The following is a 51,464-nucleotide window of genomic DNA, read 5'->3' as shown; positions in this document are numbered from 1 at the left end:
CACAAGGTCGCTTGTCTCCACAACCAAAGTTGCAACCCCCGTACCTGCGTGATCTTCCCAGCACCCTGGGCGACCGGCAACTCGGGACGCTGTGCCTCGCCGCCACGCCAGTTCTTCGTCGGAAGAGTAAACTGTTGTCGTATGCAACGGTAACCGACACGGGACGGCGGGGGGATCATGGCCACTCGGGGTTTCGAACAGCACTTCTGGATCGGCCCGGGCACCGAGGGCGCGCTGACGCCGAGCCTGCCCAGTTCGCTCGCCTTCCTGGCGGCGCTGTGGCTCGGCTTCGCGCCTTACGTGCTGCACTTCAGTCAGGTGCGAGGCGGTCTCGCCGACGGCATCGACGTGCTGGTGGCCCTGGTGGTCGCCGTCCTGGCCCTGATCCGGATCTTGGTGCCCCGGGACTTCCCGGCGTTCAGCGTCGTCAACGCGGTGCTCGGCCTGTGGCTCGTCATTGCACCCTTCGCGCTGGGATACGACCTCGCCCGCGTGATCGTCACCGACCTCGTCGTGGGTGTCCTGCTGCTGGGCCTGAGCGGGCTCAGTGCGACGCTGACCTATCGACAGCGGGCGAAGGCGCAGGTGGGGGACCCCGGCGCGTGATCGAACCAAGTATTGCATAATGCAATAGTGTCTTCAGGTAACAGCATGTCGGTCAGGCGCGTTCCGGTACCGGTCCGGCAGCCGATCGGGAGGTGGCTGCGGGAAAGCCGGAGCGGCCTGGTCGGGCTGGCCGTCTTCATCGGGGCCGGGGCCGGCCTGGGCGCGATCGTGTTCCGCTGGCTGATCACGACGTTCACCCACCTGTTCTCCGGGCAAGCCGACTACTCCGACGCCGGGCGGGCGGCGCACCCGTGGTTCCCGGAGCTGGGACCGTGGTTCCTGCTGCTCGCGCCGGTGGTCGCCGGGCTGGTCTACGGACCGCTGGTGTACAAGTTCGCCCCCGAAGCCCGCGGTCACGGGGTGCCGGAGGTCATGTACGCGGTCGCCGAGCGCGGCGGCCGGATTCCGGTGCAGGTCAGTGCGGTCAAGGCACTGGCCTCGGCGTTGACCATCGGCTCCGGCGGCTCGGTCGGCCGCGAAGGCCCGATCGTGCAGATCGGCTCGGCCCTGGGCTCGACGCTCGGCCGCGTGACGCGGCTGCCCGAATCCCGGCTGCGGGTGCTCGTCGCGTGTGGTGCGGCGGGCGGGATCGCGGCGACGTTCAACGCCCCGCTGGCCGGCCCGTTCTTCGCGATGGAGCTGATCCTGCGCGACTTCGCCGCGGAATCCTTCGGTGCGGTGGTGCTGGCCAGCGTGACCGCCAGCGTCGTCGGCCGGGCGGCGTTCGGGAACACCGCCTTCCTGGATCTGCCGCCGTTCACCTTGCGCAACCCGGTCGAGTACCTGCTCTTCGTGGTGCTCGGGGTCGTCGTCGGCGCGTGCGGCGTGCTGTTCACGCGGGTCCTGTACCTGATCGAGGACTTCTGCGACTGGGTGTGGCGCGGGCCGGAGTGGCTGCGCCCGGCCGTCGGCGGGCTGTTCCTCGGCGGCCTTCTTCTGCTGCTGCCGCAGATGTACGGCGTGGGTTATCCCGTGCTGCAGAACGCCGTCGAAGGCAAGTACGTCATCGGGTTCCTGCTGCTGTTGCTCGTGGGCAAGATCGTCGCGACCAGCCTGACCATCGGGATCGGCGGCTCCGGTGGGGTGTTCGCGCCGTCTTTGTTCATCGGGGCGATGGGCGGGACGGCGTTCGGGATCGTCGTGCACGCGTGGTTGCCGTCGTTGACGGCGTCACCCGGTGTGTACGGTCTGATCGGGATGGGTGCGGCGTTCGCCGGGGCCGCGCGGGCGCCGATCACCGCGGTGATCGTGCTGTTCGAGCTGACCGGGCAGTACACGATCATCCTGCCGATGCTCACCGCCATCGTCATCGCGACGGCGACCAGCCGGGCGCTTTCGCGAGACACGATCTACACGCTCAAGCTGAGCCGGCGCGGTGTCGACCTCGACCGGCACCCACAGGAGAAGCGGTTGGCCACGACGACGGTCGAAGCGGTCGCCGAGCCGCTCCCCGAGCCTCTTCCCGCCGGGACCCCGCTCGAGCGGGCCGCGTACGCCCTGGCGGTGTCGGGGCACGGCATCCTGCCCGTGATCGACGAAGACGGCCGTTACCAGGGCTGCGTCACGGCGCAGGCCGTGGCCGAGGCGCTGGGGGACGACCACGACGGCACCGTGGGTGACCTGGCTGGACTACCGCCCCTGGTCACCTGTGAGACATCGCTCGCTGAAGCGCTGACGGCCTTGACGAACGCCCCGGGCACCGGCTTGCCGGTGCTCGACGGCGACCACCAGCTGACCGGGTGGCTCACCCACCAGGCGGTGCTCTCCGCACTCTCCGGTCAGCGTGCGAAGGTGTGACGGAGGCACTGGTGCTGGACAACGACGCGACGCACGAGGCGTTCGGGCTCGCGGGCTACGTGCGTGCGGTCGCCGCGGCGGTGGGCGTGCCGGAGCGGGCCGCGGCCTGGGAGCTCGGTGACCGGCCGGCGGCGTACCTCGCGCTGCCGGACCGCTGTGCCGGCCACTCCGAGCGCGATCTCATGCTGATCTGGTCGGCCGAGCGTGGCTGGAAGGTCTGTCTGGAGAACACCGCCCACCAGCCGTCCGCGGTGGTCGCCCGGCTGGGGACGCGCGTGATCGCGGCGCCGGCCGAGGTGCGGGAGTTCGTCGCCGGCGTGCTCGGCGGGCTCCACAAGGGTGGCCGCTCCGCGCCGCCGCCGCCGAGCGACGGGCCGGGGCTCACCGAACTGCTGTCCGGCTATGCCGTCGGCCGGGTCGCGCCGCGGTTCCGGTGACGGCGGTCAGGTCCAGACGGCTTCGGGGGCGACGGCCGACGCGGGCGGTTCGCCGCCGGCTTCGGCGAATGCGGTGAGGACGTCGACCAGGCCGTGCCGGGCTTCGTCCGGCATCCGGGAGACGATCTTCGCGATCTCCTTGCGTCGCCGCGCGGTGACCTGCCGGACCACCTTCCTGCCGTCGGGAGTGAGGGCCAGCACGATCTCCCGGCGGGAGACGGTGCTGTGCTGCCGGTCGACCACGCCGACCGTGACCAGGCGGTCGACCATCCGGCTCGCGGTCGACGGGGTGACCTGCAGTAGTTCTGCGAGGTCGGCGTGCTTCAGCGGCCCTCGCGTCTGCAGGACGACCAGGAGCCGGAACTGCGGCAGGGTGATCGTGTCGCCGGCGGCGGCGATCGACCGGGCGGAGACGGCGACCAGCAGGCGGGAGGCGGTCAGCACGGCGTCGGTGACAGCGTCGACGTCCGTCGCGTCGAGGGCAGGGGAACTGCGAGGCATGTCACCAGTGTGCCCGACGGGGGCCGGACCGTGCCGATCAACCACGCCGCTCCCCCGCAAGCCGCCCGATTCATCCGGAAGGTCCGGGTGATCGACCTCAATGGCAGTGCGCTGCGAAGTATTGCATACTACAACAATGAGTGGCGGAAACTTATCGTTGTGGAGCGCGCATGAGCTCGCGTGAGGGACCACCGCGCCCGATGTTCGGGAAGGTCGACCCGTACTGCTTGCTCGCCGTCCTGCCGATGCTGCTGGTCGCCGGGATCGTGGTGGCGATGCTCAGCGCGCTCGCCGGTCTCGGCGTCGTGGTCGTCGCCGGGCTGATCGTCGTGTTCGACTCGTGGGCCAACCGGCCTGGTCCGGTACGGTCCGCCCGGCATCCGAGACCGCGGCCGCAGGCGAGGCCCGCGCCCGTCGTCCGGTCGCGACCGCCCACGTCGAGCCGGAACGGGTACGGCCCTCGGCCAGGGCCGCGGCAGCCGGCCCCCGGGGCGCCGTACCGCCGCTGACCCCGCTGCCTCACAGGCCGGGCACCGGAAGCTGCGCGTAGTCGACGTCGCCGGTCTTCTCCAGCAGGTTGATGTGGGTCTTGATGTAGCCGCCCGCGAGGTCCGCGAACGGGCGGACCAGGGTGTTGCGCGTGTCGGCCCGCACCGTGGAGACGAGGATCAGCGCTTCGGCGTGGCCCTGGCGGAGGGTGTTGACGTAGTCCCGCTCGAAGGTCGCGCCGAATTCGCCGCGCATGCGGTCGATCCCGGCCTGCATGTCGGGGGAGGGCTCGCTCGGGATGGCCAGGCCCATCCGGGTGCTGATGTCGGTGTCGCGGGCTTCGAGATCCTTGTGCTGGGTGATGATCACCCGTGCCGCCTCCTGTACCGCCGGGTCGGCCGAGCGCTGCAGAGCCCACGTCGACGTCGTGATCTCGCGGAGGCTGGTCTGCTGCACGATGGTGAGCAGTTTCTTCCCGGCCGGGCTGATCGGCCCGAACGGCGTCTGGGTGAGGTTGGCTTCGGTCAGTGGCGTCGGCGCGGCCGCGGCCGCCTGGCCGGTCACCGCCGGGGCTTGGGGAGCCGTCACGACCTGGGCGTTGGGCGGGGCACACGCCGTGACGGCGAGGGCGAGCGCGCCGCACAGCGCGATCCACGGCTTCCGGGACTTCATCGTCGGCCTCCAAGGGAGTTCGGTGTCTTCCCTCGGGAACACGGATCCCGGCCGTAGCTGGTTCAGTCAAACTGTTGTTCCGTCATTCTGTTCGATGCGGAAACCATCGGCGCGGACCCGGTGAACCGGCTGCGGCCGAGCCAGCCGATCGTGTTCCGGACCGCTTCGCGGGTTCCGTCGAACCGGATCGTCCGCTCGGCCAGTATCTCCTGCCAGGTCCGGTGCCCGAGCCAGACACCGGCCAGCGCGGACACCGTGCAGTCGATCCGCGCCACCGCGGGCAGCCGCGGATCGGTGTCGGTGGACGAGGCGCCTTCGGGGGAGAGGACCAGCCACCACCAGCGTGGTGGTGGGGCCTCGGCGAACCTCAGGTGCAAGGAGACCTTCTCCCGGGGCAACCGGGCAGGGTCGATGCCGCGGCAGATGTCGAGCAGCAGCAAGTTCGGCTTCAGGTCCCCGCTGCGAGGCGGCGGCGTCCAGCGGCGGCCCCAGTGGCCCAGGTGCTCGATCACCGGGGCGAGGTCGCGGCCGGCCTGGGTGAGCGCGAACCGCCCTTCGCCGGTGGAAGTCAGCCGCGTCACCACGCCGGCTTCGGCGAGCTGTTTGAGCCGCCGGGCCAGCAGCGCGGACGACATGTCCGGCACGCCCCGGGCGATCTCACTGACGCGGCTGTTGCCGTGCAGCAGTTCCCGGACGACCAGTATGGTCCACGACTGGCCGAGCACCTCGGCCGCGGCGGAAACCGGGCAGTGCTGGCGGTAGGACGTCATGAGCGTTCGAGCGTGCGCAGGACGCGGAACCGGGCCAGCCGGTGCAGCATCTCGCCCATGGCCTCGGGCACGATCTGGCCCTCGAGGTCCGTGCGGGCCGACCGGACGATCGCGACGATGTCGGCCGCGGGCAGCAGCGAAGCGAACTCACTGGCCAGCCAGGTGCTGACCTCGTCGGTGATGGCGTCGGCCTGGTGGGTTTCGACGGTCATGCCCTCATTGTGTGGGCGTCGGCGTGGGCTGCACCTGACGACTGCCTGACGATTCGAGGGTGGGTGTGCAGGGCGTCGGCGGCGCGGGCCTGCTGGTCACCGTCGGGGTCGCGGTCGGGACGGGCGTGGTGATCGGCTCGGGTTCGTCCTCGGTCGTCACGCCGCAGCCGGCGAGGCACAGCGCCACCAGCAGGGCGAGGGCGATCTTCATGTCGTGGCCTCCGGGAGTTCGACGACGAAGCGGGCTCCGCCACCGGGGCGGTCCTCGACCCAGACGCGGCCGCCGTGGCGCTGGACGTGGTCGGCGACGATCGCCAGCCCGAGGCCGCTCCCGGTCTCCTGGTCGCGGCGAGCGGCGTGCAGGCCGCGGGCGAACCGTTCGAAGATGCGTTCGCGCAGGGCGGGCGGGACCCCGCCGCCCGCGTCGTCGACCTCGATCCGGGCGTTGCCGCCGTCGGGGCGGATGGTGACCGCGACCGCGCCACCGCCGTACCGGTCGGCGTTGTCGAGCAGGTTGGCGACGACGCGGTCGATGCGGCGGCGATCGGCGGACACCAGTGGCGTGGCGGGATCCGTCCCGATGCGCACCGTGCAGGCCGGTCGGCTGTCGACCACGTTGCGGACGAGTTCACCGAGGTCGACCAGTTCGACGGCGCTGTCGCCCTCGTCCTGATCCGCTCGTGAGATCTCCAGCAGGTCGACGACCATCCGCTGGAACCGCCGCAGCTCCGCCCGCAGCAGCCGCAGGGCCCGCTGGGCCGTCGGCGGCATCGCGTCCTGGCGGCGTTCGAGGACCTCGCTCACGTTCACCATGGTCGTCAGGGGTGAGCGCAGTTCGTGGCTGACGTCGGAGGCGAACCGGGCGTCGCGGCGCACGCGCTGTTCCAGCTGTCCGGCGGTCGTGTTGAAGCTCGTGGCCAGGGGTGCGAGATCGGGATCGGACTGGTCGGGCAGGCGGGCCGCGAGGTCGCCGCGCGCGACGCGGGACGCTGCCGCGGTGAGCGAGGCAAGGGGGCGCAGCGCCCGGCGGGCGGACCAGGCACCGAGCCCCACCCCGAAGAGCGCGGCCACGACCGTGCCGGCGATGAGCAGGGTGCTCAGGTAGCGGAAGGTGCGGTCCAGCTCCAGCAGCGGGTACAGCTCGACGTAGACGCTGTCCGAGCCGACCGGCGTCGCCACGCCCAGCACCGGGATCCCGTCGGCGGTGAACCGCTGCCGTGCCGCGACTCCGCGCTGGGCCTCGTCCAGCAGAGCGCCCGGGACCACCCCGGGATCGACCTGCCGGCCACTGGTCAGCCAGCCCGCCGGACGGGACAGCAGGATCGACGAGTCCGGACCGGTCGCCAGCCCGGTGAGCAGCTCGTCGAGATCGTCGGCGTGCTCGGCCAGTGCGGTGGTGACGAGGCGGACGTTGACCTCGGACTGGCGGGTGACGCTCTGCTCGCGCTGGTCGAGCATGTAGCCGGTGGTGAGGTTCCAGGTCGCGACGCCGAGGACGGTCATCACCAGCGCCAGGCCGATGCCGAACGCCGCCGCTACCCGCCACCGCAGCGAAAGCCGCCGGATCACGGCTCGGGGACGATGCGGTAGCCGCTGCCGCGGACGGTCAGCACCAGGCTGGGGGAGTCGGGGTCGGGTTCGACCTTGCGGCGCAAGCGTCTGATGTGGACGTCGAGCAGGCGGGTGTCGCCGAAGTAGTCGTGTCCCCACACCCGTTGCAGGAGCTGCTCGCGGGTGACGACCTTGCCGTCGGCCGCGGCGAGCTCGGCCAGCAGGCGGAACTCGGTGCGCGTGAGGTGCACGGGGACGCCGTCGCGGTGGACGGCTTCTTCGTCCGGCCGGATTTCGAGTTCGCCGAGCGCGAAGCGGGCCGGTCGGCCCGGGGCCGCCCGGCGCAGCAAGGCGCGGATGCGGGCCGCGAGCTCGCCCGCCACCAAGGGTTTGGTGACGTAGTCGTCGGCACCGGCTTCGAGTCCGGCGATGACGTCCTGGGTGTCGGTGCGGGCGGTGATCACGATGATGGGCAGATCGCCGCGCTCGCGGACGGCGCGGCAGACGGTGAGCCCGTCGATGCCCGGGAGCATGAGGTCGAGCAGCACGACGTCGACCGTGGTGGACTCCAGGAGCTCCAGGCCGTCCTCGCCGGTGGCCGCGGTGGTCACCGCGAAGTCCTCGTCTTCCAGGGCGAGGCTGAGGGCTTCGCTGATCATCGCGTCGTCTTCGACGAGCAGCACGTGCGTCGGCATCTTCCCGATCCTATCAGCAGTCAAATTGTTGCATAGGCGAACAATTGTGCTAGTCTTGCTGCGCCAGTGTAGGGCGATTGTTCAGGGCGATCGCCCTGAAAGGGGTTGCGATGTCGTCTCCGTCCGCGGCCGGGGGAGGCCGAACAGTGAAAGTCGTGGTGTGCGGGGCCGGGATCACCGGCTTGGCGGTGGCGATCAAGCTCGCGCGGGACGGGGCCGAGGTGGTCGTGCTGGAGCGTGCCCCGGCACCCCGCGAACAGGGGTACATGATCGACTTCTTCGGTGCGGGGTTCGACGCGGCCGAGGAGATGGGCGTGCTGCCGCGGATCCGGGAGCTGGCCTACCAGGTGGACGAGGCGAGCCTGCTCGACGAACGGGGCCGCCGTCGCGCGGCCGTGCGATACACGACTTTCGCCCGCACGCTGCAGGATCGCCTGTGCGGCATCATGCGGCCTGACCTCGAACGGGCGCTGCGCGAACACCTTTCGTCCACTGTGGACTTGAGGTTCGGCGCCGGCGTGACGGCGGTCGAGGACCTCGGCGACCGCGTCCGGGTGACCGCCGGCGACCAGGCGGTCGAGGCGGACGTGCTCGTGGGCGCGGACGGGATCCATTCCGCCGTGCGACGGCTGGTTTTCGGTGAGGACAGCCGGTTCCTGCGGTACCTCGGGTTCCACACCGCGGCGTTCGTGTTCACCGACCCCGAGATCCACCACGCGGTGGGCGACCGGTTCTGCCTCACCGACACCATCGGTCGCCAGATGGGCTTCTACGGCCTGCGTGACGGCCGGGTCGCCGCCTTCGCCGTCCACCGCACGGACGACCCTCGGCTGCCGGACGACACGCGGGCGGCGTTGCGCGAGGAGTACGGCTCGCTGGGCTGGCTGGTGCCCCGGGCGCTGCGGCGGTGTCCACCGAGCGAGGCCGTTTACTACGACGAGGTCGCTCAGATCGACATGCCTCGTTGGAGCCGCGGGCGCGTCGTGCTCGCCGGAGACGCGTGCTCCGCGGTCTCGCTGATCGCCGGACAAGGCGCCTCCCTCGGCGTCGCCGGTGCCTTCGTCCTCGGTGAACAGCTGCTGCGGAACCGTTCGGTCATCGACGCTTTCACCGAGTACGAGCGTCTGATGCGGCCGGTGGTCGAGGAGAAGCAGCAAGTGGCGCGCCGGAGCGCCCGCTGGTTCCTGCCGGAGAGCCCGCTCCAGCTCGGGGTCCGGCGTGCGGCGCTGCGGCTGGCCCGGGTCCCGGTCCTCGACCGCTACGTCGCCGCGGTACTGGCGGGCAAGTCCACCGCGGTGGTCACGAACCTTCGCCGCGCCGCCGCCGGGGCCGCGCGGTGAACCGGGTCGCTGCTCGGCCGTCGCTTCCTGCGAACACCGCAACAGCTCGGCCGGGCCGGTGGTTCGCGCTGGGAAAGCCGCTGGGGTGGCGCGACGACGGCAGCGACTGCGCCCGCGATCGTAAGACAGCCGTCAGGTGAAACTCCTTCTTCCCGTGTCAGGGTGAAACCCGAACCAGGAAGAAGGAAGGTGACCACGACATGACGACCGACGTAGCGGTGAAGGAGATCTCCGGAACCTGGGAGCTACCGGAGGTCCGGAGGTTGCGCCTGGACGCGGAACGGGTTTGGGAAGCCGCAGGAGCGCACCGCAGCCTGGCGGTCGAGCTGGAAACCGGCGTCGAGCCCGACGGGCTCTACCGGGGCAAGGTGCAACGCTGGCTCGCGGATGTCGCCGACTGCCACGCGATGGCGTACCAGGAGCTCGCCGCCGCCGCGGAAGCCCGCGGCGAAGCACGGCGGTTTCCGCGTCATACTCCACAGTGGGCGCGGTTGGTGGAGGAGTCCTCCGCGGCGATCCGCCGGGCGGAAGCCCACCACGAACGCGCCGCGGCTCAGTCCGCCAGGGCGGCCGGCGACGAAGCCGCGGCCCACCGGCACGAGACCGCCGCGGAAGTGGCTGACCGGCGTGCTTTGGCGCCGCTGAAGCGCAGCGCCTGACCTCGGGTTCCGATCGCCGTGCGGTACGACCACCGGGTCAGCGACGTTCGGCGTACACGGACCGTTCGACCTCCGACACGGGCAGATCACGCCCGCTCGGCCGGACGTAGCGGTCGGTGAACTCGGCTGGGCCGCACTGTTCGACCGTGTGCCAGCCGTACTCGGCCAGGAAGGCGTCGACCTCGTCGGGGTTCAGCCCGAAATGCCACAACCGGCGCTTCACCACGAACTCGTCGTAGGCGGCTCGGGCGCCGAAAGTCTCCGTCCCATCGAGGAAATCCCGGCGGATGTAGGTGAACGCCAGCTTGCTGCCTGCCGGGGCGGCGGACAGCGTGCGGAGGGTGCGGCGTACAGCGGCCTCGGTGAGGTACTGGGTCACGGCCTCCCAGACGAAGAACGTCCGCTGAGCACCCCGGTAGCCGTGCTTGCCGAGCTCGCCGGCCAGCTTCTGGGTCTCGAAGTCGACGGGGACCAGCGTGACCGTCTCCGGGAGCCGCCCGAAGACCTTCCGCAGCGCCGCGTCCTTGCGGGCGATGTTCGCGGGCAGGTCGACCTCGTGGACCGGAATGCCCTGAAGCGAGGGGAGCCGGTACGCGCGGGTGTCGAAGCCGGCGCCCAGGATGACCACGGCGTCGAGGCCCGCTTCGGCGGCCGCCAGTAGTTTGTCGTCGATGAACCGCTTGCGGCACAACATGCTCGCCCACAGGCCCGGCATCTTCGTTTCCGTCGCCGAGACGAGGAGCTTCCTCAGTGGTCGCCAAGCGGCCGACGCGGCGGTCAACCGGCCGGCGGTGGGGAGAATCCTGCGGGCCACGTCGTCCCTGATCAAGGGCGAGGTTTCGTGCTGGTCCGCGGCGACGATGACCGTCGGTCCGAGCGCGGTTCCGTCAGGGCCCTGCGGCATGGCGTGCTCCCCGAGTCGACGACTGAACGACGCCGGCCAGGCTACCTGCCTTTACGTCACGGGGTGAACGACCAGGCGGTGCTGAGGATTCACTTGCGGCCGAGCCGCCGCTGCGCGACCCGGATCGCGGCCGCGAGCACGAGAAAACCCGCGATGAGAGCGAGCGCGTCGAGCAGACCGGGCACGATCCTCCTCGAGCCGTGCGGTGTCCCGATGACTTCGGACGATCTCACGGTACGCCACCCGGCGGCGGCCGCTAGGCGGAGACGGCTTCGAGCGCTTTGTCGGCCGGATGCGGCGCATCGACGGCGGCGGGGACGTCCCGGCCCAGGAAGCCGTAGCCCGCACCGACGAGCAGCCCGCCACCGACCAGGTTGCCCAGCCCGACCAGTGCCAAGTTGAGCGCGAAGGCGCCGATGGAGGCGCCCGGCACGCCTTCGAACAGACCGAGCGAGAACACCGTCATGTTGGCCACCACGTGCTCGAACCCCGAGCCGATGAAGGCCAGCAGGCACCAGAAGATCAGCACCAGCTTCGCGCCGTCCGACTTCGTCCGAGCGGCCATCCACACCGCGAGGCACACGAGGAAGTTGCACAGCACGCCGCGGAAGAACAACATCCCGGCCGATTCCGCGGCCTTCGCCTTCACCGTCGCCACCAGCAACGCGGCCGCCGGAGCGGTGTGCCCGGCCGTCGCGCCGGCTTGCAGGATCCCGCTTTCGTGAACCAGCCAGGCGAAGGCGACCGAACCGACCAGGTTGCCCACGAACGACCCGGCGATCACGGCGAGCCCGGCTCCGGCACCCCGTCGGCGGGCGAGCGCACCCTGGACCATCGTCATCATGTTGCCGGTCGACAGTTCCCCGCCCGCGAACACGACGGCCGTCAACGCGATCCCGAACACCAGCCCCTGCACGAGCTTCGTCCACGGCGACTGCGCCGCGTTCAACGGACCCGTCACGGCGAGCAGCAGCACCACGGCGATGCCGATGTAGGCGCCGGCCAGTGCCGAGCTCAGCAGGTACCGGCCGGGCCGCCGGAGTTCGGCGATCTTGCTCCGGGCGGAGTCCGCCTGGAAACCGAGGGCTTCCGAAATCGGAACGGGCACGTCTACTCCTCATGGCGGCGTCGGCAGTGGCGATCGGGCGATCACTTGGTCAGTCGAACTGTTGCGTGATGCACACCGATGAAGCCGTGATCACGGCTGGATGAGCGGCACCGCACACCCGCGCCGCGCTCCCGTGAGACCGCCCATCCTCTACCGAACCGCTTGAATCGGACCGCCGGCTCGTTCGACAGAGGGTAGGTGAGGTCCAAGACGCGTCGGCGGCAAGTCTCGGTCGGCATGCGTGTGACCCACCAGACTCAGATACCCCCTGGGGGTAGTTGCGAGACGCCGTGCCGAAGGTTTGACCTCGCGTCATCACATACCCCCTAGGGGTAGGGATATCGGAGGGATGGTCGTCATGGCTGAAACCGACTCGAGACGGTGGTGGGCGCTGAGTCTCATCGCACTGGCCCAGTTCATGGTCATCATGGACACGTCGATCATCGGCGTCGCGCTTCCCGAGATGCAGAAAGACCTCGGGTTCTCGCCCGGCGGCTTGTCGTGGGTCTTCAACGCCTACGTCATCGCGCTCGGTGGGCTCCTGCTGCTCGGTGGGCGGCTCTCCGACCTGTTCGGGGCGCGGCGGTTGTTCACCCTGGGCTGGGTCGTCACGCTCGGCGGCTCAGTGGTCGCGGCGCTCGCCGGGACCGCGTGGGTCGAGCTGCTGGGACGCGTACTCCAGGGCGCGGGCGCGGCCCTCATCGCGCCATCAGCGCTGACGCTGCTGATGATGCTGTTCGGATCGCGGCCCCGCGAGCTGACGAAAGCGCTCGCCCTCTACGGCGCTGCCGCACCGGCCGGCGGAACCGCGGGAGTCTTCCTCGGCGGCGTGATCACCGAATGGCTTTCGTGGCCGTGGATCTTCTGGCTGTACGTGCCGATTTCACTGGTCGCGATCCTGGCCACCGGGCGGCTGATGCCCGCGGTGCCGGCCGAGCGCGGCTCGGTCGACGTCCTCGGGGCCGCGACCGTGACGGCCGGGCTCGCGGTGACCGTCTTCGCGGTGGTCCGTGCCCCGCAGGTCGGCTGGGGTGCGTTCGAGACGCTCGGAACGCTTGCCGGTGGCCTGGTCCTGCTCGCGCTGTTCGTCCTGATCCAGCGCGTCCGGCGGGTGCCGCTGGTCCGGTTGGGGATCTTCCGCACGCGCAACCTCGGCGGCGCGAACCTCGCGCAGTTCCTGCTCGGCGCCGCGTGGATCCCGATGTGGTACTTCCTCAACCTGTACCTGCAGCAGGTCCTCGGCTACGGCGCCTTCGCCGGCGGCGCGGCCCTGCTGCCGATGACCGTGCTGATCGTCGTGCTCATGGTCGCGGTCGCGCCGAAGCTGATCGCGAAGCTGGGCGCGAAAACGATGATCATCGGCGGGTTGTGGGCGCTCGCCGTGGGCCTGGTGTGGCTGTCGTTCGCTCGCCCGACCGGCAACTTCGTCGTGGACGTCCTGCCGGCGTCGCTGGTCGCGGCGCTCGGCCAGGCGCTGGCCTTCATCCCCTCACTCGGGACGGCGATCTCGAGTGCCCAGCCTGAGGAAGGCGGTCTCGCGGCCGGGATCGTCAACACGGCCTACCAGGTCGGGTCCGCACTGGGCCTGGCCGCGATGACCGCGGTCGGGTTGTCCTTCGGCGCCGGCTGGCACGACGACCCGGTCGCCCTGACCGGCGGCTTCTCGGCGGCGTTCCTGGGGGCCGCGGGTCTCGCCCTGCTCGGGGGGATCCTCGTCATGGCCACGCTGCGCGGCGACAAGCGCACCGCGGAGGTGCCGGCCGAGGAGGCCGTCGCGCGGTGACCGCCCGCTGTGCGGACTTGTCACCATGAGCCGGGGCGGCACCGCGAACTCGCGGTGCCGCCCTGGTCAAGCGTGTGCGTGGTTCGAATTGATCTGGGCGTCGATCGTCGTTTGGAAGTGCGGGCATTCCGCGATGTCTTCGTGGTCGCAGTCGATGAGGTCCATGTCGACATCAATTCGCAGCATGGCGAGCATGTCCAGCACTACGACTGACGCCACCGCGTCGCTGATCCGCCTGCTCGATGCCGTCGACGCGCTGCCCGGCGCGGCCGATCTACGCGCTCACACCTACGACCTGCTCCGAATTTCCTCGGGCCAGGCCGTCGTGGACGTTGGTTGCGGCGCGGGTCGTGCCGTGGCGTGGCCGAACTCGCCGGCCGCGGGGCCCGCGCCATCGGGATCGACCCGGATCCGCAGATGCTCGCCGCGGCGCGGGGCCGGTGGCCGGACCTCGACGTCCGCGAAGGTTCCGCAGGCGACCTGCCCTTGGACGACGGCGCTGTGGCCGGTTACCGCGCCGACAAGGTCTTCCGCGAGGTCGTCGATCCGGGCGCGGCGCTGGCCGAGGCGCGTCGGGTGCTCGCCTCGGGCGGGCGGATCGTCCTCATCGGCCAGGACTGGGACACCGTCGTCATCGACTCCGACGAACCGGAGCTGACCCGGACGATCGTGCACGCCCGCGCCGGCACGGTGCCCAGTCCGCGCGCCGCACGCGGCTACCGCTCGCTGCTGCTCGACGCCGGCTTCGACGACGTCACCGGTGAGGTGCAGACCGCGATCTTCACCGACCGCCTGGTGCCGGCGATGCTGACCGGGTTCGCCGCCGCGGCCTGCGAGGCCGGAGCCGTCGAACGTGACCGGGCGGACGCCTGGCTGGCCGGGCAGGCTCAGCGTGCCGAGGCGGACCGCCTGTTCGTGGCCGTGCCCCTGTTCATCGCCACCGGCATCGGCTGACCAACGGCGTCAAGCCGGGCGTCGCAGGCCGTCCAGGGTGAGGGCGGCCAGGCGGTGGGCCGCGGCGAGGGAAGGCAGGGCGCCCGCCGCGGTCAGGGCGTGGAGGCAAAAGGTCGCCAGCTCGTCGGCGGCCACGTCGTCGCGGATCTCGCCGGTCTGTGCCGCTTCGGCGACCAGTTCGCGGAACATGGCGTGCAGGTGCTGCTGGGCGTGGGCGACGTGGTCGCCGCGGTGCAGGAGCGTCACCAGTTCGGTGCCGTGGTGGTGTTGGGTTCGTTCGTGGTGGATCACCGCGTAGGCGTCCAGCACCTTCTCGAGGCGTTCGCCCGCCGTGCCGTCTTGAGCGCGGATCTCGGTGAGCTGGGTGAGGTGGGCGCGGATCTGGCGGTCGTGCCACGCGGTCACGATCGCCTCGACGTCGGGGAAGTACTTGTACAGCGTCGCCCGGCCGATTCCGGTCTTCGCGGCGATCTGCGACATCTTCACGCCGGTCAGCCCGTGCTCGGCCACGAGTTCCGCGGTGGCGTCCAAGGTCGCGTCGCGCACCGCCTCCCGGTGCGCCTCGATCGTCTCGTTCCACAGCTTCGGCACGACGTGAGCATACATAACGACGACCTAGAGACGCTCTGCATTGGCAGCGACAGTTTGTCTCGATAAAACTGAGCACCTCCTTTAGAAGGGCTCATCCCGATGACCGCTGCGCCACACCCCTCCCACCGCCCAGACGGTCCCGACGACCTCTATCGCACCCCGCCGCCATGGGACATCGGCCGGCCCCAGGGCGCGTTCCGCGCTCTCGCCGACGCGGGCGCGATCCAGGGGCGGGTCCTCGACGCCGGGTGCGGAACCGGGGAACACGTGCTGATGTGCGCCGCGCTCGGCCTGGACGCCACCGGAATCGACCTGGCGTCCGCGGCCCTGCAGCGCGCCGAAGAGAAAGCGCGCGAACGGGGGCGGACGGCGAGGTTCCTCCGTCGTGACGCCCGCCAGCCGGCCGAACTGGACGAGTCGTTCGACACCGTCCTCGACTGCGGCCTGTTCCACATCTTCGACGCCGAGGATCGCGCCGCCTGCATCCGCGCTTGGTCCGTCGCCTTGACGAGGATCTGAACCATGCCGGTCGCCGAGGCGCACATCGTCACGCCGCGCGCCGAACGGTTCCTCACCCAGCTGTGTCGCCACGCCGAAGCCATGGGCGGAAAGGCCCGGCATCTGCACGGCGGCACCGGGCAGCGTCCCGAGGTGGTGGCGGTAGAAGTTTCCGGGAACGAAGGGAAAATCCGGTTCAGCTGGGGTGCGTGCACGCTACGGTCTACTTCGGACACGTTGGCCGTGCACCTCGAGGCCGAAGACGCGGACAAGCTGGCGCGGCTTCAGGGCATCCTCACCGCGGACCTGGAACGGTTCGGCAAGCGCGACGACCTCAAGGTGAGCTGGCACGGACAGGAAGGCCCCGGCGCTGTTCGTCGGTCGCGCGGTACGACGATCGCGCTCGTTGTGGCCGCGGCGTCGGCCGTTGCCGCGCATCTGATGGTCGGCAGCGTGGCCTGGCGCTGGACGAGCGTGGCCGCCGAAGTCCTCCTCGGACTGGTGGTCCTGAAGATCGTCGTCGTGGCCGTGTTCGCCCGGCACCGGTTTCGGGGGCACGGCAGGCTCACATCAGCGCGAGCTCGCCGCGGAACACCGCCAGCAGAAGACCGGCGAGCGGACCCACCACGACCGACGCCGTAGCCGCGACATAGGCCGTGCTCTCCGACCACCGGTCGAGCGCCGGCCTCGTCGAGGACGCAGCCGGTCGCATCGCACCCACGATCCAGCGCAGGTAGTAGAAGAGGCTGGCCACGGTGTTCACGGCGGCCACGACGACGAGCCAGGCGTAGCCGCCGTCGAGGGTGGCGGTGAAGACCGTGAGCTTCCCGGCGAACACCGCGGTCGGCGGGGTGCCGACCAGGCCGAGCAGGCACACCGCGAGGCTGATCGCGAGCCACGGCTGGTGGCGCAGCAGGCCGTGGTAGTCCTCGATCGTCTTCAGCCGCGGCAAGGCACAGACGACGGCGAACGCGCCGAGGTTCGTCAGCGCGTAGGCGGCCAGGTAAAGCAGCATGCCGGGCAGGGCGAGGGAGCTGCGGGTCGCGACGGTGACGGCCATGAGCAGGTAGCCGACCTGGCTGATCGTCGAGTAACCGAGCAGCCGGCGCACGTCCTGCTGGAAGAACGCGGCCAGGTTGCCGAGCGTCATCGTCGCTGCTGCGATGATCGCCATGAGCAGGGGCCAGTCGACCGCGGTATCGTCCATTGTGGACGCGACGAGGCGGTAGGTGGCGATGACGGCGACGATCTTGGGCACCGTGGTGAGGAACGCGGCCGCGGGTGGCCGGGTGCCTTCGGTGACGTCCGGGACCCAGAAGTGCGCCGGGACCGCGCCCATCTTGAACAGCAGCCCGGCCAGCACGCCCACGAACCCGACGGCGACGGCGGCGGTGGGAGCGGCGCCCAAAGCGAGTTCGGCGTACGCGCTGGCGCCGCCGACGCCGAAGAGCACCGTCGCGCCGGCCAGCATCGTGATGCTCAGCAGCGCGCCGAGCAGATAGAACTTGAGTGCCCCTTCGGTGCCGGAGTCGTCCTTGGCGAAGCCGGCGATGGCGTAAAGCGGGATGCTGGCGAGCAGGTAACCGGCCACGAGCAGCAGCAGGTCGTTGGCGCCGGTCAGCACGATCGTGCCGAGCGCGGCGAGCAGCACGAGGACGTACAGCTCGCTCTCCCGCGGAGAGGACCGGAACTCGCCGGCCGTGACGCCGAGGGTCAGCAGGACGGCGGCCAGGACGATGGCCCGACCGGCGTTGGTGGCCACGTCGATCGCGTACGTGCCGCCGAACACTGTCCGGGTCGGCTCGGACCAGACCGTGACGGTGGCGACGAGGGCGCCGAGGCAGGCGAGGGCGGTCAGCAGCCGGACCGGCCATTGCCGTTTCCGGGGCAGGTAGGAACCCAGCAGGAGACCCACGACCGCGGCGAGCGCGAGGATGATCTCGGGCAGCAGCGCGAGTGGGTCTTGTTTCATCATCTCCACGGGCGCGTCACCTGGCCAGCTGGTTCAGGACCGACTGCGAGACGGGTTCGATCAGGTCGAGCAGGAACCGCGGGAAGACCCCGATGACGACGGCCAGCACCAGCAGCGGCGTGATCGACACACCTTCGGCGACCGTGAGATCCGTGGCCGGTGTCCCCGGCTTGCCGAGGAACACCTTCTGGAAGGCCCGCAGGAACAGCGCGGCGGTGATGAGGATGCCGAGGAACGCCAGCACCGTGGCGACGGGGGCGGCGCCGAGTGATCCGGTGAAGATCTGGAACTCGGCGATGAACCCGGAGAATCCGGGCAATCCGAGCGAGGCGAACGCCGCCGCGACGGTGAGGCCGGCGAACCGCGGTGCGCTCGCGGCGATTCCGCCGTAGTGGTCCATGTCGTACGTGCCGCCGCGCTCGTACAGCACGCCCGCGAGGAGGAACAGCGCGCCGGTGATCAGGCCGTGGCTGACCATCTGGGTGACGGCGCCGGTGACGGCGAGCTGGCGCGCTTCGGTCGCCGAGTTCGCGACGAGCCCGGCGGCGCCGACGGCCAGCACGATGTAACCCATGTGGTTGACCGAGGTGTAGGCGATCAGACGCTTGAAATCTCGCTGCCCGAGCGCGACCAGCGCGCCGTAGAGCACGCTGACGACGCCGACCACGACGAACACCAGCGCGTAGCGGCGCCAGGCGTCAGGCAGGATCGGCATCGCGATCCGCACGAAACCGTAGGTGCCCATCTTCAGCAGGACCCCGGCCAGGATCGCCGACCCGGCCGCGGGGGCTTCCGTGTGCGCGGGCGGGAGCCAGGTGTGGAACGGCACGGTCGGTGTCTTGATCGCGAACCCGACGCCGAGGGCGAGCAGCACCAGCCCGGCGGCCCACCCGCCACCGGCCAGCGGCATCTGGCGGGTCAGCTCGACGATGTCGAAGGTGTGCGGCGACGCGGTGACGTACAGCGCGATGAACCCGACCAGCAACGCCAGCGAACCGACGAACGTGTAGAGGAAGAACTTCATCGCCGCGCGGGCGGCGTCGCGGTGGCCCCACCCGGCGATGACGAAGTACATGCCCACGATGGACAGGTCGAAGAAGACGAAGAACAGGATCAGGTCCAGCGCGACGAACAGCCCGAGGCACACGGTTTCGAGGAACAGGAACAGCACTGCGAAGGACCGGATGCGGTCGTCCTGCCGCAGCGAATACACCGCGCAGGCCAGGAACAGGACGGCGGTCAACGCGATCAGTGGGAGGCTGAGCCCGTCGACGCCGAGGTGGTAGCCGGAGCTGACGCTGGGGATCCACCGCAGGTTCACTTCGTAGGCGTAGCCATCGCCGCCGGGGTAGCCGGCCCAGAGCGCGACGATCAGCGCGAGCTCCACAGTGGACGCCCCGACCCACCACCAGCGGACGAACCCGCCGGCGGCGCGCGGCACCGCGAGCAGGACCACGGCTGCCACCACTGGCAGGAACACCACGACGCTGAGCACGCGCTACCTCACGTTCGTCAGAGAACCAGCAACAAGACGGCGAGCACACCCAGCGCGACGGCGGCCTGGGCGTAGTAGTGGTGCAGCTGCCCGGTCTGCGGCCGCGCCGCCCACCTCCCGAGCGCACGCGCGCCACCGGCGACACCGCGCACGACGCCGTCGATCGACACCTCCACGCGCAGCGTCGCCAGCCGCCCGAGCGCTGCACCCGTGGCTGCGGCCGTGCGCACGCCGCCGTCGACGACCCGGTCGTCGAACCGGGCCACGCCCGCGGCCAGCCGCTCCACCGGCCGGGCGACCGCGACTTGCGCGGCTCGCTCCAGGTGCAGCCAGCCGGCGAGCAAACCCGTCCGTGGGGACGAGCGCCGCCAGGATGCGGCGGTCGCGACTCCGGCCACGGCGATCAGGCCGGACACGGCCGGCTCCCACCACATGGGCGTCGGAATCGCCGGGCCGCCGACGAGCCGCGAGAACCGGTCGGCCACGACTGGCAGGCCGCCGATTCCGAGCAGCGCGGCCGCCGCCGCGAGCACCGGCAACGGCCCGAGCAGCAGCCTGCTCAACGGACTTCCGGCCGGGTCGGCCGGTTTCCAGACGATCGCCAGGACGCGTCCGACGTAGGCGCCGCTCACGAGCGCGGCCGCCAAGCCGGCGACGTACAACGCCGGCGAGTCCGCCAAAGCCGTGGCGAGGACGGCGTCCTTGCTCACCCAGATCGACAACGGCGGCACCCCGGCCAGGGTGAGCGCCCCGATGGTGAACACGACGCCGAGCAGCGGATAACGCCGTGCCGCGCCTTCCAGCCGCCGGAGGTCCTTGGTGCCCAGGCCGACCAGCCAAGCGCCGGCGCCGAGGAAGAGCAGGCTCTTGGTCGCCGCGTGCGCCACGAGCTGCCCGGCCCCGGCAGCAGGCCCGCCCACGCCCGCGGCCAGCACCATGAACCCGATCTGGGAGCACGTCGACGCGGCCAGCACCTGCTTGAGGTCGCGCTGCACCACCGCGATCGCCCCGAGCACCAGCGCGGTGACCACGCCGAGCCACGCCACCAGGGTTGACGCCCACGCCGTCGCGGCGAGCAGCGGCTCCAGCCGGATCAGCAGGTACGCCCCGGCCGCGACCATGGTCGCCGAGTGCAGCAGCGCCGAGACCGGGCTCGGGCCGTCCATCGCCCGGGAGAGCCAGAAACTGAACGGCAGCTGCGCGGACTTCCCGGCGGCCGCCAGCACGATCCCGGCCGCCACGACGTCGCGCCAGCCGTCCGCCGCGTCCGGCAGGCCGGCCAGGGTGAGACCTGCGACGCCGCCCGCCAAGGCGGCCCCGGCCGCGAGGTACAGGCCGAGGTCGGCGGTGCGGGTGGTGAGGAAGGCGACGGCGCCGGAGCCGACGCGGTGGTTCTCGCGCCACCAGAATCCGATCAGGGCGTACGAGCAGGCGCCCATGACTTCCCACGCCATCAGCAGCACCACGAGGTCCCGGGCGGTGACGGTGATCAGCATGGCGCCGGCGAAGACCAGCATCAGCCCGTGGAAGCGGGCACGGGATTCCTCGGCGCCGAACTCGCCGGCCGCGAATACCAGCACGGCCACCAGCACCGCGGTCACGGTGAGCACCATGACCGCGGACAGCCCGTCCACGGCGAGGCCGATCCGCAGCCCCGCCAGCAACGGCGCGGAGACCTCGGGGCGGGTGATCGCGGCGACGATCGCAAGCACGACGGAGACGACCGCGGCTGCGACACCTGCCGCGGGGGCGACGCGGTCAGCCGGGCGGCCGGTGACCAGCAAGGCGGTCCCGGCGACCAGGGGCAGCGCGATCAGCAGCCACAGCGTCATCGGCTCAGCCCCTGAGGTCCGCGGCGGAGTCGGTCAGGTCGACGTCGCGGCGGCGGAAGATCGCGGTCGTCACGGCGAATCCGATCGCCATGTCGACGGCCATCAGCGTCACCGCGACGAGGACGACGACCTGGCCGTCCGGGCGGGTGGGGGAGGCGAAGTACCAGAACGCGGCCCCGCCGACGATCACGGCATTGGCCATCAGTTCCAGGCCCATCATGATCATCACGATGGACTGCTGGGACAAGGCGCCGTACAGGCCGATGCTGAACAGCGCCGCGGCCAGCAGCAGGTACTCCTGAAGCGTCATCGGTCCAGGCCTCCTCGCACCGGGTCGTCCGGACGTTTCGCGCGGAGGGCGTCGCCGTAGCGGTCGTACCGGCCGCGATGGTGAGCCAGTACGACGGTGGCGACCATCGTCGCGAACAGGCACAGCCCGAGCACCATCATCACCAGCATCTTCGAGCCCATCAGCGCCTCGCCCAGCGCGCGCGTCGGGTCCACCGGTCGTGGCTGGTCCGACGTCGGCCAGGGGACGAGCAAGATGCCGGCGGCGAGCGCGGCGAACACTCCGCCCGCGATGGCGAGGGAGCCTTTCTGGTTGTGCACCATCGTCATCGGCATCAACCCGGCCGGGTTCATCATGTACATGAGCATGAACACGACCATCACGACCATTTCCATGATCATCATGAGGACGACGAGCACGCCGAGGTAGGCGAGGTTCAGCAGCAGGATCGTGCCCGCGGCGAAGAGGAACGAGGCCAGCAGCGCGAACGTCGCGCGCGCCATCGAGTTCACGCGGAACACCGCCACGCCGGTCGCGACCGATCCTGCCGCGCACACCCAGAACACGACCGGCGTCCACATGGGACAGTGCTCCTTTCTTCAGCGGGCAAGGACGACGACGGCGACCCCGAGGGCCTGGACGAGGGTCAGCGGGATGAGCACCACCCAGGCGATCTCCTGGTAGCGCTCCAGCCGCAGTGTCGGGATCCGGCGCTTGACCCACACCAGCACCGCGAGCACCGCCACGGTCTTCACCAGCGACCACAGCCAGGCAGGCAGCACCGGTCCGGCGCCGCCGCCGAGGAACAGCGGGACCGCGAACGCCGCGCCCGAGGTCAGCAGCAGCCAGCGGGCGGCGGTGAACACCAGCCGGTCCACTCCGGAGAGCTCGGCCGCGGCGCCACCGGCCGCGTCGGCGCCGACCGGCTGGTCGAACGGTCCCCAGAACGCCATCGCCATGACCGACAGCAGGTAGACGACGAACGCGATCGGCATCCACACCACGAACCACACCGAACTCTGCGCGGCCACGACGTCGGCCACCCGCAGGGAGCCCGCGCCGAGCGCCGCGGTGATCAGGGCGAACATGTGCGGCAGCTCGTAGGCCAGACCCTGGGCGATGAACCGGTAGCCGCCGAGAAGGCCGTACGCCGAGTTCGCGCCCCAACCGACCAGCCAGACCGCCGCCCAGGCGACGACCTCCATCGCGTTGAACCAGACGACCCCGATCGACAGGTCCGCCACCGCCCAGTGCCCGAGCGGAGTCACGAGCGACGCGAGCACCGCGGCCAGCAGCAGCGCGAGGGCACCGCCGCGGCCCAGGAGGACGTCCGCGGCGAGGGTCCGGCGGTGTTGCTGGACGAGCAGCCCGCCTGCCTCGCGCAGCGGAAGCGTCATGGCCGCTCGCCAACCGGGGCCACCGCTTGCCCGGTCGTGCAGGACCGCGTCCCACGACGCGGTGCCTCCGGTCAGGACCGCGAGGACGACTGGCAACAGGAGGCCGCCCCACCAGGGGAGTTCGTCAACCACGGGCCACCCGCACACGCTCGAGGTCGGGATCGAAGCTGGCGACGATCAGGCGGGCCGTCGCGAACTCGGCGCCGGCCAGCAGACCCGGCAAGGCGTCGACGATTTTCGCGGGGTCCGGGTCGGCTTCCGCCCTCGCGGACGCGGCTTCGTCGACCCAGCGGGTCAGGCGGTCCCAGGCGTCGCCCGAGGCGGCGTGGACGCCGATGCCGGTCAGGGACCACCGCAGGACTCGTGAGCGGCGGATCAGCTTCGCCCAGCGCGTCAATCGCGCGCCCGGCTCGTGGCCGGCGAGCAGGTCGTCCCGCAGCCGCGCTGCGGTGCCCGCGGCGTACTCCCAGCCCGCGACGGTCAGCAGGCGCGCGCAGCTGTCGAGCCGGCGCGCGGCGATCCGGGCTTCGTCGTCCCAAAAAGCGGCCATCCCGTGCCGCGGGGTCAGCACGGCTTCGACGGCGGCCTCCTGCACGACATCGCCTTGGAGAACGGTGCGCACGAGCAGTCCGGCCGGCCACGCCGGGAGTACCGGTCCGAGCGGCACGGTCAGCCGGTCGAGCTTCAGGCCGTCGCGGTCGTCGGCACGGTCGGCCATCGGGATGCCGCCGGGCATCTCCATGCCGCTCATGTCGTGCCTGTGGTGGTGGCCGTGGTCGCAGTGGGCGTGCTCGTCCTCGGCGTGTTCCTGCTGGGCGGGCGGGTGCTCGGTCTCGCCGGTTTCCTGCGCTGGGGTGTGCCGGCCGTCTTGCGCGTGGTCGGCCGGCTCCGCGTGCACGTGCTCAGCGTCAGCCGCCTGCTCCGTTCCGCCCGCGCCCGCGATTGCCGAACGCTGCTCGTCCGGCGATCGCAGCCGCCGCTCGGCGGCGGTCAGCGCAGCCGCGATCCCGGACGTCGCTGCCAACTCGATGCGCACGCGAGGCGCCGGGATGAGCTCCCAGACCGCGTCGACGAACGGAGTCATCGCCGGGTCAGCCGGGCCCGCGACGACCAGCAGGTTCGCCTCCGCGGCGTTCAGTGCTGGTCGCCAGCCTCGCCGGCGGATTTCGTGCTCGACGGAAAGGCGGACGCCGGTCCCGCCGACCGTGGTGACGACCAGCGGCCGGACCGGCGTCCTGCCGAGCAGCCAGGTCGTCAGGTCCATCGGAAGACGCCTTCGCGCCAGGCGTACCAGACGCCGGCGAACAGCACGGCGAGGAAAGCGAACATCTCGACCACGGCGGGGGTACCGACCTCCGCCACGACGAGTGTCCACGGGTACATGAAGACCATCTCCATGTCGAAGGCCAGGAAGACCATCGTGATCGTGTACCAGCGGGCGTGGTAGCGGGAGACCGCGTGCTCGGCCGGGGAGCCGCCGGACAGGAAGGGCAGGACGTCCCGGGCCGCCGGCGCCGGCCGAACCAGCCTCGCGACGCCGTAGGCCGCGGCGACCAGGGCGAGGACACCGACGAGCACTACGAGTGCACCTTGCACCGCACCTCCTCGGATTGCACCGGTCTCCTACGGAGCCTAGGGGGCCGAACTGCTTCGAGCAGCCCGGAACGGGATCATACACATACCCTCGGGGGGTAAGTCGACGAAAGATGTCCCGGACGCGAAAACGGGACGGCATCGCGAGAGTGCGATGCCGCCCCGACGTTGTCCTCCGAATTCAGGCCGTCGGCCGGGTCGCTCCGGCGTACTGGCTCTGCAGTGGCGAGGTCTTCACGACGTCACCGGGCTCTAGCTGGTCGCGCGGTACCGGTGTGCCGTACTGGGCTTGGGCCGCGGAGTTGCGGGGGAGCGTGATCCCGGCCTTCTTGTACGCCCACAGAGGAGGCCCGAGCAGTCGAACGAATCGGGACCGGTGGCGCCCCACACGTAAGGACTTCCGAGCCTGCTCAGGGCGGCGTCGACTGCGGTTTGTGCAGCCGCCGTCGGCGCCTTGACGTCGGGCGCCTTTCCGCCGGTGTCGCGCTGCGCGGCTTTGTCCGAGGCGCTCAGGCTCTTGTCGGCAGCCTTGACTTGCTCGATCAGCGTGGGAGCAGGAAGAGAAGGTCTACCGCCACGATGACGGTAGGCACTGCACCGAGCGCGACGCAGGACAAGCCGGCGAGCCAGATCGTTCGGCTACGCGTCCCCCGCGACAACCAGACCGCGAAACCGCCGGCCAGCACCGTCCATCCCGCGGCCGCAGCGAACATGGTGAATGTCGTCTCAGAACCAGCCCAGTCTCGACCGCCACGCGCCAAGAAGGCGAAGAGGAGCAGCGCGCCTGCGGCGGCGATTCCGAGCGAGATCAAGACGAGTCCCAGCGTCATGACTACTGTTTTCGCCACGCGTAAGTCCTGAGTGCCGTCTTCTCGCACGACGGCACGATACCCCGTGGCGCGACGGGACTTGCATCCCGCGTGTGCTGCCCGTCGAAGCAGGCGTCCCGAGCCTCAGCAGTCCCGTCAGCAGTCGACCTGTGCTGGTTAACGTAATTACTGTCATCGGCTGTCAACTTCTTGATCGACAGCGGGTGGTGGCCCAGAAGGCGCTGGTTGTGTGGCCCAAACGCGGAAAAGAGCCCTCTCAGCGGCATAGCGGACGTTGAAGCGACCGGAGCCACTCGGCACCCGCGGTGAGCGCTGCCCGGACGACCTTGCCTTGCACGAAGCACAGCACTCGACGATCTCATCGACCAGCGTGCGGGGGCGGCTTGCTCGACCGCCCGGACGATCTTCACGTAGCAGCCGCAGCGGCAGATGTTTCCCTTGATGCAGCCGACGCCGGACATGATCTGCCCGGGGGTGCAGTACCCGCACTGGAACGCGTCCTGGTCGACGAACGCCGGCTGCAACGGGTGCAGCGGTCCGTCGTCACCGCAGCCGTTGACTCGGGGGCCGTCGACGAGAACGGTGCACGCACCGCAAGCGCCGGCATCGCACCCCTTATTCGTGCCGGGCAGCCCGAAGTGCTCGCGCAGCAGGTCCAGTAGCTAGCGGCAGCGGCGGCGGGCTCGGCACCCGGCAACGACGGTCCGGCGGCGGCCGCGGCACCACGCACCGCGGACGCCGTCGTCGGTGGTCAGTCCGCGACGCCTTTGCTCTGGTCGACGTAGGTCTGCCGTTCCGGGGTGACGCGCAGGATGACGCGCTCGGACTTGATGTTGTCCGGTGGGTAGTCGTCGCCGGTGTACTTGCGGGCGAGCCGGTCGACCTGGCGGCGGGCTCGTTCGCCGTTCTCTACGCCGGTCACTGTGCCGCGGACTTCGGCGTAGCGGTACGGGTCCTGCTCGTCGCGGATGAGCACCGTGATCCGGGGATCGCGGGCGACGTTGTGCGCCTTCGCCCGGTGGGTTTCGGTGTTGAGCACGATTTCGCCGTCCTCGACGTCCACCCAGATCATCTGGGTCTGCAGCCGTCCGCTGGGCAGCACCGTCGTGACGGCGGCGAAGTTCTTGCCGGTGGCCAGTTCCTCTGTTTCGGGCAGCAGCTTCGGGCCGTCCGCGGTCTGAGCGGGCACGACTTCCCCTTCCGGTCGGGGCGGCGCTGGGGTACGCCGCCCCGATCGGCTACCCGGGCCGGCCGGGCGCAAACGGCGGGTCAGCTGCTCAGGGTGATGGCGGCGTCGGGTTCGACGACCCGGAAGCTGAAGCTCTCCTCCAGGTAGAGGGTCACCGTCTCGGCGTCGTGGTGGCTGTAGCCGACGGCGAGGTCCTGGCCCAGCTCGAGGGAGAAGTCGCCGCCGTCGAGGCTCACGATCAGCGCGCCGTCCAGCCCGGGTGCGCGGACCACCTTGCCGCCGCCCAGCACGCGGCGGAGGTGGTCGAACAGCAGGTGCCCGCCGTGTTCGGTGCTCTCCACGATGCGTGTGTAGCCGGCGGGGGCGATGGCGAGCCCGTACGGGCCCTTGATACCGGCTTGGCGGAGCGTGTCCACCGCGCGGGCGACGACGCCGGGGTAGGCGTCAGGGTCGTCGCCGAGCGACGGCGTGTCGTAGGGGCAGGTCTCGGTGATCCCGGTGATGCCGGCCGCGGCCCAGCCGTGGAAGACGGCGCGGTTTTCGACCATCGCGATCTGCTTCGCCGCGCGGTCGAGGTCGTCGAACTCGAGGTCGTCGGCACCGCGCTCGGCGTCGTCCAGCTCGGCGCGCGACACCGTGAACGGCACGCGCACCTCGGTGAGCGGCAGGACCCGGCGTTGCCGGACGACCACGCCTTCGCCCGCTTCGGCCAGTGACGCGGAGGCGAGGGTGGCGGTCCGGCCCAGGTCGGTGGCGGAGTGCCGCCAGCCGTGCGGGCCGGCGACGTCGACCAGGCGGCGGGCCGCGAGGTGGGTCTGCAGGCGCTCCCGGGCTTCGGCATCGACCTCCTTCCAGCCCGCGTCGGTGATCGGGGCCAGGTCGCGCATCAGGTGGTTCATGTCAGTCCTGTTCCTTGAGGCTGCCGATGCCGAGCGAGGCGTCCGCGGGGCGGTCGCCGAGTTCCTCCTCGACGTACTCCCGCGGGTCGAGGTCGCTGACGTCGAGGTCGCGGGCGCCCTCGTGCTGCCGCTTGAACTCGGCGAACCGGCGGCCCAGCTCCTCGCGCAGGCCGGGATCGGCGTGCCGCCGGAAGTCCGCCAGGCCGTCGTCCTCCTCCTCGGCCATGTGCTCGCTGTTGGCCGTGCGCGCCTGGCGCACGGCCGCGTGCCACGCGGTGCTGCCGACGGGGTGCAGGGCGGCCTCGTGGACGCCGTCACGGATGTCGTTGTGGTCGCCGATCGCGTCGAGCGTCTCCTCCTCGGCGTCTTCGCCGCGTCGGAGCAGGTGGGGGTAGAAGATCTCCTCCTCGGCGCGGGCGTGCACGTCGAGCAGGTCGGCCAGCGGCTGCCACACCTTCGCCAGTTCGGCGGGGTCGGTGAGGTCGTCGAGCCGGGCGAACTGGCGCCGGAACCAGTCGTGATCGTCGAGGATGAGGCTGGTGATGTCGGCCATGCCACTGTCCTACCCCGCGCGGGCGGCCGGGGAAACCCGGCACCGCGGTTGGCCGGAGATGCCTCGGGTACCCGGATGGCGAAGCTTGCGAAGGGAGCGACCGTTGCCTGCCCGGGCCGAAACCCTGCGCCGCTACCGGCGCGCGTGCGACTACCTCGCCGCCGCGATGATCCACCTCAAGGACAACGTCCTGCTCACCGAGCCACTGCGGCCCGAACACCTCAAGCCGCGGCCGCTCGGCCACTGGGGCACCTGTCCGGGCCTCACGCTGGTCTACGCGGGGTTGAACCGGCTGGTCGCCGATACCGGCCAGCGGACGCTGCTGGTGACCGGGCCCGGTCACGGCGCTCCGGCGATCCACGCCAACCTGTGGCTGGAGGGCACCCACGCCGAGCACGACCGCCGGCTCGGCCTGGACGGGCACGGGCTGGCCGAGCTGGTCCGGCGGTTCTCCTGGCCGGGCGGGTTCCCGAGTCACCTTTCGCCGGAGGTGCCGGGCGTGATCCACGAGGGCGGCGAACTCGGCTACGCGCTGGCCACGGCGTTCGGCGCCGCGCTGGACGATCCGGGGCTGCTGGTGGCGTGCGTCGTCGGCGACGGGGAAGCCGAGACCGGGCCGACGGCGGCCGCGTGGCACAGCCCGAAGTTGACCGGTCCGGGTGACGGGCGGGTGCTGCCGATACTGCACCTCAACGGCTACAAGATCGCCTCGCCGACGATCTACGAGGCGATGTCCGACGACGAGCTGGTCACTTACTTCACCGGGTGCGGGTGGACGCCGCTGCTGGTCGACGTCCGCGGCACCGACGATCCGGACACCCCGCTCGCCGACGCGCTGACCCGCGCGCACGAGCAGGCCGGCGGTCCCCCGCCGATGATCGTCCTGCGGAGTACAAAAGGCCTCGGCCTGCCCGCCGAGTCACCGGACGGGACGCCGCTGGAAGGGACGTTCCACGCCCACCAGGTCCCGCTGCCGTCCGCGGCCGACGACCCCGCCGAACTGGCCGCACTGGAGGGCTGGCTGCGCTCCTACCGGCCCGAAGAACTCTTCGGTGCCGACGGCGTGCCCGCGCTCGACCTGCTCGAGGTGCCGCCCGAGCCCGGGCTGCGGCTGGGCCGGGTCCCGCAGGCCAACGGCGGGCGGTTGCGGCGCGACCTGCCGCTGCCGGACGTCGGGAAGTACGCCGTCGCCGTCGACCGGCCGGGCGGTACCGACGCCAGTGCCCCGGAGGTCCTGGCCGAGTGGCTGGCCGAGGTCATCCGGCGCGCCCCGGACACGTTCCGGGTCGTCTGTCCCGACGAGCTGGAGTCCAACAAGCTGGGCGGGCTGCTGGAAGCCACCTCGCGCCAGTTCGACGCCGAGGTGCCCGGCTATTCCGAGCACCTGGCCCCGCGCGGCCGGGTGCAGGAGGTGCTGTCGGAGCACCTGTGCCAGGGCTGGCTGCAGGGGTACCTGCTCACCGGGCGGCACGGCCTGTTCCCGTGCTACGAAGCGTTCGTGTCCATTGTGGACAGTATGGTGAACCAGTACGCCAAGTTCCTGAAGATGTCCGCCGAGGTGCCGTGGCGCGCGCCGGTGGCGAGCCTGAACTACCTGCTCAGCAGTGACGGCTGGCGCCAGGAGCACAACGGCTACAGCCACCAGGGCCCCGGCTTCATCAACCAGATGGTCACCAAGAAGGCCACCACCGCGCGCATCTACCTGCCGCCGGACGCGAACACGCTGCTGGAGGTCATGCACCGCTGTCTCGCCTCGACCGACCTGATCAACGTCGTCGTCGCGGGCAAGCAGAGCGGCCCGCAGTGGCTCGCACCGGACGAGGCTCGTGCACACTGCCGGGCCGGCGCGTCGGTCTGGCAATGGGCCGGCACCACCGACGGCGACGCCGACGTCGTGCTGGCCTGCGCCGGCACGACGCCGACCGTCGAGACAGTGGCGGCCGCCGAGCTGCTGCGCGAAGTCGCGCTGGACCTGCGGGTCCGGGTGGTCAACGTCGTGGACCTGCTGTCGCTGTGCCCGCCGGACCACCACCCGCACGGGCTGGCCGACGAGGCGTTCGCCGCCTGCTTCGGTGACGACCTGCCGGTGGTGTTCGCCTTCCACGGCTATCCCTCGGCGGTGCACGAGGTCCTGCACGGCCGGCCCGCCACCGCGCGGTTCCACGTGCACGGCTACCGCGAGGAGGGGACCACGACCACGCCGTTCGACCTGCTGGCGAGCAACCGGATGACCCGCCACGACCTCGCGGCCGACGCCCTCACCCCGGCCCGCGGCTGGGCCTCGGCCGGCGGCGACCTCGCCCGCGAACTGACCCAGCGGCGGGACGCACTGCTCGTGCGGTCCTACCAGGACGGTCAAGACCCCGAGGAGATCACCGGCTGGCGGTGGCGTGGATGAGGATCCTCACCGTCAACCCCGGCTCCGGCAGCCTGCGCCTGCACGTCGTCGAGGATGAAGACGTCGTCGACTCGGCCGAGATCGGGGGGCCGCCGGCCGACGCCGCCGACGACGTGAAGTCCTTTGTGAATGGACTGGAGGTGGACGCGGTCGCGCACCGGCTCGTGCACGGCGGCGCGGATCTCGTCGCCCCGGCGGTGGCCGACGACCGGGTGCGCGCCGCGATCGCCGCCGCGAAGTCCCTCGCGCCCGAGCACGTGCCGAACACCGAAGCCCTGCTGGACCAGCTGACCGAGCTGCTGCCGGACGTGCCGCACGTGGTGTGCCCGGACACCGGGTTCCACCGCGGGCTGCCGGAGATCGCCCGTACCTACCCGCTGCCCGCGCGCTGGCGCGCCCGGTGGGACCTGCGGCGGTTCGGGTTCCACGGGCTGTCGTTCGGCTGGGCCGTGCGTCGCGCCGCCGAGCTGCTCGATCGCCCGGCGGGGGAGCTGAACCTGCTGGTGGCGCACCTTTCCGGCGGCTGCTCGGTCTGCGCGGTGGCCGGTGGGCGCAGCGTCGACACCTCCATGGGGTTCACGCCGTTGGAGGGAACGATGATGGCGAAGCGCTCCGGGACCGTGGATCCCGGGATGCTGCTGTGGCTGCTGCGCGAAGGGCACCTCGGTGTGGACGAGCTGGAGGACGGGCTCTACCACCACTCCGGGCTGCTCGGCCTGTCCGGGACGTCGGACGACACGCGTGACCTGGTCCGAGACAGCCGGGCGGGCGACGTCAAGGCCCGGTTCGCGATGGCCGTGTTCGAGCACCGCACCCGACGCGAACTCGCCGCGGTCGCGGCGAGCCTCGACCGGATCGACGCACTCGTGTTCACCGGCGACATCGGCTGGGACCAGCCGGAGGTCGCCGAAGCCGTGGCCGGTGGCCTCGGGGTGCTGGGCTTGCGGGGTGGGCTCAGCCGCGTTCGGGAGCGTGACGCGGTGATCAGCCCGGCCGGAGCGCGCGTTCCGGTGCTCGCCGTGAAGTCGAGGGAGGAGCTTTCGCTGGCCGCGGCGGCCGCGAATGTGGTTTGAGCGCGATCTCCCGTCAGAGCGAGGGCCGGCTCTGGGTGCGGCGGATCGTGACCCACTGGGTCCGGGTGAACTCTTCGAGGTTGACCGTTGCCCCGAAGCGGCTGTCGCCGCCGGAGTCGCCGATGCCGCCGAACGGGGCCTGGGCTTCGTCGTTGACCGTCTGGTCGTTGATGTGCACCATGCCCGCTTGCAGCCGGTCGCCGACGTCGAGGGCTCGGGCGGTGGAGCCGGCGTGCACACCGGCGACGAGGCCGTACGGCGTCGAGTTGGCCAGCTCGACCGCCTCGTCGTCGCTGCCGAACGTGGTGACGACGGCGACCGGGCCGAAGATCTCTTCGGCGAACGCGGGCATGTCGGGGGTGACGCCGGTGAGCACGGTCGGGCGGATGAAGAGCCCGTCGCGATTGCCGCCCGCGGCGATTTTCGCACCGGCTCGCACCGAGCGGTCGACGATGTCGGTGATGTGGTCGGCTTGGCTTTCGTTGATGACCGGGCCGAGGTCGACGTCCTCGCGCGGATCGCCGACAGTCAGCGACTCGGCGATCCGGGCGAGTTCGGCGACGTAGTCCTCGGCCAGGGACTCGGCGACGAGGTGCCGTCCGACGGCCATGCAGACCTGTCCCTGGTGGACGAAGCTGCCGAACGCGCCGGCCGCGGCCGCCGCGCCGGCATCGGCGTCGTCGAGCACGAGGAACGCGTTGTTGCCGCCCAGCTCCGAGACGAACTTCTTGAAGTGCTTGCCCGCGGCCTCCGACAGCGACCGGCCGACCGGTGTCGACCCGGTGAACGACACCATGCCGATGTTCGGGTCCTCGGCGACGGCGTTGCCCAGTTCGCTGCCCTTGCCGGGCAGCATGTGCAGGACGCCTTCGGGCAGGCCCGCTTCCTGGAACAGCCGCGCGATGACGACACCGCAGCAGATCGCGGTTTCGCTGGCGGGCTTGAGCAGTACCGCGTTCCCCGTGGCGAGGGCGGGCGCGACCGACCGCATGGCCAGCACGAGCGGGAAGTTCCACGGCGCGATGACCGCGACGACGCCGAACGGGACGCGGCGGGCGAGGCTGGTCCGGCCGGGCTGGGTGGTCGGCAGCAGGCTGCCCCACGGCTGACTGGGCAGCGCGACGGCTTCGTGGAGTTCGTCGAGGGCGAGGTCGAAATCGAGCTTGGCGGGGCCGCGTGGCTTGCCCGCTTCGCGCACGAGCCAGGTCGTGATTTCCTCGCCGTGTTCGGCGAAGAGTTCGGCGGCTCGGCGCAGCACGGCCGCGCGCTCTGCGAAGTTGCGGGCGGCCCAGTCGCGGCCGGCGTCGGCCGCGCGGTCGGCCGAGCGGGCGAGGGTGTCCGCGTCGGCGGTGCCGACTTCGCCCAGCGTGTCGCCGGTCGCGGGTTCGGTGGCCGTCATGGTGGCTCCGGTGGAGGTCCACTGGCCGGTGAAGATCTTCCCGGTCCACAGTGCCGTGTCGTCGAGCAGTCCCACGCCGTTTCCTTCCCTCGGGTGTTCTGCACGCCTACCCGGGTGGGCGTGGCGGAAACGTCGTTTCACGGGAACGACGCCGGGTACGCGACCAAGATGGGTATGCGAGCAGTGGTGATGACCGAGTTCGGCGGACCCGAGGTGCTGACGCCGAAGGACGTCGACCCGCCCGAACCCGGGCCGGGCGAGCTCCTGGTCCGGGTGCTCGCGTCGGGAACGAACCCGGTCGAGGCGAAGATCCGGCAGGGCGTGGCGATTCCCGACCTCGAGCTGCCCGCCGTGCTCGGCGGGGACGTGTCGGGGGTCGTCGAGGCCACTGGACCGGGGGTCACCGACTTCGCCGAGGGCGATGACGTTTTCTACACCCCGGAGATGACGTCGCGGTGGGGGAGCTACGCCGAGCTGAACGTCGTCTCGGCGGCCATCGTGGCGCCGAAGCCGCGCGGGCTCAGCCACGTCGAGGCGGCGGCCATCCCGCTGGCCGGCGGTACTGCATGGGAGGGGATCGTCCGCCGGCTTGCGGTGCGGCCCGGCGAGACGGTCCTCGTGCACGCCGGCGCGGGTGGCGTGGGCAGCTTCGCGGTGCAGTTCGCCGTCGCGGCGGGCGCGCGGGTGCTCGCCACGGCCGGCCCCGACAACCACGACCTGGTCCGCGACCTCGGTGCGGTCCCGATCGACTACCACCGCGACGACCTGGTCGACGTCGTCCTCGAACACACCGGCGGCACCGGCGCCGATGCGGTGTTCGACCTGGTCGGCGGGGAGAACCTGGTCAAGAGCTGCGCGGCGGCCCGCCCGTTCGGCCGGCTCGCGACCGTGCTCCCGCCCGCCGGCGAGCTGACCCCGCTCTACCAGCGCAACCAGCAGCTCCACGGCATCATGCTCACCCGCGAGCGACGGCGGCTGGAGGAGATGACGCCGGTGTTCGAACGCGGCCAGACCCGGCCGGTGGTGCAGGAGGTGCTTCCGCTGGACGAGGTGCGCAAGGCGCACGAGCGCCTCGATTCCGGGCACGGTCGCGGCAAGACGGTGCTCGATCTCGCTTAGCGAGCACGCGGGGAAAGCCGAACAGGCGACCAGCGCGTAGCCGGAGAACTCGACCACGCGCGGCAGCATGGTGGACTACTGGCAGGGCAGCTCCGATGCCATGAGCGGGATGGCGCTGTGAATCGTGCGTCGAAGTCCGCGGACGGCAGCCAGCTGGAGCTCGCCGCCCCGCTGGAGGAGCTGAGCGGCGGCGGTCACGATCGGGTGTTTTCCGGTCGGTGGGCCGGGTACCCGCCTGGTTCCCGGAGGACAGGAGCGGCCAGCGTGACCACCGGAACCGCGGGCGGGGCCCGCACGATCGACCTGCGGGTGGATGGCACGGCGTACCGGCCTGCGGTCGATCCGAGGCGCACGCTGCTGGACCTCCTCCGTGAACAGCTCGAGGTGACCAGCCCCAAGAAAGGCTGCGACCACGGCCAGTGCGGTGCCTGCACGGTGTTGCTCGACGGCCGCCGGGTCCTGGCTTGCCTGGTCCTCGCGCTGACGTGCGACGGCTCCGAAGTGACGACGGCGGCGGGGCTCGCCGACGGCGACGACCTGCACCCGGTACAGCAGGCTTTCCTCGACCACGACGGCTTCCAGTGCGGCTACTGCACCCCTGGGCAGATCTGCTCCGCCGTCGGCTTGCTGCGCGAGTTCGCCACTGGCGCCCCCAGCCACGTGACACCGTCCGTATCGGACAGTCCGCAGTGGACCGACGAGGAGATCGCCGAGCGGATGAGCGGAAATCTCTGCCGCTGCGGCGCCTACGCCGGCATCGTCTCGGCGATCCGGACGACGGGAGAAGCCCGGTGAAGCCATTCGCTCTCGACCGTCCGGAATCCGCGGCCGCCGCGGTCCGGGCCGTCGCCGATGACCCGAAAGCGGCTTACCTGGCCGGAGGCACCAACCTGGTCGATCACCTCAAGCTGGGGATCGCCTCGCCCGGCTTGCTCGTCGACGTGTCGCGGCTGACGTCGTCGGACGTCCACGAGGACGATGACGGCGGGCTCGTCGTCGGCGCGGGCGTCCGCAACAGCGACCTGGCGGCCGACCGGCGGGTGCGGGAACGCTACCCCGTTCTGGCCGAGGCTCTGCTGTCGGGCGCGTCCGGTCAGCTGCGGAACATGGCGACCACCGGCGGGAACCCGTTGCAGCGCACCCGGTGCGTCTACTTCCAGGATGTCACCACGCCTTGCAACAAGCGGTCTCCGGGGTCGGGGTGCTCCGCGCTGGGCGGCTACACCCGCCATCACGCGATCCTCGGGGCCTCGGAGCAGTGCGTCGCGACCCACCCCTCGGACATGGCGGTGGCCTTGGCGGTGCTGGACGCCCGGGTGCGCGTGCTCGGGCCGGCGGGGGAGCGCGTCCTCCCCTTCACGGACCTGCACCGCCTGCCGGGTGACCGGCCGGACCGCGACACCGTGCTCGGCCACGGGGACCTGATCACCGAGATCACGCTGCCCGCGACGGCGTGGTCCCGGCGCTCGGCCTACCGCAAGGTCCGCGACCGCGCGTCCTACGCCTTCGCGCTGATCTCCGTCGCTGCCGCTGTATCTCTTGTGGACGGTGTGCTCGACGACGTGCGGGTCGCCTTCGGCGGTGTCGCGCACAAGCCGTGGCGTGCGCATCGCGCGGAGGAAGTCCTGCGCGGTGCCCGCCCGTCCGCGGAGGTGTTCCGGGCGGCCGCGGACGCGGAGCTCGATGACGCCCGTCCACTCGAGGGCATCGATGGCGGGAACGCGTTCAAGGTCCGGCTCGCACGGCGAACGCTGACCGCGGTGCTGCGCGACCTGACCACCGAGGAGGGGAACCGGTGACCGAACTGCTGGAACCCACCGCGATCGGCCAGGAGCACCCGCGCCGCGACGGCCCGGCCAAGGTCACCGGCACCGCGCCGTACGCCTTCGAAGTACCCGTCGATCACCCGGTCCACTGCTGCCTGATCCAGTCCACGATCGCGCTGGGCCGCTGCAGCCGGATCGGCACGGTCGAAGCCGAAGCCCTCGACGGCGTGCTGCGGGTGCTGACACCGTTCACCACCGAACGCCTCGCCGACACCGACGATGCGGAACTCGCCGTACTCCAGGACGGCGAGATCCCCTTCCGTGGCCGGGTGATCGGTCTCGTGATCGCGGAAACCTCCGAAACCGCACGGCATGCGGCGCAGCTCGTCGAGGTCGAGTACAAGGCCGAGGACGCCGACGTCACGCTGTCCGCCGAGCGCGACGATCTGTACAAACCGGACACGGTCAACCCGTCATTTCCCACCGACAGCTCCGAAGGCGACGTGGAGACCGCCCTCCGCGACGCCGAGGTCATCGTCGATCGCACGTACACCACGGCGATGTACCACAACAACCCGCTCGAGCCGCACACCACGACCGCGTTGTGGCAGAACGGCACGCTGACGCTGTGGGATTCCACGCAGGGCGTGCACCCGGCACGCAAGACCGTCGCGAAGGTGTTCGGGCTGCCGCCGGAGCGGATCCGGGTGATCAGTCCCTACGTCGGCGGCGGGTTCGGGTCCAAGGGGACCGTCCACGCCAACGTCGTGCTCGCGGCGCTGGCCGCGCGGGCGCTGCCCGGACGCCCGGTCCGGCTCGCCCTGACCCGGCAGCAGATGTTCAGCCTGGCCGGGTACCGCACGCCGACGATCCAGCGGATGCGGCTCGGCGCCGGCCGGGACGGCCGCCTGCGTGCGCTGAGCCTGGACGTCGTCGAGCAGACGTCCCGGATCAAGGAGTTCGCCGAGCAGACCGCGATGCCCGCGCGGATGATGTACGCCGCGCCGAATCGCGCAACCACGCACCGGCTCGCCGCCCTCGACGTGCCGGTGCCGTCCTGGATGCGTGCGCCGGGGGAGTGCCCCGGCATGTTCGGACCCGAGGTGGCGATGGACGAGCTCGCCACCGAGCTCGGCATCGACCCGATCGAGCTGCGCGTCCGCAACGAACCCGAGCGGGACCCCGACTCCGGGAACCCGTTCTCCAGCCGCAACCTCGTGGCCTGCCTGCGCACCGGCGCCGAGAACTTCGGCTGGACGGACCGGGACCCGCGACCGGGGGTGCGCCGCGACGGGGCGTGGCTGGTCGGCACCGGGGTCGCGGCCTCGGTCTACCCGGCGAACCGGATGCCGGGCTCGACCGCGGCCGTCCGGTTCGAGGACGGCCACCACGTCGTCGAGATCGGGGCGGCCGACATCGGCACCGGTACGTGGACGGTGCTGCCGCAGATCGCGGCCGACGCCCTCGGGGTGCCGGCCGATCGGGTCGAGGTCCGGATCGGCGACACCCGTCTTCCGGCTGCCACGGTCGCCGGCGGCTCGAGCGGAGTGGCGTCGTGGGGTTCGGCCGTGGTCGCGGCCGCGCGGGTGTTCCGCGAGAAGTACGGCGCGGAACCCGAAGACGGCGACGAAGCCCAAGCGGACACACCGGAAAACCCGGACGAGAGCCGATATGCGATGTACGCGTTCGGCGCGCAGTTCGCCGAGGCGCGGGTCAACGCCGACACCGGCGAGATCCGGGTCGCGCGGCTGCACGGCACCTTCGCGGCGGGCCGGATCGTCAACCCGCGCACGGCCCGGTCGCAGTTCCTGGGCGGCATGACGATGGGCCTGTCGATGGCCCTGCACGAAAACAGCGTGCTGGACCCGCGCTTCGGGCACGTCGTCAACCACGACTTGGCGGAGTACCACATCGCGGCCAACGCCGACGTCGCCGATCTGCGGGCGGAGTGGCTCGACGAGCACGACCCGCACCTGAATCCCATGGGTACCAAGGGAATCGGAGAGATCGGCATCGTCGGCACGGCGGCGGCGGTCGCCAACGCGGTGTTCCACGCGACCGGAGTCCGGGTGCGCGACCTGCCGATCACCCTGGACAAGCTGCTGCCCAGCCTGCCTTGACGCCCACGTCGCGGCTCCCCGTACCGGGGGTTTCGCCCAGCGCAGCCTGCCGGGCCGGGTACTGCGCGCAGTGCGACACGGCCAATCCGAACGGACCGGAAGCCGGGACGTGCTTCTTCGGCGGGCCGGAGTCCACCGGCCCGGTCGACGGGCTGCCGGCACCGACGCCAGCGGCACGTTCCCCACCGAGCAGACGAACGACAGGATCGCCACGACCGGCCCGATCAGCGGTCCCACACCGCCGACAAGACGGGGTGGCCGGAGAAGAACAGCGCGTGCCACCACGAGTCCGGGACCCACGCTCCGACCGCGCCGACGATGAACAGACCCACCACCAGGTCGCGCAGGGGCGCCGCACACTCCATGACGAACACGTGCGCCACGGTGGTAAAGCCTTCGCCCGAACCCAGCCGCGCCAGGAAGGATCCTTCGCCCCGGACCGACATATCCATGGCCGCGTGGCCTTCCAGCGACCCGGCCAGGCCAGCGCCCGGCCGATCGCCGCCCACATCGCCGGACCGTCAGTGCGAACCGGTGGCTACGTGGATGACGGCGGCCATGTCCTCGTCGCCGTGGGCGTCTTCCGCGTCGGCGTACTGAGCGTGCATGGCGGCCATCAGCCGGTTGTCCACGCCGGCTTCGCGCATCGCGTCGAGGATGAGCGCGCTGTCCTTGACCGCGCCGCCGAGCCCGAACGACGGCTCGAGTTCGTCCTGGGTCATGGCCTTGCCCTTGAGCTGGGCGTAGGCGCAGTCGAGCGGGCCGCCGCCGATCACGTCGAGGAAACCGCCGGGGTCGATGCCGAGCCGGTCGGCGAGCGCGATGCTCTGTGCGGTCGCGGCGGTGACCGAGAGGACCCACGCGTTGGCGGCGAGCTTGAGGCGGTGCCCGTCGCCCGGCCGGTCACCCACCCACACGGTGCGTGCGCCGATGGCGTCGAAGACCGGCGCCACGGTGTCCTTCAGATGGCCGGGGCCGCCGGCCAGGATGATGAGCTTGCCTTCCTCCGCGGGTTCCTTGGTGCCCAGGACGGGGGCGTCGACGAACCCGGCTCGGTGTTGCTCTGCCAGGTCGGCGAGGCGGGTGGTGCCGGCCAGGCCGACGGTGCCCGACTGGACCCAGACGGTGTCCGGCCCGAAGGCCGGGAGGGCCCGCTGCATCACGTCGGCGACCGCGTCGACGTCGAAGAGCATGGTCACCACGACCTCGGCGCCTTCGACGGCCTGAGCCGGGTCCTCGGCGACGGTGATGCCGTCGTCGGCGAGCGGACGTGCCTTTTCGGTGGTCCGGTTCCAGGCGGTGACGTCCATTCCGGCCTTGGCGAGGTTGCGTGCCATGCCGCTGCCCATGAGTCCCGTGCCGAGCACGGCTGCCGTCTTGGTCATGGTTCGGCGGTACCCGCGCCGGCCGCGCGGAAACCACATCCTCGCGACGGGTCCCGGCTGGTCACGGTTCGCCGCGGAAGTTTTCGTTGCCGGACGGGTGACCTTTGCGGGAGCGGGCCCGGTCGTCTTCGAGCGGGCCGTCCGGAGTGTTTCGACGCGGCGGCTCTCGTCGAGCCTCCGGCGAATCGTCTCGGCTACGGTTTTTGTCCGGATTGTCGTCATCCTGGTCGGGAAGTCGATGCGTCACGGTCTTCTTGTTTCCTTTGAACGGGTCACGGCTGCTCGGGCGACTGCTCGGTTTCGTGCGGGGTCTTCCGCAGCCGAGCGTTTTCAGTGACCTCCCGGACTTCGGCATCGGCGGCTTGCCGGTCCTGTTCGGTGGGATCGTCGGTGACCTGGGTGCGAGTGGGGTTGGCGGTCTGGCCGTCGCGCCTTGGCGGCTGTTCGGTCATGGTGTCCTCTGGAGGTCGAAACGGTCTGCGCTTGCGGGAGCCGCGAGTCAGGGTGGTCACCCTCGTGCCGCAGGGTCGTGGCGCGGGGCGCGCGACACGACCGTCCGTCGTCTCTTCCGTATCGGGCCCATCGAAGCGGGATGCCCGCCCGGCGGGGACCCAAACTCCGGATTGCTTCCTCGCGGCTGATCCCTGTGAGGCAGACCTGGTCGCGGAGTGCCCCCGGCTGGGTCATCTTCGGCCCTGCGCGGGATCGAAGCGTTGCTGGAAAGTGAACGCGTCCCGGGTAGGGTCGGGCCGCTCGAGCCGTGGCAGGCCGGTGAGTTCGCAGCGCACCCAAACCGGGCCCGGGAGCACGTCCGGCCGGCTGGCGCGAAAGCACGCTGGTCGGCGGGGTGATGTTCGTGGAATTCGACGCGGCTGCGGGTGGTTGTGAGGTCGGCTGCTGGCTCGAGCCGGCGGCCGAGGGGCACGGTCTGGTGACTCCGGCCTGTCGGGTGCTGCTGGACTGGGCTTTCACCGACCGGGGCCTGCATCAGGCGGAGTGGCGGTGCCACTCCGGCAACGACCGCAGTGCTGCGGTGGCGAAGCGGCTGGGCGTGACGTTGGAAGGTGGTGCTGCGGAAGTCCTGGCCTCACCGTGGCGTTCGGCACGACAAGCAGGTATGGGGCGATCTTGGACATCGCTACCGCTTCACCAGCGACGGGCCGGTGATGAGCTGGTCCTGCGAACGCGGCTGCGGTGCCGCGGGCAGCAAGGTCTACTCGTCCGCGGCCGACGCCCGGCGATACGCGCGGGCCTTCGACCGCGAGGACCGTCGGGATCTCGGCAATCGCGCGCCGCTGCTCGGCATGTTCCCCTTGCGGGCGGCGCACCTGCCTCGCCGTATGCGAAGCGGTCGGTGAGTTCGTCGATCGCAGTACCGACCACGCCGATGCGGGTGCCGTTCGCGGCACGTTCGTTCACCCGGTGTGGTGGTGTGGTGTGATCCGGACGTGCGCCGTGCCCTGGAGGAGTCCAACCGCCGGATGCTGCGGGCCCGCGACACCCATGGACCGGGACTACGCCAAGCCGCTGGACGTACCCGCAGTGGCCCGGGTCGCGCACGTCTCACCCACACATTTCACGCGGACCTTCCGGGCGACGTTCGGCGAGACACCGCACCGCTACCTGCAGCGTCGGCGGGTCGAGCGGGCCATGTTCCTGTTGCGCTCGGGCGACCGGAGCGTCACCGAGATCTGCCTCGAAGTGGGCTTCACGAGTCTCGGGACCTTCAGCCGGACGTTCCGCGACATCGTCGGCGAGTCACCATCGGCGTACCGGCGGCGTGGGCCGATCGCGATCGTCCGACTTGCTTCGCCATGGCTTGGCTGCGGCCCAGGGACTGACCGGCGTGGTCGTTTCGGATAAGCGTCGCGGCGGGTGCGGGCGCTACCGTCGGCGACATGTTCACCGCATTGACGGTTTCCCAGATTTTCGTTCTCGACCAGGATGAGGCACTCGACTTCTACGTCGGCTAGCTCGACCTGGAGATCAACACCGACGCCGACCTCGGCTTCATGCGGTGGCTGACGATCAACGTCGCCGGCCATCCCGACCGCGCGATCCTGCTCGAGAAGCCCGGGCCGCCCAGGATGGACGAGGCGACCGCGAACCAGGTCCGCGACCTGCTGACCAAGGGCGCGATGGGCGGGTCGCTGTTCTTCACCACCGACGACTGCCGCAAAACGTACGAGACGCTGCTGGCGAAGGGGGTCGAGTTCACCGACGAGCCCACCGAGCGCCCGTACGGCGTCGACTGCGCCCTTCGGGACCCGTTCGGCAACGCCATCCGGTTCACCCAGCTGCTGTCCGGCACATGACATCCAGGGGCGGCGCTCGTACCGGGCGCCGCCCCGACGGGGCTTGGCCTCCGCCGTTCCGTGGGTAGAGGACCTGGCGTCGACATCGTCGCGATCACCCTGTTATCACCGGATTCTTGGCGGGGTGGTCGTTGCGGGAGAGGCGGTTGATCCGGCAGCGCACCAGCACCGCGTGCACTGTGGATGCGGGCAGGCCGAGCCGCCCGCCGATCTGGACCGGGCCCAGCCGTTTGCGCCACCGCAGCCGCACGATCGCCCGCATCAGGTGTTCGGGCGTGCGGGCTGGGCTGCGGTGTGGGCGTGAGCTGCGATCAGCCATCCCGGCGGGGCCTTCGGTGCGATAGCGCTGTGCCCACTTCGCGGCGGTTTTGGTGGCGACCATGAACATCTTCGCCGCTGCTGCGCAGGTCCAGCCTTGTTCGACGATCAGGCGGGCGAGTCGTAGCCGGGTGCGTGGGGTGAGGGTGGCGTTAGGGTGGGACACGAAGGCCTCCGGTGGGTGATGTGGTTCCTAGACAGCTCCACTTCACATCCGGAGGCCTTCACCTGTCTGCACGACAGGCCGTCACCGGTCACCGCAATCCAGGACAACGTCCCTGGACATCACAGCTAGCGCGGCATCAAGGTCGACTCCGCCGACGCGGTGGGCAAGGCGTGGCAGGATGCTTTCGCGGCCGACCGGCCGGTGGTCGTCGAGGCGGTCGTCGACCCGGCCGTGCCGTTGCACGCGCCGCACCTGCCGGACGACAAGGCCGACATGATCTACCGCGGCCTGGCGCAGGAACCCGGCAGCGACGCGGTCCGCGAGCAGGTGCTGAGCCAGCGCGCGGACGAAGGCCACGACGACCGCGATCGCCTGGAGGAGTCGTGACCGGCCCGGAAGTCCGGGCACTCGGGCATTGAGCTGCGCCGGCTAAGGAGCGGGGCGTCGGGTGCCGGTCGCCGGGAAGGACGATCCCCGGCGTGTTCGGCGACATGGTCCGGCGAGCCGCGCCGTGAGTCCCGCGTTTCGGCGGTCGGGGGCCGGGCACCCGTCGGCATGAGGCGATCGATTCTGCGCGGCCTGGCCGCGGGAGCGGCGGGCACCACGGCGTTGCACGCCGTCACCTACCTGGACATGGTGCTGCGTGGCAGGCCGGCCAGCCGGACCCCGGAGCAGAGCGTGACCCGGCTGGCCGACCTGACCGGCGTCAAGATTCCTGCCAAGGGGCGGGACAACCGCGTTTCGGGGGCCGGCGCGCTGCTCGGCATCGTGTCCGGGCTGGTGGTGGGCGCCGGTTACGGCGCGGTCCGCGCAGTGGGCTGGCGACCGTCGGTGACGACGGCCGGCGCGGTCGCCACCGTGGGCGCCATCGCCGTGTCGGCCGCGCCGATGGCCGCGATCGGGGTGTCGGACCCTCGCGACTGGTCGCTTTCGGACTGGGTGGCCGACGTGGTGCCGCACCTGGCGTACGGCTGGGTCACCACGGCGACGTACGCGGCGATGCTCGACTGCGGGGAGGCCGGGTAGCGGTCGGTGCACCCGAACGAGCTGCGGGACGCGCTCAACCGACGCGACAGCTGATCAGGATCTACACCGGCCCGGACCCGGCCGCGGTTGAGACCCGATCGCGCGCTCGGCGTAGTTTGGGCTGTGTGACTGCGCCCGATGTGCCGATCGCCGCGGGCGAGGATCCTTACGCGCTGAAGTTCCCGGTGATCGCGCTGGTGACCTCTGCGGGTGGACTGGACGCGCTGACCGGCGTCCTGGCTCCGCTGCCGCCGGAGCTGCCCGCGGCGCTGCTGGTGGTCCAGCACCTGCAGCCGGACCGTCCCAGCGAGCTGGCCGGCATTCTGGCCGCGCGGACCGGCTTGACGGTCCGCGCAGCCGTCAACGACGACCGGCTCATCCCCGGAACGGTGCTCGTGGCGCCACCGGCCCGGCACCTGCTGGTCACCTCCGATGCCCGAGTCGGACTGATCGACGCCGGCGCGCTGCCGCCGGCCCGGCCTTCGGCGGATCTCCTGCTGGCGACGTTGGCGGTGACGTGCGGACCGCGGGCGCTGGCGGTGGTGCTGACCGGCAAGGGCACCGATGCCCAGGCCGGGATCCGCGCCGTCGTGCACTGCGGTGGCACGGTCCTCGCCCAGGATGAGGCCAGTTCGCAACACTTCGGGATGCCCGGTGCAGCGATCGGTACCACGCTGGTGCAGAACGTGCTCGCGTTGCCCGACATCGCCGAGGCCATCGTGGGTCACGTCCGCGCCCATCAAGGCTGACGCGGTAGTCCGCACCACCGCGGCGCGCAATCGCCGTCGTGGACAGGCGCACACCCGATCAGCCGGTGGTGAACCGCCGGGTGGGCAGGATCCGAGCGGTGCCTTCGCAGCGGCCAGAGTGCCCGTGGTCCGGCGGTGACCGGCCGGCCGGCCAGCCGGCCGGAAACAGTTGCCTTGGGTAAGGATCGGAGTTTGCCTGGGCGTGCTCCGGGTATCCGCCGCCGGTACGACGATGATCGGGAGGTTCGGTCGTGGCGCAGCGTGACGGCATCGCCCAGCCGTGGGGCACCCGGACGCCGTACGGGCCGGGGGAGGCGTGGCCGGTACGGGTGGACAGCCATTTGGCCGAGGGGCTGGAACCTGCCGATGTCGACCGCTGGGTCCGCAGTGCCGCGGTGCTGCACTCCAATGGGGACGGCCTGGACATCGCGGTCAAGGACGGCCGGATCGCCGGGGTTCGGGGCCGTGCCGATGACCGCGTCAACCGCGGGCGGCTCGACCCGAAGGACCTGTTCGGCTGGCAGGCCAACACGTCCCCGGACCGGCTGACCACCCCGCTGGTCCGGCGGGACGGTGAGCTCGTCGAGGCGAGCTGGGACGAAGCCATGGAGCTGGTCGTCGAACACAGCAAGCAGCTCCTGGACGAGCAGGGACCGAGCGCGGTCGGCTTCTACACCAGCGGCCAGCTGTTCGCCGAGGAGTACTACACGCTCGCCGCGATCGCCCGCGCCGGCATCGGCACCAACCACCTCGACGGCAACACCCGTCTCTGCACCGCGACCGCGGCCGCCGCCCTCAAAGAGTCCTTCGGCTGCGACGGCCAGCCAGGGTCCTATTCCGACGTCGACCACGCCGACGTCATCGCCCTCTTCGGACACAACGCCGCCGAAACCCAGGCCGTCTTGTGGTCGCGCATCCTGGACCGGCTCGACGGTCCCAACCCGCCCTCGGTGTTGTGCGTCGATCCGCGCGAGACCCCCGTGGCCCGGGCGGCGACCCTGCACCTGGCGCCGCTGCCCGGAACCAACCTCGCGTTGATGAACGGGCTCCTGCACGAAATCATCGAGCACGACTGGGTCGACCACGACTACCTCGAGCGGTGCACCGTCGGCTACGGCGACCTCGAGAAGATGGTCGCGGACTACCCACCGGAGCGAGTGGCGGCGATTTGCGCCGTGCCCGAAGCTGAAATCCGCGCCGCCGCCGAACTCCTCGGCTCGGCGGAGCGGCTGCTGTGCACCGTCCTGCAAGGCTTCTACCAGTCCCACCAGGCCGGCGCCGCCGCGGTGCAGGTCAACAACCTCAACCTGGTGCGGGGCATGCTCGGCAAGCCCGGCGCCGGCGTCCTGCAGATGAACGGCCAGCCCACCGCCCAGAACACCCGCGAATGCGGCGCGGACGGCGACCTCACCGGCTTTCGCAACTGGGCCAACGACTCCCACGTGGCCGAGCTTGCCGAGCTGTGGAACGTCGAGCAGAGCAAGATCCCGCACTACGGGCCGCCGACGCACCTGATGCAGATGATGCGCTACGCGGAAAACGGCACCCTGCGGTTCCTCTGGGTGTCGGCCACCAACCCGGCCGTTTCGCTACCGGAACTGCGCCGGATCCGGTCGATCCTCACGCAGGACCGGCTCTTCCTCGTGGTTCAGGACGCCTTCCGCACCGAGACGGCGGAACTTGCGGATGTCGTCCTCCCGGCGGCGATCTGGGGTGAGAAGACCGGCACGTTCACCAACGCCGACCGCACGGTGCACCTGTCGGAGAAGGCCGTCGAGCCGCCCGGCCAGGCCCGACCGGACCTCGACATCCTGCTCGACTACGCCCGCCGGATGGACTTCCGCGACCGGGACAGCGCACCGCTTCCGCAGTGGCACGACGCCGAGTCCGCGTTCGAGGCGTGGAAGCGCGCGTCGGCCGGGAGGCCGTGCGACTACACCGGCCTCAGCTACGAGAAGCTCCGCACGGTGAGCGGTGTCCAATGGCCCTGCAACGACGAGCACCCCGACGGCACCGAACGGCTGTACTCCGACGGGAAATTCTTCGCTCAGCCCGATTATTGCGAGAGCTATGGACGTGACCTGGTCACCGGCGCGCCGATGGAACCGGTCGAGTACCGGGCGATGAACCCGGACGGCAAAGCGATGATCAAGGCCGCCGAATACCTTCCGCCGCACGAGGTTCCGGGCGAAGACCATCCGTTCGCGTTGATCACCGGACGGACGATCTACCACTTCCACACCCGGACCAAGACCGCTCGCGCGGCGCAGCTTCAGGCCGCCGCCCCGGAGTCCTGGGTGGAAGTGTCCGACGTCGATGCGAAACGCCTCGACCTGCACGAGGGGAATTGGGCGGAAGTCACCACCCGACGCGGCCGGATCCACGCCCGTGTCCGCGTCGGCGGTATCCGTGAAGGTGTTCTGTTCATCCCGTTCCACTACGGCTACTTCGACACCGAAGACCCCGCCGGCCGCGACGGTGACCGCGCCGCCAACGAACTCACCTTGACCGACTGGGATCCGGTGTCCAAGCAACCGCTGTTCAAGACCGCCGCGGCCGCCATCCGCCGCTCGGCATCCGGCCGGACGACGGCGAGCGACTCGATCGCGGCCGGCCGGCCCCGGAACGGCGTCGAGGAAGACCTCACAGCCGCGGAGACGAAGGGAGGGGCCCGATGAAGCTCGGGCTGGCGATCCGCGAGCTGCACCGGTCGGAGACGTCGCTGGCGAAGGACCTGATCAAGGTGGCCGACCGGCACACCGCCGAGCACGAGGTGCACCACGTCGCCCACGACCTGGCCCGGTGGTCGCAGGCGCACGTCCGCGACCTCGCGGGTGCCGCGCGCGCCTACGACGTCCACCTGTCCGATGAGGCACCGACACCGTCCGGCCCGATGGAGGCGATCCGCGCGACGGTGGCCGAGCTGAGCGGCCGGCGCCCCGAAACCGGCCTGCTCCTGCTGGCCGACCTCCGGCGGCTGCACCGCAAAACGGCGGGGGTTTCCCTGGACTGGGAACTGCTGGCCCAAGGCGCTCAGGCCGTCAAGGACACAGATCTGCTGGAGCTGGCCGGTCGCTGTCACCCGCAGACGCTGAGGCAGCTGAAATGGACCAACGCCATGCTGAAAGTCCTGTCCCCGCAGGTGCTGGCCAGCTGATGGCGGACACGAAAGCTGGCCGGGCGACCGAGTACGCGGCCTGAGCCGGTCGGCGTGCGCTGGGCGTCACCGCCGGACAGTAGGCCCTGCGGCCCGCGGTCCGCGTGGCGGACACGGAGTTGCTGTTGGCCCAGGCGTGGGCCGCTGCGCCCCGGGGCGAACGGGCCGACGCACGCTGGCTCGCCACGACCGCAGCCGCCCACGCTGCCGGCCTCGGACTCTGGCCGCCCCAATCACTGCGAGGGAAATTCGACCCCGCTCCTGCGCATCGTGGCGACGCCGCAGGTCATGGCGATAAATGAACGGAAAGGGAGATTGCCGAGCTGGTTGCCCGAGGGCTCTCCAACCGGCAGAGCGCCGAGCTGCTCGTCATCTCCGTCCGGACGGTCGGCAATCACCTCTACCACATCTACACCAAGCTCGGCATCGACACTGGGGCGCCGAACTGGCCGTGCTGCTGCGCACCGTCCGGTGAGTGCCGGCAGACGAGGGTCCCGTCGCCTGCCGGACGTCCCCTTGGTCAGGCGAGCAGTTCGTACACGTCGCAGCCGAAGAACAGCCACTTCTGGTTGCTGGAGTTGTTCAGGATCCAGTACTGCCACGTCGTGGCGTCGTAGTGCACGGCGACTTGGAACGACACGGTGGCGGCACCCCGTGCCTGGGTGCTGGTCCGGCTGACCGTGCCGTCCCGATCGGCCAACCGTATACGGGTTCGAAGTGCTCGCACTGCACCAGATCGTTGGCTTCGGCGCGGCCGAATGCATGACTGCTCGGCTCCACCAGCTAGCCTCGAAAGTGGACGGGGAGCTCGCACCGGTGTTCGCCGCGCATGCCGGCGCCGCCGCGGCCGGTGACGGAGCCCGGTTGGTGGCGGCGTCCGAAGACCTCGAGAACCTCGGTTTCACACTCGTGGCGTCCGAAGCTGCGAGTCAGGCATGCCACGCGTACCGGTCGGCGGGGCGCGGTCACCAGGCCAGGGCGGCGAACGCCCGCGCGTGGGAGTTGGCGCCGCGGTGCCAGGGTGCGCGCACCCCGACACTGGCCGCCATCGCCGCCCCTGGACTCATCGCGCGGGAGCGCGAAGTGGCCGCTCTGGCCGCCGAGGGCCGGACCAGCCGCCAGATTGCCGAGCGGCTCACCATGTCGGTCCGGACCGTGGACAACCACCTTCGTCCGGTTTACGCCAAGCTGGGCATCTCGGGTCGTACCGCTCTGGCGGCTTGCCTCGCCCTGTCACCAAACGACCGGGATACCGCCGCCGTTTCACCAGCAAGAAGCTGACGATCCCCCGCCTACGGGGGCGTACACATAGTGGCCGTTGGTCGAGTACCGCATCCCCAATTGCTGGCTGGTTCCGGCCGGTGGTGTCCCTGTTCCTCTCGCCTCCGAGCCGCTAACGATGGCCGTAGCCTTCCCCTTAAGGCAGCCCGTGTTTAGCCTGACTTGGCTCAAGATCGCTGATCTTGGGTACGGTGCTGGCTGTTGAGCTGCGGTTTCGTCGTGTGAACGGCGAAAATCTGCGCACTAAGCGGCCGGTTCTAGGGGTCTGCCCATCGCTTCCCGGTTACGGCTTCAGCGACAAGCCGGCCGCGCCGGGGTGGGGGATCGAGCGGATATCCGACGCGTGGTGCGAGCTGATGGCCCGGCTCGGCTACCGGCGGTTCGGCGCCCAGGGCAGCGACTGGGGCACCAGCATCGCCACGAGCATCGGTCAACGGCAACCCGATCGGGTCGCCGGCATCCATCTCATGCCGCCGCTCGCACCGCCCGATCCGGCCACGTTGGACGACCTCACCGGTGCCGAGCGGGCGGCGCTCGCGACACTGCGGGAGGCGGACGAATGGGGCTCCGGATACTCGGCGCAGCAGTCGACCCGGCCGCAGACGGTCGGCTACGGGCTGGTCGACTCGCCGGCCGCCCTCTGCGCCTGGATCGTCGAGAAGTTTTGGTCGTGGACCGACTCCGGTGGCGACCTGCATCGGGTTATTACCCGGGATGAGCTGCTCGACAACCTGATGCTCTACTGGCTGCCCGGCACCGGTGCCTCATCCGCCCGGCTGTACTGGGAAAGCCTCCGGCAGGTCAACGAATGGATCTCCGGGTCGGCCGGCGCGCCGGTGACCGTACCCACCGGCTGTTCGGTCTTCCCCAAGGAGCTGCAGCGCCCGTCTCGGCGGTGGGCGGAGCGCCGGTTCCCGAACATCCGGTACTGGAACGAGCCCGGCAAGGGCGGCCACTTCGCGGCGTTCGAGCAGCCGGCGTTGTTCGTCGACGAGGTCCGGTCATTCTTCCGGCTGGTCCGCTGATGGTGACCCGTACTCGATAAGCGGCTGGCTAAAGATCAACAAGTGCCCATCGGGTGTCCGTACGTTGAAGTCGCGCATCCCGTAGGGCCGGTCAGCCAGTGGCTCGACGATGTCGGCGCCGCGGGCGCGCAGCTCGTCGTGGCAGGAATCGACGTCGTCGACGACAACCGTCACCCTGGCCGGGCCGACGCTGCTTTCGGCGTACAGGTGGAACTCGGCGGTGTCGCGGATCACGGCCGCGTAGCTAGGTGGGGTCTCCCAGGTGAATATGGTGTCGAATCCGAGCGCGTCCGTGAAGTACGACCGCGCTGCCTGCACATCTCGGCACGGCAGCACGGGAACCGCCACCCGCATGACCATTCCGTCACCTTACCTGACTTTGGCTCAAGATCGCTGATCTTGGGTAGGGTGCTGGCTGTTGAGCTGCGGTTTCGTCGTGTGAACGGCGAAAATCTGCGCACTAAGCGGCCGGTTCTAGGCTGTCTCTCGTGGCGTATGTGCGCACGGTGAAGACGGCGTCGGGGGCCAGGGCGGTGCAGATCGTGCACTCCTCGCGTCGCGGGTCGCGGGACATCGAGCACATCGGCTCGGCGCATGACGATGCGGCGTTGGAGGCGCTCAAGGCGGTGGCGAGGCAGCGTCTGGCTGTGGGGCAGCCCGAGCTCGACTTTGGCCCGGACTTCGCGGCGTTGCAGGCCGGCAGTGGTGCTGGTGGTGGGCCGCTTGCGATCACGTCGTCGCGGATGGGGTACCTGTGGGACGCGCTCGGCCACGCCTACCAGCTGTTGGGGTTCGAGGAGGCCGCTGGTGGTGACGAGGTGTTCCGATTACTGGTGCTGGCACGGATCGTCGAGCCGACCAGCAAGCTGGACAGTCTGCGGGTGGTCGAGGAGGCAGGTTTCGACCCGCCGGCGTACGCGACCCTCAAGCGGCGTCTGCCCGCGTTCGCGAAAGAGTCCTGGCGGCAGAAGTTGGCCGCGGCGTGCGCCCGCACCGCTGATCTGGGGCCGGCGTCACTGGTTCTCTACGATGTGTCCACCTTGTACTTCGAGACCGATGCCGGGGACGGGTTCCGTGAGCCCGGGTTCTCCAAAGAACGCCGCCTGGAGCCGCAGATCACGATCGGGCTGCTCACCGACGCAAGCGGGTTTCCGTTGATGGTTAACGCGTTCGAGGGCAACCGGGGCGAGACCACTACGATGCTGCCGACCATCCGTGCGTTCATGGATGCCCACCAGTTGGCTGATGTCACGGTCGTGGCCGACGCTGGCATGATCTCTGCGGCCAACCAGCAGGCCATCGAGGCCGCGGGGTTGTCGTTCATCCTCGGCGCGCGGATACCCGACGTGCCGTACGTGGTCCAGGCGTGGCGCCACAAGCACCCGGATGAGCAGATCCCCGACGGGCACATCTTCACCCAGCCCTGGCCTGCCGGCCCCAAGGACCAGCGCCGCGACCAGATCATCTACTACCAGTACCGGGCGGACCGGGCTCGGCGCACCCTGCACGGCATCGACGAACAGGTCGCCAAGGCCGAGCAGGCCGTCGCCGGCAAGACCGCGGTCAAACGCAACCGGTTCATCCAGCTCACCGGCGCCACCAAGAGTGTCAACCGGACCCTGGAAGCCAAGGCACGCGCCCTTGCCGGCCTCAAAGGCTACGTCACCAACCTCCCGGACGTCACCGCCGAGTTCGTGATCGACGCCTACCACCGACTGTTCCACATCGAGAAGTCGTTCCGAATGTCTAAACACGACCTACGTGCGCGGCCGATCTACCACCACAAGCGCGAGTCGATCGACGCGCACCTGACGGTCGTGTTCGCCGCCCTGGCCGTCAGCAGGTGGATCGAGCAGACCACCGGCTGGTCGATCAAGAAGTTCGTGCGCACCACCCGCCGCTACCGCACCATCAACATCCAGGCCGGCGAGCACACCCTCACCGCCGTCGACCCGCTACCCGACGACCTCCGCGATGCCCTCACCCGCATCCACGACCGCGGTGCGCACTAATTTGAGCCAAGTCAGGTTTAGGCCTCGGAGTTCGCCGGTGACGAGAACCGACCGGTCGTAGAACTCAGCCGTGCCGCGGTAGTAGGTCGCACCGTAGGAGAGGTTGAACGATGCCCTGTCGGCTGCAGCCGCGCCGGGCGCCCCCGTCACAGTCAATCCTGCGGCAACGGGGGGTCTATCCCGTGACCGGTGTTTCCGGCGTTGTTGATCAGTAGGTTTCGGCTCCCGGCCATCGGTCACCGAACGTGATGGCGAACGCGTTGATCACTGGCTTCCAGCGCATCGTCCATCGGGCGCGGCCTGTCCCGGTCGGGTCCAGGCTGCGGGTCACAAGGTACAGGCACTTCATCGCGGCCTGCTCGGTCGGGAAATGCCCGCGTGCGCGGATCGCCCGCCGATAGCGGGCGTTCAGCGATTCGATCGCGTTTGTGGAGCAGATCATCCTCCGGATCTCGACGTCGTAGTCGAGGAACGGCGTGAACTCATTCCAGGCGTTGCGCCACAACCGAATCACCGCTGCGTGTTTCGCGCCCCATTTC

General features: G+C 70.5%; 55 protein-coding genes and 7 pseudogenes. 29 read left to right on the top strand and 33 right to left on the bottom strand.

All coding sequences use genetic code 11. The features are described 5' to 3' along the window. Window positions 1-177 precede the first annotated feature (177 nt). The 3 genes from AB0M59_RS48620 to AB0M59_RS48610 are packed head-to-tail and all read left to right on the top strand — an operon-like array spanning window position 178 to window position 2,840. Window positions 178-606: a hypothetical protein gene (locus tag AB0M59_RS48620; RefSeq protein ID WP_364629541.1), complete on the top strand. Its 429-nt coding sequence runs from the start codon at window positions 178-180 to the stop codon at window positions 604-606. 45 nt (window positions 607-651) lie between these two features. Next, entirely contained in the window at window positions 652-2,403 is a 1,752-nt protein-coding gene (locus tag AB0M59_RS48615) for a chloride channel protein (protein ID WP_364629538.1), read from the top strand. Next, entirely contained in the window at window positions 2,400-2,840 is a 441-nt protein-coding gene (locus tag AB0M59_RS48610) for a DUF6292 family protein (protein WP_364629535.1), read from the top strand. Before AB0M59_RS48615 ends, AB0M59_RS48610 begins: the two co-directional genes overlap by 4 nt. 6 nt (window positions 2,841-2,846) lie before the next feature. Here the strand turns inward: AB0M59_RS48610 and AB0M59_RS48605 are convergent, their stop codons facing one another. Then, window positions 2,847-3,341, bottom strand: coding sequence for a MarR family transcriptional regulator (locus tag AB0M59_RS48605; protein WP_364629532.1), 495 nt, complete (start codon window positions 3,339-3,341; stop codon window positions 2,847-2,849). A gap of 170 nt (window positions 3,342-3,511) precedes the next feature. Between AB0M59_RS48605 and AB0M59_RS48600 the strand changes: the two genes are divergently transcribed. Next, window positions 3,512-3,850: a hypothetical protein gene (locus AB0M59_RS48600; protein WP_364629530.1), complete on the top strand. Its 339-nt coding sequence runs from the start codon at window positions 3,512-3,514 to the stop codon at window positions 3,848-3,850. A 10-nt stretch (window positions 3,851-3,860) separates the two neighbouring features. Here the strand turns inward: AB0M59_RS48600 and AB0M59_RS48595 are convergent, their stop codons facing one another. The 6 genes from AB0M59_RS48595 to AB0M59_RS48570 all read right to left on the bottom strand — a co-directional run bounded on the left by AB0M59_RS48595 (window position 3,861) and on the right by AB0M59_RS48570 (window position 7,730). Continuing rightward, on the bottom strand, window positions 3,861-4,502 hold the full coding sequence (locus AB0M59_RS48595) for a DUF4142 domain-containing protein (protein WP_364629527.1): 642 nt from the start codon (window positions 4,500-4,502) through the stop codon (window positions 3,861-3,863). Window positions 4,503-4,564: 62 nt separating this feature from the next. Then, window positions 4,565-5,272: a helix-turn-helix domain-containing protein gene (locus AB0M59_RS48590; protein ID WP_364629525.1), complete on the bottom strand. Its 708-nt coding sequence runs from the start codon at window positions 5,270-5,272 to the stop codon at window positions 4,565-4,567. Next, window positions 5,269-5,484, bottom strand: coding sequence for a hypothetical protein (locus AB0M59_RS48585; protein ID WP_364629522.1), 216 nt, complete (start codon window positions 5,482-5,484; stop codon window positions 5,269-5,271). Before AB0M59_RS48585 ends, AB0M59_RS48590 begins: the two co-directional genes overlap by 4 nt. A 4-nt stretch (window positions 5,485-5,488) precedes the next feature. Continuing rightward, window positions 5,489-5,695, bottom strand: a complete 207-nt coding sequence (locus AB0M59_RS48580) for a hypothetical protein (RefSeq protein ID WP_364629519.1) — start codon at window positions 5,693-5,695, stop codon at window positions 5,489-5,491. Then, the gene (locus AB0M59_RS48575) at window positions 5,692-7,053 is read right to left on the bottom strand and encodes a HAMP domain-containing sensor histidine kinase (RefSeq protein WP_364629517.1); all 1,362 of its coding nucleotides are present in this window, start codon (window positions 7,051-7,053) and stop codon (window positions 5,692-5,694) included. The genes AB0M59_RS48580 and AB0M59_RS48575 overlap by 4 nt, the downstream gene beginning before the upstream one ends. Then, window positions 7,050-7,730 (bottom strand): response regulator transcription factor, encoded by a 681-nt coding sequence (locus tag AB0M59_RS48570; RefSeq protein ID WP_364629514.1) that lies wholly within the window; start codon window positions 7,728-7,730, stop codon window positions 7,050-7,052. Before AB0M59_RS48570 ends, AB0M59_RS48575 begins: the two co-directional genes overlap by 4 nt. A gap of 146 nt (window positions 7,731-7,876) precedes the next feature. Between AB0M59_RS48570 and AB0M59_RS48565 the strand changes: the two genes are divergently transcribed. Together AB0M59_RS48565 and AB0M59_RS48560 are read left to right on the top strand one after the other, a co-directional pair. After that, window positions 7,877-9,070 carry an FAD-dependent oxidoreductase gene (locus tag AB0M59_RS48565; protein WP_364629511.1) on the top strand — a complete coding sequence of 398 codons (1,194 nt, stop codon included), beginning with the start codon at window positions 7,877-7,879 and terminating at the stop codon, window positions 9,068-9,070. A 200-nt stretch (window positions 9,071-9,270) separates the two neighbouring features. After that, window positions 9,271-9,729 carry a hypothetical protein gene (locus AB0M59_RS48560; RefSeq protein ID WP_364629509.1) on the top strand — a complete coding sequence of 153 codons (459 nt, stop codon included), beginning with the start codon at window positions 9,271-9,273 and terminating at the stop codon, window positions 9,727-9,729. 37 nt (window positions 9,730-9,766) lie between these two features. On the opposite strand, the gene AB0M59_RS48555 is transcribed toward AB0M59_RS48560, so the two are convergent. Together AB0M59_RS48555 and AB0M59_RS48550 are read right to left on the bottom strand one after the other, a co-directional pair. Beyond that, entirely contained in the window at window positions 9,767-10,633 is an 867-nt protein-coding gene (locus tag AB0M59_RS48555) for an SAM-dependent methyltransferase (protein WP_364629506.1), read from the bottom strand. A gap of 256 nt (window positions 10,634-10,889) precedes the next feature. Next, window positions 10,890-11,741, bottom strand: a complete 852-nt coding sequence (locus AB0M59_RS48550; RefSeq protein ID WP_364629503.1) for a formate/nitrite transporter family protein — start codon at window positions 11,739-11,741, stop codon at window positions 10,890-10,892. A gap of 358 nt (window positions 11,742-12,099) precedes the next feature. Between AB0M59_RS48550 and AB0M59_RS48545 the strand changes: the two genes are divergently transcribed. Beyond that, on the top strand, window positions 12,100-13,524 hold the full coding sequence (locus AB0M59_RS48545; protein ID WP_364629500.1) for an MFS transporter: 1,425 nt from the start codon (window positions 12,100-12,102) through the stop codon (window positions 13,522-13,524). A 66-nt stretch (window positions 13,525-13,590) separates the two neighbouring features. Here the strand turns inward: AB0M59_RS48545 and AB0M59_RS48540 are convergent, their stop codons facing one another. Then, on the bottom strand, window positions 13,591-13,728 hold the full coding sequence (locus AB0M59_RS48540) for a hypothetical protein (protein WP_364629497.1): 138 nt from the start codon (window positions 13,726-13,728) through the stop codon (window positions 13,591-13,593). 156 nt (window positions 13,729-13,884) lie between these two features. Here AB0M59_RS48540 and AB0M59_RS48535 point away from each other — a divergent pair, with 156 nt between their 5' ends. Then, window positions 13,885-14,478, top strand: coding sequence for a methyltransferase domain-containing protein (locus AB0M59_RS48535; protein ID WP_364629494.1), 594 nt, complete (start codon window positions 13,885-13,887; stop codon window positions 14,476-14,478). 9 nt (window positions 14,479-14,487) lie between these two features. On the opposite strand, the gene AB0M59_RS48530 is transcribed toward AB0M59_RS48535, so the two are convergent. Next, a complete protein-coding gene (locus AB0M59_RS48530) occupies window positions 14,488-15,069 on the bottom strand; it encodes a TetR/AcrR family transcriptional regulator (RefSeq protein ID WP_364629491.1) in 582 nt (193 codons plus the stop codon). 99 nt (window positions 15,070-15,168) lie between these two features. On the opposite strand from AB0M59_RS48530, the gene AB0M59_RS48525 reads away from it, so the two are divergent. Both AB0M59_RS48525 and AB0M59_RS48520 read left to right on the top strand, forming a co-directional pair. After that, window positions 15,169-15,588, top strand: a complete 420-nt coding sequence (locus AB0M59_RS48525; RefSeq protein ID WP_364629488.1) for a class I SAM-dependent methyltransferase — start codon at window positions 15,169-15,171, stop codon at window positions 15,586-15,588. 3 nt (window positions 15,589-15,591) lie between these two features. Next, entirely contained in the window at window positions 15,592-16,209 is a 618-nt protein-coding gene (locus tag AB0M59_RS48520) for a DUF2218 domain-containing protein (RefSeq protein WP_364629485.1), read from the top strand. Here the strand turns inward: AB0M59_RS48520 and AB0M59_RS48515 are convergent. The 14 genes and pseudogenes from AB0M59_RS48515 to AB0M59_RS48450 all read right to left on the bottom strand — a co-directional run bounded on the left by AB0M59_RS48515 (window position 16,133) and on the right by AB0M59_RS48450 (window position 27,616). Further along, a complete protein-coding gene (locus tag AB0M59_RS48515; RefSeq protein ID WP_364629547.1) occupies window positions 16,133-17,542 on the bottom strand; it encodes an NADH-quinone oxidoreductase subunit N in 1,410 nt (469 codons plus the stop codon). The genes AB0M59_RS48520 and AB0M59_RS48515 overlap by 77 nt on opposite strands. 13 nt (window positions 17,543-17,555) lie before the next feature. Then, entirely contained in the window at window positions 17,556-19,034 is a 1,479-nt protein-coding gene (locus AB0M59_RS48510) for an NADH-quinone oxidoreductase subunit M (protein ID WP_364629483.1), read from the bottom strand. Between the two features lie 17 nt (window positions 19,035-19,051). Beyond that, window positions 19,052-20,866, bottom strand: coding sequence for a proton-conducting transporter membrane subunit (locus AB0M59_RS48505; protein WP_364629480.1), 1,815 nt, complete (start codon window positions 20,864-20,866; stop codon window positions 19,052-19,054). A 4-nt stretch (window positions 20,867-20,870) separates the two neighbouring features. Beyond that, on the bottom strand, window positions 20,871-21,176 hold the full coding sequence (gene nuoK / locus AB0M59_RS48500; RefSeq protein WP_364629477.1) for an NADH-quinone oxidoreductase subunit NuoK: 306 nt from the start codon (window positions 21,174-21,176) through the stop codon (window positions 20,871-20,873). Beyond that, on the bottom strand, window positions 21,173-21,736 hold the full coding sequence (locus AB0M59_RS48495; protein ID WP_364629474.1) for an NADH-quinone oxidoreductase subunit J: 564 nt from the start codon (window positions 21,734-21,736) through the stop codon (window positions 21,173-21,175). Before AB0M59_RS48495 ends, nuoK begins: the two co-directional genes overlap by 4 nt. 18 nt (window positions 21,737-21,754) lie before the next feature. Continuing rightward, window positions 21,755-22,684 (bottom strand): NADH-quinone oxidoreductase subunit H, encoded by a 930-nt coding sequence (locus AB0M59_RS48490; RefSeq protein WP_364629471.1) that lies wholly within the window; start codon window positions 22,682-22,684, stop codon window positions 21,755-21,757. Next, window positions 22,677-23,816, bottom strand: coding sequence for a hypothetical protein (locus tag AB0M59_RS48485; protein ID WP_364629469.1), 1,140 nt, complete (start codon window positions 23,814-23,816; stop codon window positions 22,677-22,679). Before AB0M59_RS48485 ends, AB0M59_RS48490 begins: the two co-directional genes overlap by 8 nt. Beyond that, on the bottom strand, window positions 23,807-24,148 hold the full coding sequence (locus tag AB0M59_RS48480) for an NADH-quinone oxidoreductase subunit A (protein WP_364629466.1): 342 nt from the start codon (window positions 24,146-24,148) through the stop codon (window positions 23,807-23,809). The genes AB0M59_RS48485 and AB0M59_RS48480 overlap by 10 nt, the downstream gene beginning before the upstream one ends. 178 nt (window positions 24,149-24,326) lie before the next feature. After that, window positions 24,327-24,688: pseudogene (locus AB0M59_RS48475) on the bottom strand (C40 family peptidase); the annotation flags it as partial. After that, window positions 24,688-24,975, bottom strand: a complete 288-nt coding sequence (locus AB0M59_RS48470; protein WP_364629463.1) for a hypothetical protein — start codon at window positions 24,973-24,975, stop codon at window positions 24,688-24,690. The pseudogene AB0M59_RS48475 and the gene AB0M59_RS48470, both read right to left, overlap by 1 nt. A gap of 380 nt (window positions 24,976-25,355) precedes the next feature. Then, window positions 25,356-25,637, bottom strand: a pseudogene (locus AB0M59_RS48465) (2Fe-2S iron-sulfur cluster-binding protein); the annotation flags it as partial. Window positions 25,638-25,726: 89 nt separating this feature from the next. Further along, window positions 25,727-26,164, bottom strand: a complete 438-nt coding sequence (locus AB0M59_RS48460) for a PPOX class F420-dependent oxidoreductase (RefSeq protein ID WP_364629461.1) — start codon at window positions 26,162-26,164, stop codon at window positions 25,727-25,729. Window positions 26,165-26,244: 80 nt separating this feature from the next. After that, window positions 26,245-27,063 carry a family 1 encapsulin nanocompartment shell protein gene (locus AB0M59_RS48455; protein ID WP_364629458.1) on the bottom strand — a complete coding sequence of 273 codons (819 nt, stop codon included), beginning with the start codon at window positions 27,061-27,063 and terminating at the stop codon, window positions 26,245-26,247. A gap of 1 nt (window position 27,064) precedes the next feature. Further along, complete coding sequence (locus tag AB0M59_RS48450; protein WP_364629455.1) at window positions 27,065-27,616, bottom strand: hemerythrin domain-containing protein; 552 nt, start codon at window positions 27,614-27,616, stop codon at window positions 27,065-27,067. A gap of 103 nt (window positions 27,617-27,719) precedes the next feature. Here AB0M59_RS48450 and AB0M59_RS48445 point away from each other — a divergent pair, with 103 nt between their 5' ends. After that, window positions 27,720-30,014, top strand: coding sequence for a phosphoketolase family protein (locus AB0M59_RS48445; RefSeq protein WP_364629453.1), 2,295 nt, complete (start codon window positions 27,720-27,722; stop codon window positions 30,012-30,014). After that, window positions 30,002-31,087: an acetate kinase gene (locus AB0M59_RS48440; RefSeq protein ID WP_364629451.1), complete on the top strand. Its 1,086-nt coding sequence runs from the start codon at window positions 30,002-30,004 to the stop codon at window positions 31,085-31,087. Before AB0M59_RS48445 ends, AB0M59_RS48440 begins: the two co-directional genes overlap by 13 nt. A gap of 13 nt (window positions 31,088-31,100) precedes the next feature. On the opposite strand, the gene AB0M59_RS48435 is transcribed toward AB0M59_RS48440, so the two are convergent. Next, window positions 31,101-32,561: an aldehyde dehydrogenase family protein gene (locus AB0M59_RS48435; RefSeq protein ID WP_364629448.1), complete on the bottom strand. Its 1,461-nt coding sequence runs from the start codon at window positions 32,559-32,561 to the stop codon at window positions 31,101-31,103. 114 nt (window positions 32,562-32,675) lie between these two features. Between AB0M59_RS48435 and AB0M59_RS48430 the strand changes: the two genes are divergently transcribed. From AB0M59_RS48430 to AB0M59_RS48415, 4 genes are all read left to right on the top strand, one after another. Then, window positions 32,676-33,605 (top strand): zinc-binding dehydrogenase, encoded by a 930-nt coding sequence (locus tag AB0M59_RS48430; RefSeq protein ID WP_364629445.1) that lies wholly within the window; start codon window positions 32,676-32,678, stop codon window positions 33,603-33,605. 264 nt (window positions 33,606-33,869) lie between these two features. After that, window positions 33,870-34,400 carry a 2Fe-2S iron-sulfur cluster-binding protein gene (locus AB0M59_RS48425; RefSeq protein ID WP_364629442.1) on the top strand — a complete coding sequence of 177 codons (531 nt, stop codon included), beginning with the start codon at window positions 33,870-33,872 and terminating at the stop codon, window positions 34,398-34,400. Continuing rightward, window positions 34,397-35,404 carry a xanthine dehydrogenase family protein subunit M gene (locus AB0M59_RS48420; RefSeq protein WP_364629439.1) on the top strand — a complete coding sequence of 336 codons (1,008 nt, stop codon included), beginning with the start codon at window positions 34,397-34,399 and terminating at the stop codon, window positions 35,402-35,404. The genes AB0M59_RS48425 and AB0M59_RS48420 overlap by 4 nt, the downstream gene beginning before the upstream one ends. Next, window positions 35,401-37,491 carry a xanthine dehydrogenase family protein molybdopterin-binding subunit gene (locus tag AB0M59_RS48415; RefSeq protein ID WP_364629437.1) on the top strand — a complete coding sequence of 697 codons (2,091 nt, stop codon included), beginning with the start codon at window positions 35,401-35,403 and terminating at the stop codon, window positions 37,489-37,491. Before AB0M59_RS48420 ends, AB0M59_RS48415 begins: the two co-directional genes overlap by 4 nt. Window positions 37,492-37,715: 224 nt before the next feature. On the opposite strand, the gene AB0M59_RS48410 is transcribed toward AB0M59_RS48415, so the two are convergent. The 3 genes from AB0M59_RS48410 to AB0M59_RS48400 form a co-directional block, all read right to left on the bottom strand. Then, on the bottom strand, window positions 37,716-38,000 hold the full coding sequence (locus AB0M59_RS48410) for a hypothetical protein (RefSeq protein ID WP_364629434.1): 285 nt from the start codon (window positions 37,998-38,000) through the stop codon (window positions 37,716-37,718). Between the two features lie 12 nt (window positions 38,001-38,012). Further along, window positions 38,013-38,915 (bottom strand): NAD(P)-dependent oxidoreductase, encoded by a 903-nt coding sequence (locus tag AB0M59_RS48405; protein ID WP_364629432.1) that lies wholly within the window; start codon window positions 38,913-38,915, stop codon window positions 38,013-38,015. A 233-nt stretch (window positions 38,916-39,148) separates the two neighbouring features. Next, window positions 39,149-39,328: a hypothetical protein gene (locus AB0M59_RS48400; RefSeq protein WP_364629430.1), complete on the bottom strand. Its 180-nt coding sequence runs from the start codon at window positions 39,326-39,328 to the stop codon at window positions 39,149-39,151. Window positions 39,329-39,726: 398 nt separating this feature from the next. Between AB0M59_RS48400 and AB0M59_RS48395 the strand changes: the two are divergent. The 4 genes and pseudogenes from AB0M59_RS48395 to AB0M59_RS48380 form a co-directional block, all read left to right on the top strand. After that, window positions 39,727-39,870, top strand: a pseudogene (locus tag AB0M59_RS48395) (GNAT family protein); the annotation flags it as partial. Window positions 39,871-39,940: 70 nt separating this feature from the next. After that, a complete protein-coding gene (locus AB0M59_RS48390) occupies window positions 39,941-40,234 on the top strand; it encodes a hypothetical protein (RefSeq protein ID WP_364629427.1) in 294 nt (97 codons plus the stop codon). A 123-nt stretch (window positions 40,235-40,357) separates the two neighbouring features. Continuing rightward, window positions 40,358-40,717 (top strand): annotated as a pseudogene (locus tag AB0M59_RS48385) (helix-turn-helix transcriptional regulator). 57 nt (window positions 40,718-40,774) lie between these two features. After that, a pseudogene (locus AB0M59_RS48380) lies at window positions 40,775-41,191 on the top strand (VOC family protein). A gap of 136 nt (window positions 41,192-41,327) precedes the next feature. Here the strand turns inward: AB0M59_RS48380 and AB0M59_RS48375 are convergent. Then, a pseudogene (locus tag AB0M59_RS48375) lies at window positions 41,328-41,675 on the bottom strand (leucine zipper domain-containing protein); the annotation flags it as partial. A gap of 159 nt (window positions 41,676-41,834) precedes the next feature. Between AB0M59_RS48375 and AB0M59_RS48370 the strand changes: the two are divergent. The 6 genes and pseudogenes from AB0M59_RS48370 to AB0M59_RS48345 form a co-directional block, all read left to right on the top strand. Next, the gene (locus AB0M59_RS48370) at window positions 41,835-42,062 is read left to right on the top strand and encodes a hypothetical protein (RefSeq protein WP_364629424.1); all 228 of its coding nucleotides are present in this window, start codon (window positions 41,835-41,837) and stop codon (window positions 42,060-42,062) included. A 168-nt stretch (window positions 42,063-42,230) separates the two neighbouring features. Next, a complete protein-coding gene (locus AB0M59_RS48365) occupies window positions 42,231-42,701 on the top strand; it encodes a hypothetical protein (RefSeq protein WP_364629422.1) in 471 nt (156 codons plus the stop codon). Window positions 42,702-42,826: 125 nt separating this feature from the next. Further along, window positions 42,827-43,450 (top strand): chemotaxis protein CheB, encoded by a 624-nt coding sequence (locus tag AB0M59_RS48360; RefSeq protein ID WP_364629419.1) that lies wholly within the window; start codon window positions 42,827-42,829, stop codon window positions 43,448-43,450. 251 nt (window positions 43,451-43,701) lie between these two features. Beyond that, a complete protein-coding gene (locus tag AB0M59_RS48355; protein WP_364629416.1) occupies window positions 43,702-46,128 on the top strand; it encodes a nitrate reductase in 2,427 nt (808 codons plus the stop codon). Further along, the gene (locus AB0M59_RS48350; protein ID WP_364629413.1) at window positions 46,125-46,607 is read left to right on the top strand and encodes a hypothetical protein; all 483 of its coding nucleotides are present in this window, start codon (window positions 46,125-46,127) and stop codon (window positions 46,605-46,607) included. The genes AB0M59_RS48355 and AB0M59_RS48350 overlap by 4 nt, the downstream gene beginning before the upstream one ends. A gap of 314 nt (window positions 46,608-46,921) precedes the next feature. Beyond that, window positions 46,922-47,023 (top strand): annotated as a pseudogene (locus tag AB0M59_RS48345) (LuxR C-terminal-related transcriptional regulator); the annotation flags it as partial. Between the two features lie 104 nt (window positions 47,024-47,127). Here AB0M59_RS48345 and AB0M59_RS48340 read toward each other — a convergent pair. Next, a complete protein-coding gene (locus AB0M59_RS48340; protein WP_364629410.1) occupies window positions 47,128-47,307 on the bottom strand; it encodes a hypothetical protein in 180 nt (59 codons plus the stop codon). Between the two features lie 17 nt (window positions 47,308-47,324). On the opposite strand from AB0M59_RS48340, the gene AB0M59_RS48335 reads away from it, so the two are divergent. Further along, complete coding sequence (locus tag AB0M59_RS48335; protein WP_364629407.1) at window positions 47,325-47,888, top strand: helix-turn-helix transcriptional regulator; 564 nt, start codon at window positions 47,325-47,327, stop codon at window positions 47,886-47,888. Window positions 47,889-48,109: 221 nt separating this feature from the next. After that, entirely contained in the window at window positions 48,110-48,913 is an 804-nt protein-coding gene (locus AB0M59_RS48330; RefSeq protein WP_284742605.1) for an alpha/beta hydrolase, read from the top strand. Here the strand turns inward: AB0M59_RS48330 and AB0M59_RS48325 are convergent. Then, a complete protein-coding gene (locus AB0M59_RS48325) occupies window positions 48,890-49,273 on the bottom strand; it encodes a VOC family protein (protein ID WP_364629404.1) in 384 nt (127 codons plus the stop codon). The genes AB0M59_RS48330 and AB0M59_RS48325 overlap by 24 nt on opposite strands. A gap of 173 nt (window positions 49,274-49,446) precedes the next feature. Here AB0M59_RS48325 and AB0M59_RS48320 point away from each other — a divergent pair, with 173 nt between their 5' ends. Further along, the gene (locus AB0M59_RS48320; RefSeq protein ID WP_364629544.1) at window positions 49,447-50,925 is read left to right on the top strand and encodes an IS1634 family transposase; all 1,479 of its coding nucleotides are present in this window, start codon (window positions 49,447-49,449) and stop codon (window positions 50,923-50,925) included. A 208-nt stretch (window positions 50,926-51,133) separates the two neighbouring features. Here AB0M59_RS48320 and AB0M59_RS48315 read toward each other — a convergent pair. Then, on the bottom strand, window positions 51,134-51,464 hold a 331-nt coding region (locus tag AB0M59_RS48315), incomplete at its 5' end, for a transposase (RefSeq protein ID WP_364629401.1).

The sequence above is a fragment of the Amycolatopsis sp. NPDC051371 genome (assembly GCF_040682155.1).
Classification (GTDB): Bacteria; Actinomycetota; Actinomycetes; order Mycobacteriales; family Pseudonocardiaceae; genus Amycolatopsis.
The sequence above is the reverse complement of the archived record's forward strand: the minus strand, read 5'-3'. Positions and strand labels throughout refer to the sequence as shown.

Bases quoted from the DNA above. Each gene is read 5' to 3' on its own strand.
- AB0M59_RS48620 (WP_364629541.1), top strand. From the start codon at position 178: ATGGCCACTCGGGGTTTCGAACAGCACTTCTGGATCGGCCCGGGCACC.
- AB0M59_RS48555 (WP_364629506.1), bottom strand. From the start codon at position 10,633: ATGCCGCAGGGCCCTGACGGAACCGCGCTCGGACCGACGGTCATCGTC.
- AB0M59_RS48405 (WP_364629432.1), bottom strand. From the start codon at position 38,915: ATGTGGTTTCCGCGCGGCCGGCGCGGGTACCGCCGAACCATGACCAAG.
- AB0M59_RS48485 (WP_364629469.1), bottom strand. From the start codon at position 23,816: ATGGACCTGACGACCTGGCTGCTCGGCAGGACGCCGGTCCGGCCGCTG.
- AB0M59_RS48350 (WP_364629413.1), top strand. From the start codon at position 46,125: ATGAAGCTCGGGCTGGCGATCCGCGAGCTGCACCGGTCGGAGACGTCG.
- nuoK (WP_364629477.1), bottom strand. From the start codon at position 21,176: ATGACGCTTCAGGAGTACCTGCTGCTGGCCGCGGCGCTGTTCAGCATC.
- AB0M59_RS48525 (WP_364629488.1), top strand. From the start codon at position 15,169: ATGACCGCTGCGCCACACCCCTCCCACCGCCCAGACGGTCCCGACGAC.
- AB0M59_RS48515 (WP_364629547.1), bottom strand. From the start codon at position 17,542: ATGATGAAACAAGACCCACTCGCGCTGCTGCCCGAGATCATCCTCGCG.
- AB0M59_RS48545 (WP_364629500.1), top strand. From the start codon at position 12,100: ATGGCTGAAACCGACTCGAGACGGTGGTGGGCGCTGAGTCTCATCGCA.
- AB0M59_RS48430 (WP_364629445.1), top strand. From the start codon at position 32,676: ATGACCGAGTTCGGCGGACCCGAGGTGCTGACGCCGAAGGACGTCGAC.
- AB0M59_RS48470 (WP_364629463.1), bottom strand. From the start codon at position 24,975: ATGACGCTGGGACTCGTCTTGATCTCGCTCGGAATCGCCGCCGCAGGC.
- AB0M59_RS48455 (WP_364629458.1), bottom strand. From the start codon at position 27,063: ATGAACCACCTGATGCGCGACCTGGCCCCGATCACCGACGCGGGCTGG.
- AB0M59_RS48615 (WP_364629538.1), top strand. From the start codon at position 652: ATGTCGGTCAGGCGCGTTCCGGTACCGGTCCGGCAGCCGATCGGGAGG.
- AB0M59_RS48560 (WP_364629509.1), top strand. From the start codon at position 9,271: ATGACGACCGACGTAGCGGTGAAGGAGATCTCCGGAACCTGGGAGCTA.
- AB0M59_RS48325 (WP_364629404.1), bottom strand. From the start codon at position 49,273: ATGGTCATGCGGGTGGCGGTTCCCGTGCTGCCGTGCCGAGATGTGCAG.
- AB0M59_RS48580 (WP_364629519.1), bottom strand. From the start codon at position 5,695: ATGAAGATCGCCCTCGCCCTGCTGGTGGCGCTGTGCCTCGCCGGCTGC.
- AB0M59_RS48595 (WP_364629527.1), bottom strand. From the start codon at position 4,502: ATGAAGTCCCGGAAGCCGTGGATCGCGCTGTGCGGCGCGCTCGCCCTC.
- AB0M59_RS48570 (WP_364629514.1), bottom strand. From the start codon at position 7,730: ATGCCGACGCACGTGCTGCTCGTCGAAGACGACGCGATGATCAGCGAA.
- AB0M59_RS48495 (WP_364629474.1), bottom strand. From the start codon at position 21,736: ATGTGGACGCCGGTCGTGTTCTGGGTGTGCGCGGCAGGATCGGTCGCG.
- AB0M59_RS48365 (WP_364629422.1), top strand. From the start codon at position 42,231: ATGAGGCGATCGATTCTGCGCGGCCTGGCCGCGGGAGCGGCGGGCACC.
- AB0M59_RS48590 (WP_364629525.1), bottom strand. From the start codon at position 5,272: ATGACGTCCTACCGCCAGCACTGCCCGGTTTCCGCCGCGGCCGAGGTG.
- AB0M59_RS48505 (WP_364629480.1), bottom strand. From the start codon at position 20,866: ATGACGCTGTGGCTGCTGATCGCGCTGCCCCTGGTCGCCGGGACCGCC.
- AB0M59_RS48400 (WP_364629430.1), bottom strand. From the start codon at position 39,328: ATGACCGAACAGCCGCCAAGGCGCGACGGCCAGACCGCCAACCCCACT.
- AB0M59_RS48585 (WP_364629522.1), bottom strand. From the start codon at position 5,484: ATGACCGTCGAAACCCACCAGGCCGACGCCATCACCGACGAGGTCAGC.
- AB0M59_RS48600 (WP_364629530.1), top strand. From the start codon at position 3,512: ATGAGCTCGCGTGAGGGACCACCGCGCCCGATGTTCGGGAAGGTCGAC.
- AB0M59_RS48605 (WP_364629532.1), bottom strand. From the start codon at position 3,341: ATGCCTCGCAGTTCCCCTGCCCTCGACGCGACGGACGTCGACGCTGTC.
- AB0M59_RS48450 (WP_364629455.1), bottom strand. From the start codon at position 27,616: ATGGCCGACATCACCAGCCTCATCCTCGACGATCACGACTGGTTCCGG.
- AB0M59_RS48520 (WP_364629485.1), top strand. From the start codon at position 15,592: ATGCCGGTCGCCGAGGCGCACATCGTCACGCCGCGCGCCGAACGGTTC.